This window comes from bacterium (genome assembly GCA_030652805.1).
Taxonomy (GTDB): Bacteria; JAHJDO01; JAHJDO01; order JAHJDO01; family JAHJDO01; genus JAHJDO01.
This window is the reverse complement of sequence record JAUSPT010000024.1, coordinates 57,672-101,049: the sequence shown is the minus strand read 5'-3', so window position 1 is coordinate 101,049 and position 43,378 is coordinate 57,672. Positions and strand designations below refer to the sequence as shown.

57 protein-coding genes and 2 tRNA genes (1 of these 59 running past the window's edge) are annotated in these 43,378 nt (G+C 37.7%); 1 reads left to right on the top strand and 58 read right to left on the bottom strand.

Annotation, left to right across the window (positions count from 1 at the left end; genetic code table 11):
• The 10 genes from Q7J67_01725 to Q7J67_01680 all read right to left on the bottom strand — a co-directional run.
• Nucleotides 1-75, bottom strand: a 75-nt coding sequence (locus Q7J67_01725; GenBank protein ID MDO9464006.1) for an elongation factor Tu, incomplete at its 3' end; no start/stop codon positions are given.
• An 80-nt stretch (nucleotides 76-155) separates the two neighbouring features.
• Nucleotides 156-228: transfer RNA gene (locus Q7J67_01720), tRNA-Thr, on the bottom strand.
• The gene (gene lnt / locus Q7J67_01715) at nucleotides 219-1,736 is read right to left on the bottom strand and encodes an apolipoprotein N-acyltransferase (protein ID MDO9464005.1); all 1,518 of its coding nucleotides are present in this window, start codon (nucleotides 1,734-1,736) and stop codon (nucleotides 219-221) included. Before lnt ends, Q7J67_01720 begins: the two co-directional genes overlap by 10 nt.
• 43 nt (nucleotides 1,737-1,779) lie before the next feature.
• The gene (gene acpS, locus Q7J67_01710) at nucleotides 1,780-2,157 is read right to left on the bottom strand and encodes a holo-ACP synthase (GenBank protein MDO9464004.1); all 378 of its coding nucleotides are present in this window, start codon (nucleotides 2,155-2,157) and stop codon (nucleotides 1,780-1,782) included.
• Between the two features lies 1 nt (nucleotide 2,158).
• Complete coding sequence (rodA, locus tag Q7J67_01705) at nucleotides 2,159-3,244, bottom strand: rod shape-determining protein RodA (protein MDO9464003.1); 1,086 nt, start codon at nucleotides 3,242-3,244, stop codon at nucleotides 2,159-2,161.
• A 151-nt stretch (nucleotides 3,245-3,395) separates the two neighbouring features.
• The gene (locus Q7J67_01700; protein ID MDO9464002.1) at nucleotides 3,396-3,731 is read right to left on the bottom strand and encodes a hypothetical protein; all 336 of its coding nucleotides are present in this window, start codon (nucleotides 3,729-3,731) and stop codon (nucleotides 3,396-3,398) included.
• Nucleotides 3,728-4,021 carry a hypothetical protein gene (locus Q7J67_01695; GenBank protein MDO9464001.1) on the bottom strand — a complete coding sequence of 98 codons (294 nt, stop codon included), beginning with the start codon at nucleotides 4,019-4,021 and terminating at the stop codon, nucleotides 3,728-3,730. Before Q7J67_01695 ends, Q7J67_01700 begins: the two co-directional genes overlap by 4 nt.
• A gap of 105 nt (nucleotides 4,022-4,126) precedes the next feature.
• Complete coding sequence (locus tag Q7J67_01690; GenBank protein MDO9464000.1) at nucleotides 4,127-4,576, bottom strand: hypothetical protein; 450 nt, start codon at nucleotides 4,574-4,576, stop codon at nucleotides 4,127-4,129.
• A 349-nt stretch (nucleotides 4,577-4,925) separates the two neighbouring features.
• On the bottom strand, nucleotides 4,926-5,921 hold the full coding sequence (locus Q7J67_01685; GenBank protein ID MDO9463999.1) for a DUF4238 domain-containing protein: 996 nt from the start codon (nucleotides 5,919-5,921) through the stop codon (nucleotides 4,926-4,928).
• Nucleotides 5,922-6,047: 126 nt separating this feature from the next.
• Nucleotides 6,048-7,088, bottom strand: a complete 1,041-nt coding sequence (locus Q7J67_01680; protein MDO9463998.1) for a PDDEXK nuclease domain-containing protein — start codon at nucleotides 7,086-7,088, stop codon at nucleotides 6,048-6,050.
• A gap of 261 nt (nucleotides 7,089-7,349) precedes the next feature.
• Here Q7J67_01680 and Q7J67_01675 point away from each other — a divergent pair, with 261 nt between their 5' ends.
• Nucleotides 7,350-10,475 carry an ATP-dependent DNA helicase gene (locus tag Q7J67_01675; GenBank protein MDO9463997.1) on the top strand — a complete coding sequence of 1,042 codons (3,126 nt, stop codon included), beginning with the start codon at nucleotides 7,350-7,352 and terminating at the stop codon, nucleotides 10,473-10,475.
• Between the two features lie 8 nt (nucleotides 10,476-10,483).
• Here the strand turns inward: Q7J67_01675 and Q7J67_01670 are convergent, their stop codons facing one another.
• The 48 genes from Q7J67_01670 to Q7J67_01435 form a co-directional block, all read right to left on the bottom strand.
• Nucleotides 10,484-10,924, bottom strand: coding sequence for a nucleotidyltransferase (locus Q7J67_01670; protein MDO9463996.1), 441 nt, complete (start codon nucleotides 10,922-10,924; stop codon nucleotides 10,484-10,486).
• Nucleotides 10,925-11,073: 149 nt separating this feature from the next.
• The gene (gene ahcY / locus Q7J67_01665; GenBank protein MDO9463995.1) at nucleotides 11,074-12,330 is read right to left on the bottom strand and encodes an adenosylhomocysteinase; all 1,257 of its coding nucleotides are present in this window, start codon (nucleotides 12,328-12,330) and stop codon (nucleotides 11,074-11,076) included.
• Between the two features lie 23 nt (nucleotides 12,331-12,353).
• The gene (gene metK, locus Q7J67_01660) at nucleotides 12,354-13,517 is read right to left on the bottom strand and encodes a methionine adenosyltransferase (GenBank protein MDO9463994.1); all 1,164 of its coding nucleotides are present in this window, start codon (nucleotides 13,515-13,517) and stop codon (nucleotides 12,354-12,356) included.
• A 16-nt stretch (nucleotides 13,518-13,533) separates the two neighbouring features.
• Entirely contained in the window at nucleotides 13,534-14,592 is a 1,059-nt protein-coding gene (locus Q7J67_01655; protein ID MDO9463993.1) for a bifunctional phosphoglucose/phosphomannose isomerase, read from the bottom strand.
• A 205-nt stretch (nucleotides 14,593-14,797) separates the two neighbouring features.
• Nucleotides 14,798-16,546, bottom strand: a complete 1,749-nt coding sequence (gene ptsP / locus Q7J67_01650; GenBank protein ID MDO9463992.1) for a phosphoenolpyruvate--protein phosphotransferase — start codon at nucleotides 16,544-16,546, stop codon at nucleotides 14,798-14,800.
• Between the two features lie 6 nt (nucleotides 16,547-16,552).
• Nucleotides 16,553-16,834 carry an HPr family phosphocarrier protein gene (locus Q7J67_01645; GenBank protein ID MDO9463991.1) on the bottom strand — a complete coding sequence of 94 codons (282 nt, stop codon included), beginning with the start codon at nucleotides 16,832-16,834 and terminating at the stop codon, nucleotides 16,553-16,555.
• Nucleotides 16,818-17,579: a triose-phosphate isomerase gene (gene tpiA, locus Q7J67_01640; protein ID MDO9463990.1), complete on the bottom strand. Its 762-nt coding sequence runs from the start codon at nucleotides 17,577-17,579 to the stop codon at nucleotides 16,818-16,820. The genes Q7J67_01645 and tpiA overlap by 17 nt, the downstream gene beginning before the upstream one ends.
• A gap of 23 nt (nucleotides 17,580-17,602) precedes the next feature.
• Complete coding sequence (locus Q7J67_01635) at nucleotides 17,603-18,154, bottom strand: hypothetical protein (protein MDO9463989.1); 552 nt, start codon at nucleotides 18,152-18,154, stop codon at nucleotides 17,603-17,605.
• Nucleotides 18,155-18,161: 7 nt separating this feature from the next.
• Nucleotides 18,162-18,635 (bottom strand): PTS sugar transporter subunit IIA, encoded by a 474-nt coding sequence (locus Q7J67_01630; protein ID MDO9463988.1) that lies wholly within the window; start codon nucleotides 18,633-18,635, stop codon nucleotides 18,162-18,164.
• Between the two features lie 16 nt (nucleotides 18,636-18,651).
• Nucleotides 18,652-19,008, bottom strand: coding sequence for a ribosome-associated translation inhibitor RaiA (raiA, locus tag Q7J67_01625; GenBank protein ID MDO9463987.1), 357 nt, complete (start codon nucleotides 19,006-19,008; stop codon nucleotides 18,652-18,654).
• A 30-nt stretch (nucleotides 19,009-19,038) separates the two neighbouring features.
• Nucleotides 19,039-19,111: transfer RNA gene (locus Q7J67_01620), tRNA-Ala, on the bottom strand.
• Between the two features lie 173 nt (nucleotides 19,112-19,284).
• Nucleotides 19,285-19,965 carry a hypothetical protein gene (locus Q7J67_01615; GenBank protein ID MDO9463986.1) on the bottom strand — a complete coding sequence of 227 codons (681 nt, stop codon included), beginning with the start codon at nucleotides 19,963-19,965 and terminating at the stop codon, nucleotides 19,285-19,287.
• Nucleotides 19,962-21,170, bottom strand: coding sequence for an Hsp20/alpha crystallin family protein (locus Q7J67_01610; GenBank protein ID MDO9463985.1), 1,209 nt, complete (start codon nucleotides 21,168-21,170; stop codon nucleotides 19,962-19,964). Before Q7J67_01610 ends, Q7J67_01615 begins: the two co-directional genes overlap by 4 nt.
• Nucleotides 21,167-22,273: a gas vesicle protein gene (locus tag Q7J67_01605; protein ID MDO9463984.1), complete on the bottom strand. Its 1,107-nt coding sequence runs from the start codon at nucleotides 22,271-22,273 to the stop codon at nucleotides 21,167-21,169. The genes Q7J67_01610 and Q7J67_01605 overlap by 4 nt, the downstream gene beginning before the upstream one ends.
• A gap of 8 nt (nucleotides 22,274-22,281) precedes the next feature.
• Nucleotides 22,282-23,046 carry a GvpL/GvpF family gas vesicle protein gene (locus Q7J67_01600; GenBank protein MDO9463983.1) on the bottom strand — a complete coding sequence of 255 codons (765 nt, stop codon included), beginning with the start codon at nucleotides 23,044-23,046 and terminating at the stop codon, nucleotides 22,282-22,284.
• 1 nt (nucleotide 23,047) lies between these two features.
• On the bottom strand, nucleotides 23,048-23,371 hold the full coding sequence (locus Q7J67_01595; GenBank protein MDO9463982.1) for a gas vesicle protein K: 324 nt from the start codon (nucleotides 23,369-23,371) through the stop codon (nucleotides 23,048-23,050).
• Nucleotides 23,372-23,395: 24 nt separating this feature from the next.
• Entirely contained in the window at nucleotides 23,396-23,962 is a 567-nt protein-coding gene (locus tag Q7J67_01590; GenBank protein ID MDO9463981.1) for an Hsp20/alpha crystallin family protein, read from the bottom strand.
• A 48-nt stretch (nucleotides 23,963-24,010) separates the two neighbouring features.
• The gene (locus Q7J67_01585) at nucleotides 24,011-24,400 is read right to left on the bottom strand and encodes a hypothetical protein (protein ID MDO9463980.1); all 390 of its coding nucleotides are present in this window, start codon (nucleotides 24,398-24,400) and stop codon (nucleotides 24,011-24,013) included.
• 3 nt (nucleotides 24,401-24,403) lie between these two features.
• Nucleotides 24,404-24,670, bottom strand: a complete 267-nt coding sequence (locus Q7J67_01580) for a hypothetical protein (GenBank protein ID MDO9463979.1) — start codon at nucleotides 24,668-24,670, stop codon at nucleotides 24,404-24,406.
• 5 nt (nucleotides 24,671-24,675) lie between these two features.
• Nucleotides 24,676-25,041: a gas vesicle protein gene (locus tag Q7J67_01575; protein MDO9463978.1), complete on the bottom strand. Its 366-nt coding sequence runs from the start codon at nucleotides 25,039-25,041 to the stop codon at nucleotides 24,676-24,678.
• 46 nt (nucleotides 25,042-25,087) lie between these two features.
• Nucleotides 25,088-25,345, bottom strand: coding sequence for a gas vesicle protein GvpO (gvpO, locus tag Q7J67_01570; GenBank protein MDO9463977.1), 258 nt, complete (start codon nucleotides 25,343-25,345; stop codon nucleotides 25,088-25,090).
• Nucleotides 25,346-25,347: 2 nt separating this feature from the next.
• Nucleotides 25,348-25,587, bottom strand: a complete 240-nt coding sequence (locus Q7J67_01565) for a gas vesicle protein GvpG (GenBank protein MDO9463976.1) — start codon at nucleotides 25,585-25,587, stop codon at nucleotides 25,348-25,350.
• Nucleotides 25,587-26,354, bottom strand: coding sequence for a GvpL/GvpF family gas vesicle protein (locus Q7J67_01560; protein MDO9463975.1), 768 nt, complete (start codon nucleotides 26,352-26,354; stop codon nucleotides 25,587-25,589). The genes Q7J67_01565 and Q7J67_01560 overlap by 1 nt, the downstream gene beginning before the upstream one ends.
• 1 nt (nucleotide 26,355) lies before the next feature.
• Entirely contained in the window at nucleotides 26,356-27,126 is a 771-nt protein-coding gene (locus Q7J67_01555; protein ID MDO9463974.1) for a GvpL/GvpF family gas vesicle protein, read from the bottom strand.
• A 7-nt stretch (nucleotides 27,127-27,133) separates the two neighbouring features.
• Nucleotides 27,134-28,138: a GvpL/GvpF family gas vesicle protein gene (locus Q7J67_01550; protein MDO9463973.1), complete on the bottom strand. Its 1,005-nt coding sequence runs from the start codon at nucleotides 28,136-28,138 to the stop codon at nucleotides 27,134-27,136.
• A 15-nt stretch (nucleotides 28,139-28,153) separates the two neighbouring features.
• Nucleotides 28,154-28,288 carry a hypothetical protein gene (locus tag Q7J67_01545; protein ID MDO9463972.1) on the bottom strand — a complete coding sequence of 45 codons (135 nt, stop codon included), beginning with the start codon at nucleotides 28,286-28,288 and terminating at the stop codon, nucleotides 28,154-28,156.
• A 1-nt stretch (nucleotide 28,289) separates the two neighbouring features.
• Entirely contained in the window at nucleotides 28,290-30,458 is a 2,169-nt protein-coding gene (locus Q7J67_01540) for a CDC48 family AAA ATPase (protein ID MDO9463971.1), read from the bottom strand.
• A complete protein-coding gene (locus Q7J67_01535) occupies nucleotides 30,458-31,393 on the bottom strand; it encodes an ArsA family ATPase (protein MDO9463970.1) in 936 nt (311 codons plus the stop codon). Before Q7J67_01535 ends, Q7J67_01540 begins: the two co-directional genes overlap by 1 nt.
• 3 nt (nucleotides 31,394-31,396) lie before the next feature.
• Complete coding sequence (locus tag Q7J67_01530) at nucleotides 31,397-31,915, bottom strand: Hsp20/alpha crystallin family protein (protein ID MDO9463969.1); 519 nt, start codon at nucleotides 31,913-31,915, stop codon at nucleotides 31,397-31,399.
• Nucleotides 31,916-31,947: 32 nt separating this feature from the next.
• The gene (locus tag Q7J67_01525; protein MDO9463968.1) at nucleotides 31,948-32,334 is read right to left on the bottom strand and encodes a hypothetical protein; all 387 of its coding nucleotides are present in this window, start codon (nucleotides 32,332-32,334) and stop codon (nucleotides 31,948-31,950) included.
• 9 nt (nucleotides 32,335-32,343) lie between these two features.
• Nucleotides 32,344-32,556, bottom strand: coding sequence for a hypothetical protein (locus tag Q7J67_01520; protein ID MDO9463967.1), 213 nt, complete (start codon nucleotides 32,554-32,556; stop codon nucleotides 32,344-32,346).
• Between the two features lie 3 nt (nucleotides 32,557-32,559).
• Complete coding sequence (locus tag Q7J67_01515; protein MDO9463966.1) at nucleotides 32,560-32,868, bottom strand: hypothetical protein; 309 nt, start codon at nucleotides 32,866-32,868, stop codon at nucleotides 32,560-32,562.
• Nucleotides 32,869-32,872: 4 nt separating this feature from the next.
• Entirely contained in the window at nucleotides 32,873-33,169 is a 297-nt protein-coding gene (locus tag Q7J67_01510; GenBank protein MDO9463965.1) for a gas vesicle protein, read from the bottom strand.
• Nucleotides 33,170-33,184: 15 nt separating this feature from the next.
• Nucleotides 33,185-33,442: a hypothetical protein gene (locus tag Q7J67_01505; GenBank protein ID MDO9463964.1), complete on the bottom strand. Its 258-nt coding sequence runs from the start codon at nucleotides 33,440-33,442 to the stop codon at nucleotides 33,185-33,187.
• A gap of 17 nt (nucleotides 33,443-33,459) precedes the next feature.
• The gene (locus Q7J67_01500; protein MDO9463963.1) at nucleotides 33,460-33,852 is read right to left on the bottom strand and encodes a hypothetical protein; all 393 of its coding nucleotides are present in this window, start codon (nucleotides 33,850-33,852) and stop codon (nucleotides 33,460-33,462) included.
• Between the two features lie 21 nt (nucleotides 33,853-33,873).
• A complete protein-coding gene (locus Q7J67_01495; protein ID MDO9463962.1) occupies nucleotides 33,874-34,209 on the bottom strand; it encodes a hypothetical protein in 336 nt (111 codons plus the stop codon).
• A gap of 35 nt (nucleotides 34,210-34,244) precedes the next feature.
• A complete protein-coding gene (locus Q7J67_01490; protein MDO9463961.1) occupies nucleotides 34,245-34,415 on the bottom strand; it encodes a hypothetical protein in 171 nt (56 codons plus the stop codon).
• A 78-nt stretch (nucleotides 34,416-34,493) separates the two neighbouring features.
• The gene (gene gvpN, locus Q7J67_01485) at nucleotides 34,494-35,414 is read right to left on the bottom strand and encodes a gas vesicle protein GvpN (protein ID MDO9463960.1); all 921 of its coding nucleotides are present in this window, start codon (nucleotides 35,412-35,414) and stop codon (nucleotides 34,494-34,496) included.
• 40 nt (nucleotides 35,415-35,454) lie between these two features.
• A complete protein-coding gene (locus tag Q7J67_01480) occupies nucleotides 35,455-35,640 on the bottom strand; it encodes a hypothetical protein (GenBank protein MDO9463959.1) in 186 nt (61 codons plus the stop codon).
• Nucleotides 35,637-35,957, bottom strand: coding sequence for a hypothetical protein (locus tag Q7J67_01475; GenBank protein MDO9463958.1), 321 nt, complete (start codon nucleotides 35,955-35,957; stop codon nucleotides 35,637-35,639). The genes Q7J67_01480 and Q7J67_01475 overlap by 4 nt, the downstream gene beginning before the upstream one ends.
• A 16-nt stretch (nucleotides 35,958-35,973) precedes the next feature.
• Nucleotides 35,974-37,005 carry a hypothetical protein gene (locus Q7J67_01470; protein MDO9463957.1) on the bottom strand — a complete coding sequence of 344 codons (1,032 nt, stop codon included), beginning with the start codon at nucleotides 37,003-37,005 and terminating at the stop codon, nucleotides 35,974-35,976.
• 70 nt (nucleotides 37,006-37,075) lie between these two features.
• Nucleotides 37,076-37,774, bottom strand: coding sequence for a hypothetical protein (locus Q7J67_01465; protein MDO9463956.1), 699 nt, complete (start codon nucleotides 37,772-37,774; stop codon nucleotides 37,076-37,078).
• A 189-nt stretch (nucleotides 37,775-37,963) separates the two neighbouring features.
• Nucleotides 37,964-38,170 carry a gas vesicle structural protein GvpA gene (gene gvpA, locus Q7J67_01460; protein ID MDO9463955.1) on the bottom strand — a complete coding sequence of 69 codons (207 nt, stop codon included), beginning with the start codon at nucleotides 38,168-38,170 and terminating at the stop codon, nucleotides 37,964-37,966.
• 391 nt (nucleotides 38,171-38,561) lie between these two features.
• Entirely contained in the window at nucleotides 38,562-39,941 is a 1,380-nt protein-coding gene (locus Q7J67_01455; protein ID MDO9463954.1) for a sigma-54 dependent transcriptional regulator, read from the bottom strand.
• Between the two features lie 11 nt (nucleotides 39,942-39,952).
• The gene (locus tag Q7J67_01450; protein ID MDO9463953.1) at nucleotides 39,953-40,561 is read right to left on the bottom strand and encodes a response regulator; all 609 of its coding nucleotides are present in this window, start codon (nucleotides 40,559-40,561) and stop codon (nucleotides 39,953-39,955) included.
• 210 nt (nucleotides 40,562-40,771) lie between these two features.
• Nucleotides 40,772-41,839 (bottom strand): ATP-binding protein, encoded by a 1,068-nt coding sequence (locus tag Q7J67_01445; GenBank protein ID MDO9463952.1) that lies wholly within the window; start codon nucleotides 41,837-41,839, stop codon nucleotides 40,772-40,774.
• Between the two features lie 2 nt (nucleotides 41,840-41,841).
• A complete protein-coding gene (locus Q7J67_01440; GenBank protein MDO9463951.1) occupies nucleotides 41,842-42,528 on the bottom strand; it encodes a response regulator in 687 nt (228 codons plus the stop codon).
• A 17-nt stretch (nucleotides 42,529-42,545) separates the two neighbouring features.
• Nucleotides 42,546-43,378, bottom strand: the end of a protein-coding gene (locus Q7J67_01435) for an MEDS domain-containing protein (GenBank protein ID MDO9463950.1). 865 nt of this gene lie beyond the right edge of the window; the window shows 833 of its 1,698 coding nt (coding positions 866-1,698); its start codon lies beyond the right edge, outside the window; its stop codon occupies nucleotides 42,546-42,548.

Genomic DNA, 43,378 nt, shown 5'->3' with positions numbered 1-43,378 from the left:
CTTCCCATGATCTACATGTCCTATTGTCCCTACATTTATATGTGGCTTCGTTCTCTCAAACTTCTCCTTCGCCATCTCTCTATTTCCTCCTGCTTTTAAATAAGTTCACGGATTATATCATATCCTCTTTCTCTTGCAAGTCCTTTTTTTGACAGAGCCCACAATCGGAATTGAACCGATGACCTCATGCTTACCATGCATGTGCTCTGCCAACTGAGCTATGTGGGCAAAAGACTAGGATGAGGGGCGATTCTAACAAATATATAAATACCTGTCAATATTACCAGCCAAATTATGTTAAATATCACGAATAGATTTCCATACTTTGTATAAAAAGTTTTCTTATTATTAAAAGACACATTAGCAAAACCAGTTCCTGCAATAAAGATATCGTCATTGCCATCGTTTACTCTATTGCTTATTCTTCCGTATTTATCAATAAAGCAAGAAACACCTGTATTTGCATTGAAAATCACTGGTATACGATTTTCTACAGCTCTAAATACAGACATTGACATATGCTGATATGGAGCTTTGGAGTTACCAAACCAGCTGTCATTTGTAATATTAACTAGAAACTGTGCGCCATTTCTTACAAATTGCCGAGTAAAGTCTGAAAATATATTTTCAAAACAGATTGTACAAGCAAACTTAATTTTTTGATCTGAATCTAATTTGCCTTCTCTAAAAAAATTCAATACTGTGTACTCTTTTCCACAATCAAAATCTCCTATAGGAACCACTTTGCCCAAAAACGGGAAAAGCTTCTTAAGAGGGATATATTCACCAAACGGCACAAGATGTATTTTATCATAGCGTTCCCGTATTGCGCCATTCGGAGCAAAAAGAAACACACTATTATAGAATTTACTTGTTAAGGGCGACTTATAACAAACACCTGTCAGAAGATGTAAATTATTATGCTTTGCAAAATTTTTGAGTTTAGTAATCAATTTCTCGTCGTAATTATCCATATAGGTCAGCGCAGTTTCAGGCCAAATAATGATATCAGGGTCAAATTTTAGAAGCTCTTCACTTAGATTTAGATGAATATTTAGAGCTTTCTCTCTTGAGCTGTAAACATCTTCTGCTTTTTCTTCATGCGTTATGTTCGGCTGAACAATCCCAACCTTAATGCCTTCTTCAACGCCTCCTCTCTTTTCTGTCCTTATACTGGCATTACCATAAATCAAAAAAACGATAACAGCAATAACTGATAATACTGGACATATTAAGAACCTCCAGTCTCCACTTCTATTCTTAAAAAATAACCATACATCAGCAATTGAGGCATTAATGAGAACAATTAGACACGATATTCCATAAACACTAATAAAAGATGCGCTCTGAATAAGCGTGATCTGTTTATACTGGGAATAGCCTAACAAAACCCAGGGAAATCCAGTAAGAAAATGTGCTCTTGCAAATTCGAGTAATACCCAGACAGGAGGAGCAATAAGCGCCAGCGGTAATTTGAGCCTCCTAAAAAGGCAGTTCGTAAAAAACCCAAATACAGCCATGTAAAGGCTAAGATATAGAACAAGCAACACCGTGCCTAATGTGCTGACAAAGGATATCCAATAAATTGTGGATGCAAAAAAAACTACCCCTGTTATATAGGAGAAAGTAAAAGCTTTTTTTGAATCAACATTTACTAAAATCAGGAATAGTGGAACTAGAGCTATCCATGCACCATATTCAAAATCAATTTTGGGAAAGGAAATTGCAAGCAGCATTCCTGAAATAAAAGACAAGGAGAGATTTTTAAATTCCAATATTTTAAACACTCAGAGCCACTGCAGAAGCTACTGCGCGGGTCTTTATATGAGAAATGCTTACCAAAATGCTTGAAATATTCTTTTCTTTAGCAATTTTCTTTACTTTACCATGAAGAACTACATACGGACGACCTTGTTCTAAATTTTTAACTTCTATCTCTGTCCATTTTACAACACAATCAATATTTAATGTTTTGTATACCGCTTCCTTTGCTGCAAACTTCCCCGCAAAATGCTGGCAGGCTACTTTTCCTGTATTGCAGTATTTTATTTCCATGTCTGTGTATATTTTCTTCAGGAATCTATCTCCAAATCTTCTAATAGCAGTTTCAATTCTATTTACCTCAACTAGATCTACCCCAACTCCTATAACATTCATACTAAACTTTAAACCTCCTCATTCCTATATTAAGCACTAACCCTATTAAACACATATTTACAATTAAGGATGAGCCTCCATAACTCAAAAACGGCAGTGTAAGGCCTGTAATGGGCATTATCCCTATTGCCATTCCTATGTTGATAAAAACCTGTACCCCAAAAAGAGAAATTACCCCAACAATTATAAGTAAGCCCAATTTATCTCTTACCAAGCTTGCTATACTAAACATACGCCAAAGGAGAACAGCATAAAGTAACAACAATACGCATGATCCTATAAATCCCCATTCCTCGGCTATTGTTGAGAAGATAAAATCCGTGTGATGTTCCGGTATAAAGTTAAGGTGCGTCTGGTAACCTCTTTTCCATCCATATCCAAATAATCCACCGGCTCCAACAGCTATCTTTGATTGAATTATAGCATAACCAGCACCTAAAGGATCTACATCTGGATTCATGAAAACCAGCAGTCTTTTCTTCTGATACGTTCTTAAAAATCCCCATAAAAACGGACAACTAGCAAGACTTATTCCAATTACAATCAACATATTCCGAATGCTTCCTCCTGAGACAAATACAACAGTAAAGATCACAAAAATTAGAGAGAGAGCAGTGCCAAGATCCGGTTGAATAATAATAAGTAAAACTGGTAAAACCACAATTAAAAAAACGTAACTTAATATTTTAGAATTACTTACTCTCTTACCCACCTTATCCAAATAATACGCTATCATTAAGATAGATGTAATTTTAAATAATTCCGACGGCTGAAAACTTACTATACCAAGAGAAATCCACCTTTTTGCCCCACCTACGCCTTCGCCTATAAGAAGAACCGTTATTAATAACAGCACAGATAACGCATAAACTGGTATTGTATGCTTAGCTATCTTAGAATAATTGAACATTACTGCAATTATCAGCCCGACTAATCCAATAGAGAAGTATAAAAGCTGCCTTTTTGCGTAGTCAATTTCCAGTGTACTGGTAGCGCTTTTGATAAATATTATACCCACCAGACATAATACAATTGTTGTAAAGAATAAAATAAAATCAAAATTTTCCAACAATCTTCTATCAATCATATTAAACTCACCCTGACCCTCTCTTGACAGAGAGGGAAAATGGAAATTCCTATACTATATATTCACCCAAGTCCGTCATTGCGAGAAGCGTAGCGACGTGGCAATCTCGCCTGTCATTCTGCGGCTTAATCGCAGAATCCAGTGTTTATTCCTAAAGGTTGCTATCCCTTTTTATCCTTTTTATTTTTCCGGATTTTATTACAAAAAGATAAACAGAAAAAACAATTGCAACTACAATATCAATTACAACCCAAATCTCTTTGCCCAAATGTATAGGGAAAATTGGATTAAAAATAAAGGCGACTATTCCCATTGTCCAAGTCCATACAGTATCCTTACTTTTGTATGATATTATCGCAAGGAATACTCCTGTTCCACAAACAACAAAACGGAGAAGATTATAGCTATAAGGAAATAATCCTTTAGGGATTGCCAATAAAAGCATTATGATAGAGATTGTTGGTAAAATTATTTTAAGTTTTTTCATTGACTTGTCTTAAATCCTATAATTATCCATGTTGTAAGGTTAATAATACACCATCTTATAAAGCCATAGATTGTCCAAACTGAAATAAAACCTATAATCAGCCATAGTATTCCAGCTGTAACTTTTGACCATTCTGGTATTACTTCATCAGGAACAAATCCAGATGTGGGTTTATCTGGTATAAAGCTTGGTGTTGGCTTATCGGGCACAAAACCTGGCGTAGGTAATGTATCGGGAATATCACTTAATCTGATTGGTTTAAGTTCTAATGGTCTTAGGTCTAAATTCATAGCTTCATATGAAATATATCCAATTACACCTGATAGGATACCTACTATAATCGATAATACCAGCGTAAGTCTCAGAAATCCCTTTTTCTTATTCATTCTTTTCCTTTATTTTTTAAATCCTCTTATTACCCAAACAGATAGAACTCTAATAATAAAATAGATTATCCACAGACTCCAAACTCCCGCAAAAAACGCCAAAGGAGTTAATAAGAGGCTAAGTTTAGCATTGTCATATTTTTCTTTAGCATCAAATCGTCTAATATCATCATCGGTGAGAATTTTAGGTTTAACATCAAGATTAAATGTTTTGGGGGAGGATATATTTCTAGCTTTTGCAAAAATCTCCTCTAAATCACTTTCAGTAGGCGGATTTACTCCTTCCCAATCAAAAGCAACTGTTTTTCCAGTCTCTTTATCAGTAGCCTTATATTTACTTTTCATTCTATAATCAGGACGATAATTATTAAAGTCCATAAAACAAACCCCAAATGTTATCGCATATACAATAATTGAAAAAATAATTGTTAATCTTAGAAAGCCTTTTTTTGTGTTCATTGGATCTCCTATTTTTATTTTCTTAAAACCATTATATCTCATTCTAGTCCACTTCCCAATAAAAAAGGGGCGCAAACATCTATATCGGCCACCGCAAAGTGAATCCGATAAAGACTGCCACCCCTCGCCATCCCGAAGGACAGCGATATGACAGCTCTACCTCACTTTGCGGTGAGAAGCCAAAGCTTCTTTAAGGCAAAACTGAAAAATAATTAATTTTTAAAGAACAATGTTGCTAATGTGATAGTAACACCTCACAACTTATTTTGTCAAAATGCGTATTTGAAAACGGTTTTATCAACAATAAAAACTTAGCCCCTTTCGATACTCTGCCCCTTTTCCCTTTCCGTTACAGATTATTACCCACTCCGGCATCTTCCAATCTTTGCCTAATTTTCTCGGCATCTATCTTTGGTTTTCCGTATGTTGAAGCTGCTTCTTTAACAATTTTATAAATTCTATTACTTTTAAAAGAAGAAATAATATAACGTTCTGCTGTATAAACACTTCTTCTGTTTATTTCATCAACAAAACCTGCATATACGCGATGATATCTATTTATCGGTGTATGCCTTATCCGCAAACATAGCTTTGGTGACAATGGAAAATTAATTTCTGCTTTGGGCGAACCAAAACCACTACCAAGTATTGCTTTTTTGTCATTGGTTGGAACAAAAATATTTACAGGAGTATCGTTTGTTACAAAAAAATGCTCGTCATCAATATAGCCTATACCCCAATGCATACTCATGAGAACACGGTATATAGCTTCTGACATACGAAGGCTGTCTCCAATAGCGTGTTTTTCATTGATTTGAACTTTTACATATTTTAGTGGATCTGACATTAGATGGGAACATTCTTTAAACGAAATTTTGCAACCCTTCCCTTCTTTGCTAGCACAAAAATCTTCATATAGCTTTTTAAATTTTCCTGCGTCATTTGCAACATCCTTTAACTTATCAAGACGATAATTAATACCAACAGCACCCATTTCTTTTGTTAACTCAATTGTTCTCGGAGCTCGTGTATACATAAAAGATAAGAATATCGCAATTAAAGATTTATCATCTTCAGACCATTTGAATGGATTAGATATCCACGCATCAAATAATGGTTTAGTCCTATCCTCCAGCACAGAAAAAAAGTCTTCCATTCTCGTATCTTTATTACCTTCTTTATCTGATGAAGATAAATAATAGTCACCTATTACGGTAGTATTGATGGGGGACTGTTCTCTGGCAGTGGAGTCTTTCTTATCATATACCCAAAAGAGGTTAGAATTAGGTATGAGAAAATACTTTAGGTAAAATTGGGGGACGGTATGGCATCGTATTCTACTCATCCTTTAACTTTTATTTGCCGAATAATTTGGTCATACAATGAAATCAACTCATAGTATATGATATGGGTAAAAAAATAGGAACAGCGACTTTTTGCAAACCAAAATTTTTCGGAAATTTCTTATTATTCAACACCTGTCCCTATTTTCAATCAAACTCTTACTTTGCAGATAGAATTGATGCAGTTTTTCTTTTAATAACTTCTTTGGTAAAATTTTAGTAATATATTCAGCAACTTTGATATTGCTTTCTTCAAGTTGCAACAGTTCAATTTGCTCTTTGCTCCCTTCCGCACATAATATCAAACCAATAGGCAGATCTTCGTCTTCTTCCATTTCATATTTTCCCAGCCATTTCAAATAAAGCTCCATCTGCCCTTTGTATGAAGCCTTAAATTTACCTAGCTTTAATTCAATAGCAACAAGCCGCTTGAGTTTGCGATGATAAAACAGCATATCAAGATAAAAGTCTTTATCATCAATTATCATTCTTTTTTGCCGTTCTACGAACGTAAAACCTTTGCCAAGTTCAAGAATAAACTGCTCTATTTTATTTAGTATGGCTTTCTCTAAGTCTTTTTCTTGATAGGTGTCTTTCAGGTTTAAAAAATCAAGAATATAAGGACTCCTGAATACCAAATCAGGAGTTACCTTGTCATTCTCCTGTAGATTTTTTAGTTCAAGTTTTGCCAATTCCTCTGGTTTTTTAGAGATAGCTGTCCGTTCAAACAGCATGGAATCAATCTTTTTCCTCAGCGTACGGACACTCCACTGTTCAATCCGGCACATTTGAGCATAGAAATCTTGTTGGAGTTCATTGCTGAGAGGTAAAATTTCAATAAAATGTGACCAACTTAATTTGTGCGACAGCGTCGCAACAATCTTGAGATCAGGAAACTTTTCATTAAATAAACACATTCTGGTTAATGCTGAACGAGAAAATCCTTTGCCATATTCCTCTGTCAATTTGTGCGACAGCGTAGAGAAAATTTGTTTGCCGTAATCAGCTCTCTTATTTTTTAAAATCTCATCATTAATTCTTTTACCAATATTCCAGTAAAGCATCGTAAGACCGACATTAATTGTCTGTGCAACAGCAGTGCGGGCACTTTCAATCAGCTTTTTTACGTCTGTGTATAGTGTGGTATTTATTTCCAACTTCTTTTTCATACTAATTCTTTATATCATAAAAGTTCTTTTAAAATACACTATTGAACAATTACTTCTGCTTTAATATTACCTTACCTCAAATTACTTAAAACCTCAATAAAAATAGACAAAAGGAAAAAGGGCGGAGGCAAGCCCCGCCCCTACAATATAAAAATTCAAAAAGATGAGATTGCTTCATCCCGAAAGCATTCGGGATTCGCAATGGCAAATATAAACGGGCTTTCTTTATTGTGTCCCAGTTTTATGTTAATATATTAAGTCATGTACAGCAATTATTATAACCAGTTAAATGATAAACAAAAAGCAGTTGTTGACAACATTAAAGAACATGTTGTTGTACTGGCCGGACCAGGCACCGGGAAAACTCAGGTGCTTTCTGTAAGAACGGCAAATATACTAAAAAGAAACAATGCTTCGCCGTCAAATATCCTTATCCTGAGCTTTACCAATGCTGCTAGCGGAACTATCAGGGAAAGGATTGTTGAAATTATTGGCGCTGACGGTTACTTTGTAGAAGTTGAGACATATCACAGCCTTGCAAATTCCATCATTACTGAATCAGAGGAAGTATCTGAGGCCTTTGGAGAAAAAATAGAACTGCATGACACAGAGAGAATCAAACTTATAAGATACATTCTGGACAATTTAGATAATATCTCACAAATCAGACCCTTTAGAGCGCCTTATCATTATGAAAAGGAGATTATCAGAAACATAAATATTCTAAAAAGGGAAGGTATCACCCCCGACGATTTTTCCCAATGTCTGAGTAATATCTTTACTGACGGAGAGATTATTCAGGAAAAACATATCCCAAAACTTAACCAATTTGAAAAGGTTTACAGAATGTATGAAGAGCTCAAGGATTCAGGAGAAAAACATGTTCTTGATGAGAGGGGAAGATATGATTTTGATGATATGATAATTATGGCAACTCATATTCTGAATCATGACAAGAATCTGGGTAAAAAGTACAGGGGGAAATTTAGCTATATTATGGTGGACGAGTTTCAGGATACAAACAAAGCTCAGCTCAAACTGCTTCTAAGTCTTATTAATCCCAAGAAAACTAATCTATGTGTGGTTGGAGATGATGACCAGTCAATATACAGATTTCAGGGCGCATCTATTGCAAACTTCAGGACAATAAAAGACAGATTTAAGAATCTCACACAAATGACGCTTACAGAAAACTATCGCTCAACTCCTGAAATACTTAATATATCAAGAAAACTCATAGAAGAAATCCCTTCGCATAAGAGAATATCACAGAAATCTTTAGTCCCGCACCACCGACTAAAGTCAGTGGTTTTCTCTAATGGGGTAAAATCATTAAAATTCGGTTCCCTCAGAGAAGAGGTATCTTTTATTGTAGAGGAAATTAAACGGCTTGTTAGAGAGAAGATTATACCAGGTGATGACCCATACAGCGATATAGCTATACTCCTTAGAACAAGAAAAGACATACTGCCTATTATTGATGCATTCCTGCAAACAGGAATTCCGTATGTAACAGATGGCAAGGAGGATATAAGCTCCCATCTGCGTGTCAGGCAGCTGTTTTCAGCTCTAAACCTTGCAGTAAATTCGCATAATCCTGAGCATGCAGATAGGTATATATTTGAATTACTTGCTTCTGATTATTTTGAAATAGATGTAAGTGATATGACTGCTTTGCTGAGTTATGTAAGCTTAAAAAAGAGGAAAAATATTAATGGGAATAAATCAATTACTTTCCTCGAAGAAATAACATCAGGATTTCCAGGAAACACTTCGCCTACAGAGCAAGAATCAAATCAACTAAAAATAACAAAACATATCAACCTTAAAAAACCTCTAAAGTTACATAAATTCTCATGGGCGATTCAAAGACTTATTAAGGATTCCGGCACGCGTTCGGTTCATCAGCTAATACTTCAGTATATAAAGGATTCCGGAATGCTGGAGTTTATATTAGCACAGTACGAAACAGACCAGATATTAAAAGTAAGAGATTTAAGAGCAATCTCTTCTTTTATTGAGTGTGTAAAGGAACAGGTAACTACCAATCCTATAATGACGATTACTGATTTTGTGGGAAATATCAATTTGCAGCAATCTTACGGCATAGGAATTCAAGGTATACTTGCAAGTTCTCATCAAAAAGGGGTCAGAGTATTAACAGCTCACAGTGGGAAAGGAACTGAATTTCATACTGTTTTTATTCCTTTTTGTATTCATGATAAAAAATGGCCTAAAAAACTAATTACAGACCTAATACCTATTCCGCAAACTATTCTTCAAATACCTGAAAGTGTATGTTCCTTGGAAGCGATGAAAAAACTCCATATATACGATGAAATAAGACTATTCTATGTAGCGTGTACAAGGGCTAAAGCGAATCTATTTTTTACTGCTGCTCCTCTGGAAAAAGACATTACCAGCATGTTTCTTAAGAACATGGATATTGAGCCTCAACCATGCCTTATACCTGAAGAACATGTTCTTAGATTTTCCATAGATACAGTTAAGGAACGTCCTCCCTTTTTGCAAACAGATGAAATTCTCAAAGACTACGTAAAATTCATAACCCTAAATCCAACAAATGTAAATGACTATGTAAAATGCAAGAGATCTTTTCTCTACAATAACCTGTTAATGATTCCAAGTGAATTAACTGAAAGCCTGCTATTTGGAACATGTGTACACAAAGCATTGAGCAAAACCTATGAAATATACAAAAAGAGACAAAGTCTCTCGAGGCGAAGTCTCCCCGGATTTAGTTTTTTTGAGAATGTTTTTAAGACCTGTCTGGAAAATATGTCCCCGGGACAAAGGATAGAACAAGGCTGCCTTGGGAAAGTTGAGGAGCTCAGAAACTGGTATCAGAAGAAGGCTGAAAGCCCTGCGTGCGTTTTATTCATAGAGAAAAGCCTTGGAATATTTATAAATGAGAATATCCCTTTTTCAGGAAGGTTTGACAGAATAGATACTGTTGGAAACAATAGAAACGTGTGCGTTATTGATTACAAAACAGGAGATGCATATAGACATATAAAAAGCATTACAGACAACAATGACCCTCTTAATAAAGACTGCGACCCATACCTTCACCAGCTAATAGCATATAAATTAATACTCGAAAATCAACCCGAGCCCTATAAAGTAGCATCATGCAAACTTGAGTTTTTAGAGCCCGCAAAAAGAACGGTCAAAAAATACGATATAGAAGAAGGAGAATATAAAACACTCGAGCTTACAATAACTGATAAAATGGCAGAAGATATGAAGAAGCTCATTATTGACGTATGGAAGAGGATTCACAATCTTGAATTTGAGAAGCTTTCAGAATACGATAAAACAAAATGCGATAATTGCAATTTTAGATGTGTGTGCTGGGAAGTGTAGAATTTTTATTATGACAATTCTTCTACGTCCGCTTTATCCCTAGTTCTCGTAGTTGAGCTTTTGTTTGTCAGCAAATCTTTCTTCCCGATAAAATAAACATCAACGCTGCCATACTTTCCTCTGACACGTCTTGGACATGCTGCTGAAAAATCCACACCATCAATTTTATTTACAAAATCTACCCGAACAGGTGCTATCCCGAAAGTAACAATATTCCCTTCTTTAAGAAACAATTCAGGGGATAGGTCAGTTTTTGAAAAGCCAAACTCAACAAGCACTGCTATGATTTTCTCAACATTTTTGGAAGAACTGGAAAAGAATATATCAATATCTTTTGTAAATCTCGGAAAACCATGAAAAGCGACGGCATATCCGCCGACAATCATATATTCAACTTGATGTTTTTCGAGTAACTCTAATAGTTCTTTGAAGTCTTGCTGGATATTCATACAAAAAATTCCCCGCCTCAATTCTCAGCTTTTCTACAGTACTCAACCTATATTCGGACGTTTGTGATTGCCAGAATTTTCGATCATCTATTGCCTGTTTGGCATGTGTCGTAGTTTTTATTATTTTTTTAATCATAACATTAACTGAGTTATGTCCCCATTTCCCATGAACTGAGATATTTTTTCTGCTCGGGAGTCAAGGTGTCTATTTTAATACCCATGGAATGAAGTTTGAGTCGGGAAATATTTTTATCTATATCTTCAGGAACGCTATACACTTTGTTCTCTAGTTTTTTGTGGTTTTTCGCAATATACTCAGCTGATAAGGACTGATTGGCAAAACTCATATCCATTACCATTGCAGGATGTCCTTCAGCGGATGCAAGATTGATCAGGCGGCCTTCTCCCAAAAGACATATCCTCCTGCCGTTTTGCAGGGTATATTCATCAACAAATTCTCTTACTCTTTTTTTGCTTTTACTCATTTTTTCAAGAGCCGGCACATCAATCTCTACGTCAAAATGTCCTGAATTTGCAATGATAGCGCCATCCTTCATATTTTTAAAGTGCCTGGCTGCTAAAACATGTATGTCTCCTGTTAAAGTTACAAAGGCATCGCCAATATAAGAAGCTTTCTCCATGGGCATAACAAAGAATCCATCCATGGCTGCTTCTAACGCGCGCAGAGGGTCTACTTCCGTTATAATAACATTCGCGCCCATACCTTTAGCCCTGCTTGCAAAACCACGTCCGCACCAACCATATCCAGATACCACAACAGTGGAACCAGCAAACAACATGTTCGTTGCCCTAATAATGCCATCGATTGTGCTTTGCCCGGTACCATATCTGTTGTCAAAGAAATGTTTTGTGTCGGCGTCATTAACAGCTATGATCGGAAACGCAAGTTTTTTCTGTCTTTCCAGACTTCTCAATCGAATAACACCTGTTGTCGTCTCCTCTGTTCCGCCAAGAATATCCTTTATGAGCTCTCTCCTATTATTATGAATTGTGGAAACTAAATCTGCGCCGTCGTCCATGGTAATATTAGGTTTGTTTTCTAATGCACTGCTAATATGGCTATAATAAGTTTTGTTATTCTCTCCACATATAGCGAAAACGGATATTCCATAATCTGCTACAAGAGAAGCAGCAACATCATCCTGAGTGCTTAGAGGATTTGAAGCGCATAATCTTACTTCTGCGCCACCGGCTTTTAGAGCTATTGCCAAATTAGCTGTCTCTGTTGTAACGTGCAGACATGCTCCTAACCTAATTCCCGCTAGGGGCTTTTCTTTGATAAAACGTGACTGGATTGATCTGAGAACAGGCATACTTTTTTCTGCCCACTGTATGCGCAATTTACCCTCTTTAGCCAGCTTGATGTCTTTTATATCATATTCCAAAATAAGATCCTCCTATATATTAATCACGAGCACAGTCCAGCCTTTTTTCTAAGAAAATCTGCTTTGTCTGTCTTTTCCCATGTAAAGGTAGCTTCTTCCCTGCCAAAATGACCATAGCAAGCAGTCTTCTTATAGATTGGCCTGCGAAGTTTTAGATGATTAATTATCCCTTTCGGGCTCATATCAAAATTATCGATAAGAAGCTTTTTAATTTTATCTTTGGCTATCTTGCCTTTATTGAATGTATTTACCATAACTGAAACTGGTTCCGGTACTCCAATTGCATATGCCAGCTGAATCTCACACTCAGATGTTAAACCAGCTGCCACTATATTCTTTGCAAGGTAGCGGGCAAAATAAGATGCAGATCGATCAACTTTGGTACAATCCTTACCAGAAAAACAGCCCCCACCGTGGCTGCCTACACCGCCGTATGTATCAACTATGATCTTTCTCCCTGTCAAACCAGTATCTCCATGCGGTCCACCTATCTCAAAGCGACCTGTTGGATTTATAAAAATCTTGGTTTTGCTATCCATCAGATTAGAAGGAATAACAGGTCTTATCACATGTTCTTTTATATCATCCTTTAAGATGTTCATATCAATATCGCCATCATGCTGTGTTGATACTACTATTGCTTCTATGCGGTATGGTTTTCCATCTACATATTCAGCCGTTACCTGTGACTTCCCATCAGGCCTTAAGTAATCTAAGATTTTTTCTTTTCTTATCTTAGCCAGTCTTCTGCAAAGTTTATGAGCAAGCATGATTGGCAAGGGCATAAGTTCCTTTGTCTCCTCAGTCGCATAACCAAACATCATACCCTGGTCTCCTGCACCACCTGGATCAACACCGAGAGCAATGTCTGGAGACTGAGATTGTATAGCAGTAAGAACACCACATGTTTCGTAATCAAATCCATAAGAAGCACTGGTATAGCCAATCTCTCTAATAGTCTTTCTTGCAATTGTAGGAATATCTACATAGCACGAAGTTGTAATCTCTCCGGCAACATATACGATGCCTGTCGTAACAAGTGTCTCACATGCAACTCTTCCATTTGGGTCATTCTCCATAATAACATCTAAAACACTGTCAGATATCTGGTCTGCCATTTTGTCAGGGTGTCCTTCAGTTACAGACTCTGATGTAAATAAATAGTTGTTGCTACTCTTTGTTACCATCTAATTCCTCCTTCTGTTATTCTACCAGTTTTTTCTTTAATGTTTCTATTTTATCAACAGGTGTTGGATCAACTCCATACAATATTGCAAGATAAAAACTCACAAAATCTCCAAGATAAATAAGTGAAAACATTCTGGCTAATACAGAATTACCCTCTGTCCAGACTTCAGTAATTTCACTTGGCTTGTCTTTTATGATTGAATTTGTTATAACAATGCGCTTTGAATTTCTCTCAAAATCACCTTTATCTCTGAGTATTATGACTGACATACTCTTGGTTAGATTATCCAGCCCTTCCCAGCCAACTATTTCATTATGATCCAGCTCAGGGAAAACATTATTGTACGCCAGAATTTTACTGTTTTCATTCAGCTGTGTTTTCCATCTTAGAGCTACTGGCCCAAGACAGCCATCTATAGAATAGATCAGAGGGAATTTATTGTATAATGTCTTTGCAAGTTTTTTTGCCAGGTTTGAATCAGAGAATTTATTTCCCCACACAGTTTTTAACCTCTTCAAAATACTTATAGCTTCGCTTATATCTTCCATCTTTGAAGTAGTAAGTCCTAGATTTTGCATAACTATTAACACAGGTAGAAACATGTATCCTAACGCACTTCTCGGAGGCTGACCACCGGGTATTTTTATGAGTGGAAGACTGTCAGACTCTGCATTCTCAGCCAGTCTTCCCCCACTTGTTACACAAATTATTCTGCAACCACGTCCCTTCGCATCGTTGTAAGACGAAAGTGTCTCTTCAGTATTACCTGAATAACTTGTAGCAAATACAAGAGTTTTCTTATCTGCAAAATTAGGCAAACGATAATTGCGATTAACAAATACTGGAACTTTTATTTCATCTATGAGAAGTTTTGATAAAATATCTCCTCCAATTGCTGAACCACCCATACCTATGACTATAATTTTCTCAACCTGTGAATATTCCCGAGGAATATCGCAAGACCGGGCAGCAGAAACAGCCTCCTCGCACTGAGAGTCAAAATTCAATATCAAATCAAACATATTAGATACATCTATTTTCTTTATTGACTCTAAGTTATCCAAAACATCCATAAAAAAAATTTCCTCTCTTGTAAATGTTTAACTCTAAGTTAGTATAAATTTTAAAATTCCAAGTACCAAGTACCAAATAACAAACAAATCACAATGACCAAATAACCAATGATCAAAATTGCTCTGTCTTTGAATTTTGAAAATTGAAATTTTGAATTTGTTTGAGATTTGTTATTTGTGATTTGATATTTCATCTTCATAATAGTTAGCCATATATCTCAATTTCAGCCCTTGAGATAATCTTTTCAATCTTAGATCTCAGATACCTGTCTGCTTCCTTACCTGTTGATAATTCGAGAACATGTTTAGCAACTTTTTTTGCATCATTAGTGTTTACGTGGCGAATCAGTTTTTTAATTTCAGGAATTATTACAGAGGCCATACTGAAACGAAACAATCCCAATCCCAATAAGGCCAATACAGATGCTGGCACTCCTGCCATCTCTCCACATATAGTGACAGGAATATCAGCCTTATTCGCAGCGTCTATAATCATTTTGATTAAACGATAAACTGCCGGATGATTAGGTCTATAGAGATAGGAGATTTTTTCGTTAACTCTGTCTAGCGCAAAAGAATACTGAATTAAGTCATTAGTTCCTATGCTAAAAAAATCTGCTTCCTTCGCCAATATATCAGCTATTAATGCCGCGGAAGGCACCTCTATCATAACGCCAACCTTAATATTCCTGTCATAAGGAAGATTTTCCCTATCCAGTTCCTTTTTTACCCCCTCAACAAGCACTTTTGCCTCTCTTAGTTCTGACAATCCTGATATCATAGGGAACATCATTGACACATTACCGTAATGGCTTGCTCTTAGAATGGCCCGTAACTGAGGCTTGAATATATCCGGCCGTTTCAAACAAAATCTAATAGCCCTCAAACCTAAAAGGGGATTCATTTCTTTTGGCATTCCTAACTCTGATATAAACTTATCTCCTCCCAGATCAAGAGTTCTTATAACCACATTCTGCGGATTAATTTTTTGAGCAACATACCTATAAGCGTTAAACTGCTCTTCTTCGCTAGGCATAGTATTTCTCTTTAAGTAGAGAAATTCTGTTCTATAAAGTCCTATCCCGTTTGCGCCATGTGTTATTATTGAATGGACTTCGTTTCGTGATTCTATATTTGCCGCCAGCAAAATTTTCTGCCCATCAAGCGTATCTGCGCGTACGTATCTAAGTCTTGAGAGCTTTCTTTCTAATGACTTAATTTCTGCCCGCTTCTTCAAATATTTCTCAAGAATAAACGGAGAAGGATTTACTATTACTATTCCCTTAACCCCATCTATAATAATAGTGTCCCCTGTAATCACTTTTTGAGTAATGTTTTCTACTCCTACAACAGCAGGGATCTCTAACGTTCTTGCCATGATTGCTGTATGCGAAGTTCGCCCGCCTATTTCAGTCGCAAAGCCTATGACTTTATTCTTATTCATTTGGGCAGTGTCTGATGGAGAAAGATCATGGCTTACGAGCACAACCCTTTCTTTTAAATTAGACAAATCCACATGCTTCTTGGCTAAAAGATTTTTGAGAACGCGTCTGCCAACGTCGTTTATATCAGCTACACGTTCCCCCATGTATTCATCATTAATACCAGAAAACTTTTTAATTACCTTCTCCAGTACCTGGGAAAATACAAACTCCACATTAAACTGTTCATTTCTTACTTGTTCTATGGTTTTTTCTATTAGTGATGAATCCTCTAGAATTAACAAATGCGCATCAAAGATAGCGGCGTGCGTTTCTCCAACCTTGTCAACAAATTTTCTCTGAATCTCTGTAAGCTCCCTTTTAGCTTTGCTAAGCGCTCTTGTAAAGCGGATTATTTCTTTTACTATTCCATCTTTGTTAATCTTATACTTAGGCACAGCAGATATTCGACTATCCAATAATAGAACTTTCCCGATTACTATGCCGGGTGATACAGGAATTCCATTCAACAATCTAGTTTACTCCTCTCCAAATTTATCTTTAAGTAATTTTTCTAAGGCCTTTACAGCTTTTTCAGCATCATTTCCGTCTGCTATTATAGTTATTTTCTGCCCTTTGCCAGCAGCCAATGTCATTATTCCCATGATGCTTTTCCCATTTACTTTTTGCTCTTTTTTCTCTACAAAAATCTCCGATTGAAATTTATTAGCAAGTTGAACAAATAAAGCTGCTGGTCTTGCATGCAGACCAAGCGTATTCTTTATAACAACTATTCTTTTTATATCAGTCTTTTTTATCATAATTGACTATTCTTATAAATGATTCAACAGACAAACTTGCTCCACCTACTAAAGCCCCGTCTATGTCGGATTTTTCCATCAAAGCGCTTATATTATCTGGTTTTACACTGCCTCCATACTGTATTCTCGTTTTTTCGCCAGTTTTAGCATCAAACATCTCTGATATAATCTTTCTTATAATCTTATGAACTCTATTAGCATCATCTGGAGTAGCGGTTTCCCCTGTTCCAATAGCCCAAATCGGCTCATATGCAATAGCTACTTGACTCATTTGCTCCTCATCTATACCAGCTAAACCCTCTCTAATTTCTGTTTTTACAATATCAATAGTTTGATTGTTTTGGTATTCTGAGAGAGTTTCGCCAACGCACAAAATTGGACGCAATTGGTATTTTAAGGCCAACTTTATCTTAGCATTAATTAATTTATTATCTTCCTTAAAATATTCTCTCCTTTCAGAATGCCCTATTATAACATACCTGCAACCCAGTTCCTTTAACATTAGAGGCGATATTTCTCCTGTATATGCGCCATTCTCCTGCATATACATATTCTGAGCACCTAACTTTGCGCTGTTTCCTTCCAGTATTTTACTAACTTCACTTAAAGCAACGAAAGCAGGACATATAACAATTTCAACATATTGCAGGTCTCTTAATGCTGACTTTAAGTTATTTGCAAAATCTGCTGCTTCGCTCACAGTTTTATTCATTTTCCAATTCCCAGCTATTAACGGCTTACGCATATACCTTTTCCTCTCTTAATTTACTATTTATTTTTCGACATATTAATTAATTCTTCATCCAGCTCTTTTGCTGCAAAAGCACCCATTCTTCTTAATCTGTGATTTTTCGTAGCAACTTCAATAATTGTTGCAATATTACGTCCAGGCCTTACAGGAATAATTATCATTGGAATGCCTATCCCCAATATACAGTGTATTTTTTCTTCCAGCCCCAATCTTTCATATTCCTTACTGCTGTCCCAGTGTTCAAGTTTTATCACCAATTCTATCCTTTTACGATTTCTTATGCTTCCTATTCCAAAGATAGCGCAAACGTCTATAATGCCCAGACCTCTGATCTCCATCTTATGTTTAGTGAGTTCAGACCCGGAGCCCATCAGAAATTTCTCTGCGACTAATTTAATATTAACAACGTCATCTGCAACCAACCGCTGTCCTCTTGTAATCAGATCAAGTGCTGCTTCACTTTTTCCCACACCGCTTTTACCTGTAATTAACACACCAGATCCATGCACATCCAATAAAACTCCATGAGTCATTGTTCTTTTTTCTGTCTTAACTGCCGCTTTTATCATTGGACCCTCAAAGAGTTTTCTCTTCTGTTGCAATTAGTCTTATTACGTCTTCTGGAGATTTAGCATTTATTAAAACATGCCTGAAAGTCTTATTTTTAAAAAGACGGGCTATTCTGGCCAGTGCTCTTAAATGAGGAGCTGCAGAGCTAGGAGGCGCAATTAAAAGAGCGAATATACATGTCTTTTGCCCGTCAATAGAATCAAAATCAACTCCATTAGGAGAAATACCAATAGCAATGGTTATGCTTTTTACCAAATCAGATTTTCCATGCGGGATAGCCGCTCTATTAGCAATTCCTGTGCTGCCGAGTTTCTCTCTCTCACATAGAATGTTAAACAATTTTTCTCTATTACTATTACCATTTTTAATTCCTCCAGATTTCTGGAGAATATCAACCAGTTCATAAAGCACAGCTGTTTTATCATTTGATTTCAAATCTATACAAACTGCACCTTTATTAATAAAATCAGTTAGTCTCACCTTATATCCTTTTTTATCAGGAATTACTCTCTGTCTTTTCTTGCTTAGATGTATGAGTTACGATTTTGTCCTTATATCTTCTGATTTGGTTTTCGACCTTAGCAAGTGCTTTATCAAACGCTGTATGAACATCTGTATGCTCTGCTCTGCCCGGCATTATTATTCCGTTAGTTAATGCATTAATTTCTATAACATGTCTATATTTTTCTTCATTTATGATAATGTGTATGTCAGATATATGAGAGAAGTATTTTGTTAATTTTGAAGTTTTCTGCTGAATATAATCCCTAAGTTTAGATGTTAATTCTATTTGTTTACTTGTTATAGTAACGTGTAATTTATCATGTATTTTAAAAACTTTGTGTTTTGCCATATATTCTCCCATAAAGTTATGATAAGTTTGTGGAGCTGAGGAGACTTGAACTCCTGACCTTCTGACTGCCAGTCAGACGCGCTCCCAACTGCGCCACAGCCCCTTATAGTACCACGGATTTTAGTTAACAGGGAATTGTATCATTGCCTCACGTAAAAATCTACACAAAAATTTAGGTTATAGACTATCTCCTGATATAAAGGCGGGGAAAAGATTAAAACAGGAGATGGTCTATGGGATTAACGATGAAAGAGAAAAAAGCAGTAAAGGGTTCTTTTATATTGGTGAGATTAAATATCTTGCTAACTCTTCAAATTCTTCTTTATTCTTTCTAAATGAGAGAAGCAATCTTTGATAATCCCTTACTTTTTTTGCTTCCTTTACCTCAGTTATCTGAATTTTTTTAGAGAGTTCAGGTATTATGTTGTGGTATGCACCTAAAAAGAGGATGCCCTTTTCTCCGCCATGTTCTAAAGTTTCATCTATCCTCTTAGCTATATAATTATCTCTTTTCCTTAGTAACCAATCCTTAGTCAATCTATATCCTAAATATGCTATTAACTTCGTTGTTATCGTCTTAGCCTGGGTAATTTTAACAATACGATCTCTTTCTTCTTTAACCAGAGGGAAATCCTCTGTCTGGACTAAAATCCCCCCTTTCTTCAATAAATCATCGATAACTTCATAATTTTTACTGCCGGATTTAACGCCTTCCTCCACTATTTTTTGGCCAACTTCTCCATCAGCTACCAAGCCATCCTGGTATATCTTAAAATCTTTAACCTCTAAATTGGCAAAATATTTTACAATCGAATCCCAAAAGCCGGACACAGTCTCTCTGTGTTTCTTCCAGAATTCCTCTCCAAAATCTGCAATACCTCTTTTATTTACCTGCTTGGCAACACTGCCTAAGTCAGCGCTCATATGTATAATCGGCACATAAATAAGTTTTCTCACCTGTTACACTTTCCCTTTTTTAACCTTACTTCCAATATATTATTTTTATACCTCTTGGTAAAACTATTTGTATTAACCACTGCGGGAAGAGAAATTTCTTTATGATAATTTTTATCTGCATCAATAATAAGTTTGTTATTCACCACACTTAAGCATAACTTATCTTCTTTAATACCTACCATCTCTAAATAGACTACCAGCTCAGCATCCTCATCAAATATGTCCAGAAGCGGCTCCATTTTCTCTCTATAAGGCTGACCAGCGAGCCACCAGCTAAACGTAACTTTCTCGCCAGTTTCCCAGTCAACTTTTGAACTCTCGAATGAGAGTATAGGATAGCCGATGAGCTTTTCAGCTGTTGGGTTTATAATCTCCCTTATTTTAAGTAAAACATCCATATGGGTAGGAGACTTTATGAGCTTGGCTAAGATATCGATTCTTGCGTGTCGGTTCTCATAAAGAAACCAGAGTATCCCTTTTGAACCTGGATCCAATTCGGTAACAATTTTATCTAATGTCTCCCGATCTACTTTTAGTAATACTCTCTCATATAGCTCTTTTCTCCAAGTCTCTAAATTAAGCGATATAATCCATGCTTTTAATAATTCACCCAAAGATTCATATTCCACACATATCGCATCACTTTTACTGACCCCGTAAACTCTTTTTTCTATTCTTAAACCCTTAATACTGCTGAGTGGCGTCTCCCATACAATTCCCCTCAACTGGGAAAATGCGAGTTTTTTATTGGTAAGGAGAAGAGTGCCAAGCCTCCACTTTGATTGACCGGGAGTTAAATAACCACCCCTTCCTTTTAAAATTACTTCATCAGGTTGCGAGTTATGGACTGGGGACTGTGGATCAGAAAGGATTGCTTTTTTCCATTCTTCAGGGTCTTTTATGGCAATATATGGCGCTCTCCTGCCTTCAGATACTATACTTAGTTGTTTTACTTTCTTACCCAAAATCCATCTTCTCTTTACTATATTTATAGTCTTTATTTGGCTGAGCAGGCCCTCAAATAGTATCTTTCTTCCCTGGACAAAAAGCAGTCTCTTATTGGTAAGATATAAATTTCCCAGTCTCCAGGATGAGGCAAGTGAACTCCCAACATCGTAGCTCGCCGTAAAATACTTAAGCACTTCTTCGCCCTGAAGCAAAGGTAAATTAACCGGTTTTCTTATAGTATCTAAATAACTTCTCATGCTGATAAAGCCGCTTGAGCTATCTTCTTTTTTAATCTAGGGCTGACCCAGCCACAGCTCTGGCAACTCTCTTCTAATAATTCTTTGGCCGGGGCGGGCCTGCCGCACTGGGGGCAGGTTTCGATTTCCTCATTTATCTTGCCGGGAACAATCCTGTTTAGCGCTTCCGCCCATTCATCTATTTCCTTTCCGGCAAAAGAAGCTGTTCTTTTTGTTGAATTAACCCCGTATAGTATATCAAGGATTTTCTCTTTCTTACTATCAAGACCGCTTGTTTTTCTCATCTCGGCATTAACGCCAACTATTTTATCAACAGAAACATCAAAAACTATTCTTTTATCAAAATCATACCACCAAAATAATCTTTTATTGGTAAGATAGAGATGACCCGGTCTCCAGGTCTCTTGTTGAATTCCTTCAGGCGGCACTAAATACCACACTTTCTTCCCTTGATGACTAACCTTTTCTTCTTCCATCAGCGAACCTGCAATTCGCTCATCCACAAACTCTGGAAGAACAGGATTTTCTTCCAGACAAAGTCCCATATCCTTTATTCTTTGTTCAATAGCCTCTTTTAATTGGTTTGCCTCTACTGCGCTAAGCCGATGCGCTTGATCCTGTCTATCCATAAGATAAAGCACCTGTTTTTTCTTTTCTTTAACAAAATGCTCTTCCTCTTTCACTATTAATGCTTTTATTTTTTCTAATGGTATCTGAAAGGTGATTTCATCAAAATCCTGACGGTGAAGAATAAGCCTTTTATTAGTTAAATAAAAATAGCCTGGTTTCCAGGCATTATATATTCCTTTACTATAATAATAAGAACCATATATTTTCAGGGCGATCTTCTCCCCTTCAACCAGAGAAGGAAGAGCCTTCTTCTGATGTTCCCTCTCCCATGCCCTGCTCTTCTCATCCCAGGACTGCATCACCCCGTATTTAAGCATAGTCTCCATTCCTGCTAACGCCGCTCTCAAATTAACGCCGATTAAAGGAATACCAGCCACAGAGATGATAATATCGGCGTTGATTACCAGCCCCTTATCCAGTATCCTATCCAATAAATCAACCAAAGTTGCCTGAACATTGCGGGTCGGTTCCATTTTTTATCCTATACAAAACTATATGGCGGCCAGGGACCAGTGAAGCGAACGTAGAATTCTTCCATATCGTTAATCTTTTCTAACTCCTCGCCTAATACCTTGCTTTTTTCTTTGGGTAAAAGACAAGAAAGGTTTATCAGCATTTGTTTTCCTTCTTCAAGTTTTTTAGTCTTTTCTACTTTAATTTCATTCGCACATTTTTTAATTTTCTCGTAAAAATCTTTAAAATGCCTTTCCGCCTCCACTTCCATCTCTTTCTTCAAGAGATTCTCCAGTTTCTGTTTATACATATAAGCAAGACCCTTGGATTTGGATTTTATCTCCTCATTTAATTTCTTAATCTCTTGATTACTTTCTATTAACTTTTCTCCAATCACCTTAGGGTCCCAGGAAATCTGAACCCCATACTCAGCCTTGCCTTTAAGCTTAGCTATCTTTTCTTTTAAATTTTTGTAATCTTCTTTAATCCAATTCTTCATATTCTTATCCGGGGTAGTCCCCTTCTCGCCTTTAATTATGGTATCAAAACCCAATGGTAAGACAGTGCCAAATTTTCCCCAGACAGTATCAACAACCTTCTGGTGAGCCGTTACCCATTTTTTCACCACTTCATTATCCTCTGATTTGTAGGGCTCTGAAGGACAATTATGAACTACAGCGCATAAATCTTCATAAGGGATAGTGTAGACTTCGCTATCCTCTATTCCAATATTGCCAAATGTTATCTTTTTATTTCCATCGGCTATACAATAAAGATATCTTGCTTCATTCATCTTAAATTCCTTTCTCCTCTGCTTCTTTCCTCCATCTTTCTGGATTTATCATCTTGTCTAATACATCATCCACAATACTATCCAATCCATCCCTTACGGATTTAACTGACTCAGTAACACCCTGTTCCTTTTTTATATCCTCAATTGCCACATCTAAATCCATAAGGGCTTCGCCCAATCGTTCCATCTCTTCTTCCGTAAGAGATCCTCCCTCCATACGTTTCATTGCCTGGAGATTAAGAGCATCTTTAATTACCTCCACTAAAGCAATAACCAGCCCTAAAACCCCGTGTTTTAGATTATCCTCATCAATATCTATTGGCATATGTCATTTTGCTCCAATGAAAAATTATTCCTTTTTTATCTTTACTTCTAAGATCCCATTCTTATAAGACTTCTGCAATTCCCCTTTAGGTTCGCAGGGTAGTTTCAATTCCTGATGATATTTACGGTCAAGGGTATCTACAGATATAGTAAGTTTATTCCCTTGCAAATTAAGATTTATATCATTTGCATCTACGCCGGGGATTTCAGCTATTATTTTAATATGATCTTCCTCGTCAAAAATATCTGCTGACCTTTCCTGTGGCATTGGAGGAGAAACTTCCTTTCTCATAAATGGTTTATCTGGAGCTAAATGCCTTGCTTCAAACTTTCCCTCTATCTTAAATTTTCCTTTTTCTGTCTTTTCTAAGGGAGCTTCCTTCAACTTGCGCTCTACTTCTTCATCAATCTTTTTTAATCTTTCTTTGAATACTGGAGATTTTCTCAGACCCCTGAACAATCCACCCAATCCTGGAATCATCTTACCAATCCCTTTAAGAGTTTCTCCTGCTATACCCTCTTCCTTTTCTCTACCAGGTTCTTTCTTTTTATCTCTTTGCTTCTCAGGATTTCGCTTTTTTTCTTCATCCATTTCCTTTATCCTCCCTTATATCCACAAATAAAACAACTTGCAGCAAGATTAGTATTCAATATTCATTTTCTTAAACCTCTCTTTTCTAGAATCTCCGCTAACTTTGAGGTTTGCCCCCGCGCTAAAATCCTTGATGTGGTGGCAAGTTTTCCCCTTAGCTATTTCCTGTCTTATCCTCTGAGTCTCCCTCGCCTTTTCCTTTACCCTCATTATTTTCATCCTAGAGTTTTTCAAGGCCAAATCCCGCTTTACTTTTCTCTCTTTTTCCTTCTGGGCTATTTTAGAGAGTTCTTCCTCTGTCAATGTTGGTCCAAATTCTTCTTCCAATTCTGCCTTTACTATATCCTCTATCTTTGATGTCATAGATGGTATCTTCTGTTTTCTTGCAATGTCCATGTTACTTTTTATATCTCTATTTGTGTTAATTTTAACGCGCATATGTCACTCCTCCTTATTAGGTTTATATCCACAAACAAAACATCCCTTTTCTTCCAACTCTTCAGTAATTACCTTACGACTGCATTTAGGGCAAACAGTGTAATAGAAAGAGCAACGGGCCCAATATTTAGAACCCGCTTCTTTTCTTTTTTCAGCTTCTATTGATTCATCTACATGGTCTAAAACCTTATCTCCTACACCCAAAGTAGGGTCTAGAGGAATGCCTAGAAGATTAAACCCGCCTAATCTCGATTTTTCCTTTTTGCTCATAGAATTTAGACTATTTGTTTTGGTTTTAGTTTTGCCTTAGCGCTTTGCCAGCCGCACCAAGGGCATCCTTTATTCATCAGTTCATCTGTCAGTACCTTTTTAGCACACTGCGGACATTCATCTTTACCTTTTGCCGCCTCTTTCCATGCCGCGGTTTCGTAATTAGTGCCTGAGGGGAATTCTAAACCATATTTTGCTGCGGTTTCAAATGAAGCCAGAGCTGCCCGAACCTTTACACCAAGTAATTCAACCCCCGCTACGGATACAGTAATATCCGCATTGATGACTAAACCCTTATCCAGAATGCGGTCTATTACGTCAACCAGAGTTCCGTTATCACCACCATTACCTCTTGTCGCCTCTAAAGCCATCTCGTTCCTCCTTTATTGCCTCCCTTCTTCTCTCTTATCACTGCCTCTATTCCTTCTCTTCCTTTTTACGTTCGTAAGACTCTACTTCCAACTTATCATCCAATTTAATCTCATAGATATTCCGGTCCTTTACTCTTGTTGGAAGTCCGAGAGCCTTTATAAATGAACTTTCTTCATATACTTCTGCTTCTGTCTCCCAGCCCTTTTCGCTCTTTCCAACCTTAATAACCTTTACATCTTTGACATTAAGGGTCTTTTTTAAAAACTCTGCAACTGCTTTCTTAGCTTCTTCCATATTAGCCATCTTCACACCTCCTCTTCTTTTGCTTTTCTAATAGCGTCCAATCGCGCTAAAAGTTCTTCTTCCTGCTTCTTATATTCTTCATCGTTTATTTCATCAAGTTCAAACTGCATTTGTAATTCCATAAGTTTCTCTTTTATCCGCCCTTCATCAGAGATTTCCTTCTCTATAACCTCATTCATCTTCTTGCCAAGCCAAACCACCCCTTTCAATGGCGCAAGGAATATATCATCAATTAAAAACATTAATACTCTCCTATATTAATTACTAAATTGACAAAATTAAATGGCGGTAATGTGCCCACATATTTAAATTTTATTTTATTACCATATTTTCCGTCAAGTTCCTGAACCTTCTGATCAAATTCTGTTTCTTTGCTTTTCTCCACTAAAAAAGCCGCATTAATAATCATTCGTTCACCATAGGTATTATTCGTCTTATGCTCTACTGCCAAAGGCAAAAGAGCATTAATAATTTCCTTTTCACAAATCTCTTTTTCTTTTTGTAGAGCAGTTTCCACCATTTTTCCTATTTCCATACGTTCGTAATGGGTCGCTTCAGGGGGTTTAGAAGCCAGCCCTTCTTTTAACTTTCTTATGCCTTCATGTTTTTCCAGGATATCTTTATAAATAACATCCTCTTTAAATATTGCTTTTAATCCGAGCTCTTTTTTCCCTTTGATCTCATCCAACAAATCTTTGAATTTATCATGCTCTCTTTCTAAAATCTTTTTTACCTTCTTCTCGTCTTCAGCAATTGTACAAAATCTTACCGGCAAAACTACATATTTTTCCATCACTTCCTCAATTGCCTTTTCATGAGCAAGTGTATTCTCCCTTGATACCGGGTATTTTATTATTGGAGAATTGCTCACTACAACTGCTATATCGTTAAAGCAAATAGTATGCAATTCGTCCCCTCTTCCGCCAACTCCCGGCGAACCGAATGATTGGGCTTGATTTGACTCAATTACGCAATATATATATTTACCTCGTTTTACAGCCGTTTCCATCTTATTTCTCCCATTCTTCAGGATAAATTGCAATGCTCACAAAATTAAAAACAGGTAAAGGACCTACATACATAAACTTTACTCTATCCTTATATTCTTCACTTAAATCACCCATTATGTTATCAAATTCTTTCTCTCTCCCTTTATCCACCAAAAAGGCTGCATTCATAAACATCTCATCAGTAATAGTCTCATTAAGTTTATGGTCAAAGGATGTTCTTCTTAAGGCATCTACTATCTTCTCTGCCTCTTTCTCTTTTTTCTTTTGCAGAGCTTCAAAAACCTCTTTACCAACCTCCATCTTAGATTGTATATTCTTTTTCCCTTTGCCGTTTTGAATTTTCACTTTTGCCTTCTTAATCTCTCTGTTCTCTTCTGAAATCTCCTTGAAGATGATATCCATATTCTTCCATATCCCTTTAACCCCTAATTCTATTTTATGATCCATATTTCTTAATGAGTCCTTAAATTCTCTATATCTTTTATCCAGAAGATTTCTTATCTCATCGGCATTAGAGGCAACTGTGCCAAATCTGACTGGAAGAACACTATCAAATTCCTTCATCACTTCTTCAATTACCTTCTCATGAGCCAGCATATTCTCGCGATTAACAGTAAATTTAGTCATTGGATGACTGCTTACAACCATGCTCAGATCATTATAGCCAATGGTTAATACCTCATCGCCCCTGCCACCTATTCCTATTGACCCAAAGTTCCTCTCCTGCGATGTTGCGATAATACAATAGATATATTTACCTTCTTTCTCCATATTCCTATTACTCCCTCACTTTGATCAATATTGCGTTCTTTTCAAATTCTTCCTCGCCTGCTTGTTCACGAGCTTTGCAATAATCAATAAGTATCTTATTAGCTTTGTTTACATCATCAAAAATTTTAGCCGGTATATCCGGATTTCTATCAGGATGGGAAGAGGCGGCTACTCTTCGATAAGCTTTCTTAATTTCATCTTTACCTGCAAAATCATTTAACCTCAACTTCTTTTTTGCCCAATCAATCTCGTCAAATTTCATCTTTTTTATCTCAAGCGTATAGAAACTATAAGGCGGAAGCGGACCTATACATCTAAAATTTAACTCATCGTGAAATTCAGTGTTTAGGTCTTCTATCTTTTTATCAAATTCTATTTGCCGGGTTTTATTTATCAAAAAGGCTATATTAGCAACCATATTATCGTCCATGAGTTCATGCAACTTTAGATCCTGGCTTAGAGTTTCCAGTGCATTCTTTATCTTTTCAGCATATTTTTCTTTTCTTGTATCCAATGCTTTCTTAACCATAAGCCCTACTTTCATTTGCTCAGTTATGGTTATCTCTTTTGGACTAGCTAAAAGCCTTTCTTTGAATTCTTTAATTTCTCTCTCTTCCCCAACCTCTTTAAGAATTGAAGGAAAATCACTCCATGTGGCGACTATATCAATCTCTATTTTATCGCCCGTCTTCTCCATAATCTCCTTAATGAGGTTATATCCTCTATCCAAAATATCTTTGACCTCAATTTCCGAAACAGCGAATGTACCTAATTTCATAGGAATAATTGTAAGCCCTGAACTCATAACGCCTTCAATAACCTTTTGATGCCTGACCAGCATTTTCGCCACATCACCTTTAGATATACAGGTGTAATCGATTATCTCAGAGTCTCCTACTACAGCCGAGATATCCTGATAAGGAATCGCATGTATGCTATCCTCCGAGATAAAAAGGCGGAAGTTCGTATTAGAACTTATAATTCCATAAATATATTTTCCAATTTCAGCCATTTTACACCTTGTTTATTATTTTTGTTCTTCAGGTTTTTCCTCTACCTTAGGCTCTTCCTGTTGCAGTTTAGGTTCTTCTTTTTCCTTCTTAACTTTGCATATACACATGCTGCTAAAAAAGTTTTTAATTTTCTCAATAATCCCTGCCATTTTAACCACCCCCCTTTATTTCGTTCTTCTGTTCTTTTAGTAAACTAATAGCTTCTTCAAAATTGCTCTTTGATATCTTGAGTTCTAATTTTTGATCTTTGCTTTTTGCCTTTTGATTTTCTATATATCCTCTTATAGCAAGCATAGACGCGCGACGGCAAACAGCTTCAATATCTGCTCCGGAATATTCTTCTATTTGATCTGCTAATTTTTCTAAATTTACATCTTTATCTAATGGTTTGTCTTTAGCATGAATTTCAAAAATTCTGAGTCTTGTCTTTTTATCAGGTAATGGAAAGTTTAAATGGATATCAAACCTTCCCGCCCTTGATACTGCGGTGTCTATCATATCTAATCTATTGGTCGCACCAATCACTACTACGCCCTTTAATCTCTCTATCCCTCCAAGTTCGGTAAGAAATTGGCTGATCACTCTCTCGGTTACCTGTGAATCCCCTCCAGCGCTTCCGCGTGTAGGAACCAGACTGTCTATTTCATCCAGGAATAAAATACATGGAGCAGCCATTCTTGCCTTTTTAAATATCTCACGGACAGCGCGTTCTGACTCACCCACATACTTACTTATAATCTCAGGGCCTTTAACAGAAATAAAATTAACCCCGCTCTCAGTAGCTAATGCTTTGGCTACCAAAGTCTTTCCCGTACCCGGAGAACCGGAGAGCAAAATGCCTGTAGGCGGCTCTGTTTTGACGTGCTCAAATAATCTGCTGTATTTAAGAGGCCATTCCACGGCTTCAATTAAAGACTTCTTTATTTCATCTAATCCACCAACCTCATCCCACCGGACATCAGGAATCTCAACAAATACCTCGCGGATAGCAGAAGGCTCTATTTCTTTCAATGCCTCCAAAAAATTGTCCATAGTAACCTGCAATTCTAAAAGAGTCTCATAAGGTATCTCCGCTAATTCAAAATCTATCTTAGGCAAAATCTTTCTTAACGCTGACATTGCTGCTTCTCTTGCTAATGATTCTAAATCCGCGCCCACAAATCCATGAGTAATCTCAGCTAATCTCTCTAAACTCACATCTTCTGCCAAAGGCATTCCTCTTGTATGTATCTGTAAAATTTCTAATCGCCCATTTTTATCCGGAATAGGGATAGATAATTCTCTGTCAAAACGGCCTGGCCGTCTCAAAGCCGGATCAACTGTATTAGGCAAATTGGTTGCAGCTATAACAACAACATGTCCCCTTGATTCTAATCCATCCATCAGAGCCAGAAGCTGAGCTACTACTCTTCGCTCAACCTGTTTTTCAGCGCCCATATCTTCTCTTTTTGGAGCAATAGATTCAATCTCATCCAAAAATATGATAGCAGGCGCATGTGCCTGAGCATCTTCAAATATGGAACGGAGGCGAGCTTCGCTCTCCCCATAAAACTTCCCCATAATTTCCGGTCCGCTTATGCTGGTAAAATAAGCATCTGTTTCATTAGCCACGGCCCGAGCGATTAAGGTTTTTCCACAACCCGGAGGACCATGGAGAAAAACGCCTTTCGGCGGATCAATTCCTAATCTTTCAAATACTTGAGGATATTTTAAAGGAAGCTCTATCATCTCCCTGATTCTTTGGATTGGCTTATCAAGCCCGCCAATATCTTCATATGAAACTTTGGCTGACCTCTCTTTTTCTGCTCCCTTTGTCTTCATCTTTATTGAAGTAGTCTGGTTTATTAAAACTACACCCGCAGGAATAGTATCCAGCACCTTAAAATCGCAGGATCTTGAGCCAAAAAGCGTAGCTCTAATCCTATCGCCGCTGGTTACAGGAAGCCCCTCCATAAGCGACCCGATATATCTGGTATCTTTATCTCTTTGAAGCAGACTTGATGCAGTTAGAGGCGAGAGTGTGATTTTGTTAGCAGACTTATAGTCAATCTTGCTGATCTTTACCTTTTCATCCAGTCCAATCTGCGCATTCTCTCTGGATATTCCATCCATTTGAATAGTCTTTTTCCCTCTATCTTCTACGTAAGATGGCATTGCTTTGACAGGAGTTTTTCTTTTACCGTCAATCTCTACAACCTCGCCCACTTCTATTCCAAGAGTTTTCATATCTTCCGGGTCAATCCTGGCGATAGCCCTTCCTGCATCCTTTGGCAGAGCTTCTTTTACTTTAAGTGTAAGAGCTGAGTTCTTTTTTCCCATTATTGAAATAGCATCTCTTTAAAATTATTCAAGGTATCTATACCTTTAACCTCCCTTGATTGCAAAGGGACAATTGTTATTTTTAAGTCATCAAACTTTTTCATTATCCTGTTTATATGTTTCTCCTGCCCTTTTCTTCTTTCTCTACAAAATCCGCAATCCTGCGATTCTACAACATTATTTATTACTAATTGCCTCACTTTTATGCCATAGTCGTTCAAATTATTTATCATTCTCCCGGTTTCTAAAATTGCCATATCTTCCGGAATGGTAACTGCTATAAATTCACACCTTTTTTGATCCTTAAGAAGATTTTCTATTCTCTTTACGGTCTTTTTCATAGTTAATAAGAAATCATCGCCTTCGTCAGGATTATATCTTCCGCCAAATCTTTCCACCATATATCTATACTTCCATCTCATCTTTGCCATAACCTTGACCCAGTCATCCAGCAGGTCAGGTAAAGTCAGAAGTCTCATCGCATGACCGCTAGGCGCGGTATCTACAATGTACTTGTCAAACTTAGCTTCCTCTATTAAATCAACAATTGTCTTGAACCCCATCACTTCATCCATCCCGGGAATAGGCAAATCAAAGATGGAATCAATGTCTTCCTCATCTAAATAGGTAGAGGTATCCAAAATCTTTTTTATCTGGTCTTCATGTTCTATCTTGAATCTAGAAAGAGCTTTTTCTGCGCTTACTTCAAAAGCACTCAAGTTTTTTGTCCCTTTCACCTCTATTATGTTACTGCCAATGTCCTGCTCTAAACTATCAGAGAGCGAATGTGCCGGGTCTGTTGAAAAAAGCAATGTCCTGAAATTCTTTGCTAAATAAAAGCCTGTGCTTGATGCACAGGTTGTCTTTCCTACGCCGCCCTTCCCTCCAAATAAAACCAGTTTTAACGCATCTTCTCTTAATCCTGTTAATGCCATATATCATTTCTTTATTTTTATTTCTAAGATACCGTTTTTAAAACTCCTCTCTAAAGTTTTAGATTCAACTTTAGCAGGAAGCAAAATTTCCTTGCGGTATTTTCTATCCTTACTTACAGCTGTTATTTCTAATATATCCCCTTTTAAATCAACCGATATAGACTCGTCATTTACCCCCGGCATCTCAGCATAGACTCGGATCTCTTCTTTTTCATCAAATACATCTATGATAGGCTCTCTCTCTTCTTCAACCGTGGGACCTTCAGGGGTCTTCTTAATTTTGTGGCCGAATGTCTCAACTGTTGGTTTTCCTCCCACCGCGCTTTTTACAGAAAATCCAAATACTCCCTTCATCCCTTTCTTAAGATGGCTCAGGTCTATTTCGCCTTCTTTCTTAATCTCCCCTCCGGCCTCTTTTAAATCTGCTGCCAGGTCAACTAATTTCTCAATACCTTTAAACAGCCCACCAATGCCAAAATCAAAACCTACCGCTTCTTCATTTTTTTTCTTTTCTTTAGCCATTTTTTTCTCCCTGTACATTTAATACTAAAATATTATCTCTTCTTTTTAGGAATAACGCCTGTCCCTTTGCAGGTTAAACAGGGAAGAGTCCTGCCGCGTTCCCTGCCTATTCCTTTGCAAGTAGGACAAGCTTCAATATCAGAAGTTCCCACGCTCACAACACCCTTTCCTCGGCAAACAGTACAGGTGAGGGTAGTTCGAGGATGTCTTTTTCCCGTTCCATTGCAATAAGCGCAAATTACAGCCGGAGATGAAACCTTTGCCTCTCCATTACCTAAACAAACAGGACATTTTATCCCCTTTTTAGAAGAAAGGAGACCTGTGCCTCTACAAAAACCGCATCTGTAGACATCCCTGGTTAAAATCTCTCCTCTGCGCCCGATCTTTTGTTTATTCCACTCCATTGTTTGCCAGCTCATTTCGACCTCCTATTCGCTTATCAGACCTTTGCCTGTTGCAGTTATTCTACAAGATGAATGGGTAAAAAACCCAATACAATCCTGCTTTTCCAGGGACTTGCACAACATGTAGGTATAGCCTATCTCAAACCCTGCTTTACTGCTTAACTCTTTCATAGATATTAAACCGTTTTTCTTTTTTATAATTCTTAGTATTTCTAATTCTGTAGCTGTTATACTCACGTCTTAATAATTTACAACCTCAACATTCTTAGAAATTTTTCCCTTATTTTCTTTTCTTCTCTTCTGAATATTCTGCTTTTGCTGCTTAAGTTTAAAAAGCCAATTCTCTTCCACTGTTTCTTTACCTTTTTCTGTTAAGCTGCATACTCCTTTAAATGTATCAAAATCAACATATTTGTCTCTCTCAAGCCCTTTGCAAATCACATAGGCATAATGAGCGCTTACCTTTAATTCCTGAGCTATTAAGTAATAATGGACTCTCTCCTCATTTTCAGCAATAACATCTAAAGTCTCACGCTCCATACTGGTCATTTCTTTATTTTATCTTCGCTTCTAACCGTTCTAATCTCTTTTTTAAGGATTTATTTTCGTTCTCTATTTCTTTCTCTTTTGCTTCAGAAGAAAGATAAGAATCCTGCTGCCACCAATTTATCCCCATCTCCATTGCCTTATCCACAGAGGCAACCAACAGCCTTATTTTGATAGTGAGAAGATCAATGTCGGCAATTTGGATCTTAATATCCCCGGCAATAACTATCCCCTTATCCAGAACCCTTTCTAAAATATCCGCAAGATTCGTCGCCTCAGTAGCATGAGCCATTTTATTAGTCATAATTGCTCCTTATTTTTATTCCTCTTTTACAGATCCCTCTTTTCGCGCGTAAGAGACCACTTCCAAGGCATCAGTCAATTTAATCCCGTAAATATTCCTATCCTGAACTCTGGTAGATAGTCCTAAAGATTTAATAAATGAACTCTCCTCATAAATCTCTGCCTCACCTGTCCAGCCATCCTGAGATTTTACTATCTTTATTACTTTTGCCTTTCCACCAAGACTGCTCTTAAAGAAATCTGTGATCGCCTTCTCTACTTCTTCTATTTTCATAGTCTCTCTCCCGATTTCTATTTTGTAATCACACCCTTACCTTTGCATTTTAAGCAAGGTAGTTTATTGCCCGGCTCAGCACCGGTTCCCCGGCAATGTTCGCATATTTCAATGGGTTTGGTAATGCTAACTAAACCCTTCCCTCCGCAAACCGTACAGGTAAGACTTGTCCTCGGCGGATAATCGCCTCTGCCTTTGCAGTAAGCGCATACTACTGCCGGTCCGGTTAAGGAAACTATGCCTGAGCCTTTACATACATGACATCTTGTGCCCTTGGTTCGGGGTAATATCCCTGTGCCTCTGCATAATGAACATCTAAACTTATCCCCTTCCAAAATCTCACCTATCCTTCGTCCTGACCTGGTTCTTCCGCTTTTCCCGCTTTTAAAGTCAAATGTGTTCCAATTCATTCTCAACCACCTATGCAGTTGTTAATAATTTAAAGACATCTTTTTCCACTCTTTTTTGACTCCATTTTTCTGCGTGAAAGTGCCTCCTGAAAAACCTATGTCCGGAGCAGATTTAATCCCGCTTTTCGAGACCTCCTGTAGTTGATTCATCTCCAGGTCTATCTCCTCCAGGCGCTTCTTGAGAGTGTCTTTTCTCATATCCAGCCTCTCATCTTCCTTCAGGAGTCTCTCTTTCTCTTTCCCGAGCATATACAAATCTAAATAACCCGAGCTTTGAACCTTTGGTATGGACCTCTTCTTGGCACTAAACATAGTCCTCAACTTATGGAGTCCCGGCAGACTATTAACATCCTTCATTGTTCTCTCCCTTATAATGTGAGAAACTTACAGACCTATCTTGCGCTATCTTTAGCCGAGAGCAAGATATTCTTCTTCCTGCTTGCTCCTACAATCTTCAGCTCAATCAACTGGCCTTCTTTAAGACCTGCTGCTCGCTGAATATTACCGGGAAGTTTTATCTTCCCATCTTTTTCCACTTTAGAAAACGTCCTCATCAGTGTCATTTTCTTTCTCCTCTCTTATTCAGAAACCAGATTTCTGAGAGCAGATTTTTCTGCTTTCTGCCTTCTGCCCTCTGTCTTTTAACTATATTTCTTAACCAACTCCTTAACTATCCCCTTTACCCTGTCCTGATTCGTCTTTGAGCCAACTCTACTGGTCTCAGAAGCCAATATGTCCTGACACATCGCGCTGAAGGAACCATTACTCTTAGCAGGAGCAGTGCCCAGAACTTTAAGCGTCTTAGCAATCATAATACAGCCGCGTACGGTTGGTGCATACTCACACTTTCCTGATTCCCTCAATCCTCTTACAATATTAACTATCCTCTCAGAATCTTGTTTAGAGAGTTTGGATTTTGCCCTGGTAATACCTATTTCCGTATCATAATCAAAATGGTCCAAATCCATGGTTATCATTCTGTCCCTAAGAGCGTCCTGACTCCGATGAACTCCGGCATATTCCTCAGGGTTTGATGTGAAAATAGCGGTAAAATCAGGGTCAACCTTTAAATACGGTTCTTCTCCGCCTCTTCCCACTGGCAGATCCATCATCTTCTCCTGCAAAATAGAGAGAAGAATATTGTTTGCCTCAGGACGGGAACGTGTGAATTCATCATAGATAAGGGTAAAACCATACTTACAGGCAACCGTTAAACGGTTATCCACCCAGCGCTTTACCATATCTTCTTCCACTTTCAACACCCTGGAGACAAATCTGTCTACAACCTTTCTAAACCTGTAGCCATGTTCACCACCCACCAAATCAGAGGTTGTAAACTCTTCATCCCCGTGAATCATTACCACCGGCCTTTTAACCTTACTGGCTACATGCATAGCCAGAGTGGTCTTTCCTGTCCCTGAAGGACCTCGAAAATGGACCGGAAAACCGGCCTTAATATAGGAAAGTGTCCGATTAGTGACATCCTTCACATACTTTGTTTCCACAAAGTCTGATAAAGGACTTGGTTCAAGTACTGTGGTCATCTCCTCAACAGCTGCCATCTTATCTTACCTCCTTTTTTGATTTTTGTTTTCTTTTCCTCTAGGGCAGAGACTGCCACCACTTGAACTTTTGGCTCACTTTCTCCCAAGTCTTGCCCGCCTCTGCCAAATCCGCTTTTATTCTCTTCTCCTTCCTTCTAAAACCTTCCCGGCAGGAACTCAACTTATCTAACGCTTCCTTTCTTTTTCTAAGAAAGTCTTCCCTGGAGGAGTTTAATTCAGTCATTTTTTTGAAACGACCCCTTTGCCTCCACATTTAATGCAGGGAAGTCCGCTATCTATTGCTCTGCCTGTGCCTTTGCACTTAGGGCACTCGTCAGTCGCGCCTTTAACCGCAACCATTCCTTTGCCATTACATACAGTGCAGGTAACTCGACTACGAGGATAGATACCGGTGCTGCTACAAAAGACACACTTGATTGCCGGCTCTTTTACCTCAACTTTACCCCTGCCTCCGCAAACCTGGCAGACAGCAAGCTCGGATAGAAGATCAAATGGATCCTTGCCCGTGCCTTTGCAGAAAGCACATTTTATCTCGCTCATCTTTCACCTCCATTCACTAAGCAATAAAGTAAAGATTATCTTCTTTTCTAACTTTGCCTTTATCCAGCAGACCTCTCATTGGACTGGTCAGCTTTATAAAGTGGCAGCCTGCTTCATTTCCTAAATTCGGCAAGCTCATGCCTTCAGCATGCTCCCTAAGCAAAGCTAATATCTGACCTTCAGGTGTTTTGGGTTTAGGCCCAGCCTTAGGTTTAGCTTTGGGTTTTTCTTTCACTGCCTCTTCAACAGTCTTTACTTCCTGCCTGGCTTCTACTTTAACTGGAATCGGCTTACCGCCTCTTCTCTTCTCCATTGTTGCAGCCAGAGCCTGCCAGTTAGCAGCCATCTTTTCTCTTTCGGCCTGGAATGCCTGTAAGAGAGCAAGAACCTCTTTGTTTCTCTCATCCTGCCTTGCTTGAATTTCGCTAATTAGCTGCTTAGTCGCACTAATTACATCAGCCACATATTTTTGGATACTATCTATCATCTTTTTGAAGTCTTCAAGCCTGTTTGTTTCTCCTTTTGCAAGGCTTTTTCTAAGCTCATCTGCCATAGATGCATGGTCTTGCGCAAACTTTGCAAGGAGATCAGCTACTCCTTTATTTCTATCTTTCTGTTCAGCCTGAATTTGCTTCATCAGTTTCGCAGTCGTATCAACCATATCCGCTACAAACTTCTTAACATCAGCCATCATTGCTCTAAAGTCCTTAAGTCGATCCTCTTCTCCTTTTGCAAGAGAGGCATTAAGATTGGCAGACATTTCCATATGCTCGCTGTGAAACTTTTTGAGCAGAGTTTTAACATAGACTTCTATTTCCTTTGTCCGCTTCTGAATTTCTGCTATCATTGGCTTAAAGGCATTGAGCCTATCTTCTTCTCCCTTGTTAAGGCCAGCTTTAAGATTGGCAGCCATACTCTTATGATCCGTATGAAGACCCTTAAGCATTTTGTCGACGTCCTTGACAAGCACACCTATCGCCCTTACTCGCGTATCATAAGAGGCAACAATGTCCTCACCCAGTGCTTTGATATCACTTGCTATTCCCATCTTTATTCCTCCTCTTAAACTTCTAGTTTCTTAGTTCCCATACATCAGGTTACTTACCCAGGATCCAAAATTAAACCCTGGCAACTTCCAACTTTTCCTCTCTCTCACCTCCTCTCAGCTTGCTGGCTCTTTTCTCGGCCATAAGACCGGTTAGTTTATTCCATTCGGAAGTCATATTTTGATGTTCTTTCCTGAATTCATCAAGTTTGGTTCTGACTTCTTTTTTCCGCTCTATCTGTCTTGAACGAATATCTTTTAGCATCTCTTTAAAGTCCTCAATCCGTAAGGACTCTTCTTTATTTAAAAGGCTGTGCAAAGACTCAGCCATCTCCCTATGTCCTTCCTGAAATTCCTTTAGGGTCGTTCTTACTTCATTTTCCCTGAGTTTCTGCCTTGCCTGAATATCCTGGAGCATCTTTTTAAAATCACTTATTCTCACGCTTTCGCCTTCGGCCAAATTCTTCCTAATGGCTTCAGCTATTTCTTTTTGTTCTTCAAAAAAAGTCTTTAATAAATCTTTTACCTCTTTTTCTCTTTCTTCTTGATGGGAAAGGATGCCTTTCATCATATTATCAAAATCCTTTTTTCTGAGAGACTCTCCATTGGCAAGGGTTTCTCTAAGTTGACTGCTCATCTCACTTCTTTTGAGCTTAAAATCTTCAAGAATTTGGTGAGCATTGTCCATGACCGTGGCTACTTCAGAAACTCTGGCCTGATAAGAAGAAACAATTCCTTGCGCCAAATTCTTCATTTCCTCGGCACTTCCCATAATTTTACCCCTTTTTTCTCAGAACGGAAAAAGGAATCTCTTGGCGAACCATGCTGTTTAAACCACAGATTAACACTGATTTTTTTACGCTGATTATCACAGATTTCTCTGTGTGCATCTGTCTTTTACATCTGCGCCAATCTGCGCTCAAAAGGGTGGCTCGGCAAGAATCCTTTTTTTAAACTATACTTAAGCTGCTGTTGCGGTTAGACCAATTGCTTCAGCATACTTCAGGTATGTCTCGACTGATGCGACTACGACTCTTGCTTCAATAGCGAGTAATTCAATACCAACTAAAGAAATTCTAACCCATGCATCAACCACAACACCCTTGTCAAGGATTCTGTCAATAACCTCAACCAAACTAGATGAACCGATTGCTTTTTCTACTGCCATTTTTTCCACCTCCCCTCTTTCACAGATTAGCGCAGATTATTTTCACAGACCAGCGCAGATTGAACATCTGTACCCATCTGCGATTTTTCATCTGCGACCATCTGTATTGTAAAAGCAAATTCCGTGCCAAAGTATCTGCTAAAAAAAATTTCGGCTTGCGTATCCTCTTTTTTAAAAATATCTTTTGAAAGAATTCTGAGGAGCTTAAAAGCAGAGGAAATTTAAAGGCAAAAAGCGTAGAGTTGTTTCTACATCTGTGTAGAATTTATTTTACAACAACCCTACGTGTTCCTTTATATAGTGTAGACTCTATTCTACAGCGCTTTGCATGCTGTATTTCGTATTTCGTCGTCCGTATTTCGTTAGCCGTGTGCTGTATACGATATACGATTTACAGTCTACGTATCTGATATTCCTTCATCTTAGAATAGAGGGTCATGCGGTCTATTTTGAGGATTTTGGCGGTTTTACTTTTATTGCCGCCGGCTTTTGCCAGTGCTTGCTCAATAGCTTCCTTTTCTATCTGTCCTGTCGCTTTTTTAGTTATCTCTTTGAGGGAGACTCCTTTATCCAAATCCTGCTGAAATTCAAGCTTTTTAGTGGAAGCAATATTATCTAATGGAAAGTGTTCCGGTTTGATATGATTGGAATCGCACAGAAGCACTGCTTTTCTGACTACATTCTTTAATTCTCTAACATTGCCCGGCCAGGGATAATCCAGAAGCAATTTCATTACATCAGAAGAAAACCCTTCTATTTTTTTATTTAATTCCTGATTTCCTCCCCCCAAAAAACGCATGGCTAAATGGGGGATGTCATCTTTTCTTTCCCGAAGCGGGGGAAGTGAAATATGAAATTCATTTAACCTATGGAAGAGGTCCTCTCTAAATTTACCCCGCCTTACCGCGCCTGAGAGATTAATGTTCGTAGCCACGATTATTCTGACGTCAACTTTTATACTTCTCTTGCCGCCTATATGCTGAAGCCTTCTTTCCTGTATCACTCTGAGAAGTTTTCTCTGCGTAGTAGAAGAGAGATTTGTAATCTCATCCAGAAACAGAGTTCCTCCATTAGCCTCTTCAAACCTGCCTTCTTTTTGAGCATCAGCTCCTGTAAAGGCGCCTTTCTCATGACCAAAGAGTTCACTCTCAGCCAATGTATCGGGAATTGCGCCACAGTCTATAGCAATAAAAGGGTCATTTTTTCGCGGACTTTCCTGATGGATCATCTGAGCAATCAATTCCTTGCCTGTTCCGCTTTCACCTTGAAGTATTACAGTCATATTGGTCGGAGCAATTATCTTAATCTGTTTTAAGACTTGCTTTATTTGAGGGCTTTCTCCCATTAGCTCTTCTGCTGTAATTTTTTCACCAACCCGTTTTTTTAGAGTTTCTACTTCCTTGGCTAAATATTGGGTCCGAAGAGCCCTTTTTATTACAAGAATTAATTCTTCATTATCAAAAGGCTTGGCAAGATAGTCAAATGCCCCTAATTTCATTGCTTTTACCGCTCCATTTAGATTTCCATAAGCAGTAAGCATTATAATAATCAAATCCTTATCAATCAGCTTCATCTTCTCTAGAATCTGCATCCCATCCATTTCAGGAAGCTTCATATCCAGCAGGACCAAATTGGGAGAATTTTTCTTAACTGCATTAAGCGCTTTCCTTCCGTCTCCCACAGCGATTGCGTTGTAACCTTCGTCCTTCAAAATGTTGGAAAGATTAAAACGCAAGTCCTTCTCATCATCTACTATTAGAATCGTCTCCATGCTGCCCTCTGTTATGAGAGTACTTTTATACTCCTTAATATATCTTCTTCAGTAAACGGCTTGTTTATAAAGGTAAAAGCTCCTCCCTTTTTTGCCATTTGTCTGCTTTCTTCGCTTCCATAGGCAGAAATTACAATCACTACTGTCTCTGGATTTACCCTTTTGATCCTAGGAAGGATTTTTATTCCATCGCCATCAGGTAGTTTTAGGTCTAACAGAACTAAATCAGGTGATTTCTTTTTAAGATAAGCCATAGCTTCTCTTTTTGTGTTTGCAATCGATACATTGTAGTTTCTCTGGATTAAGGCGTCAGACAGGAGCGAACACAAATCCTTCTCATCGTCTATTATCAAAATATTCTTTATCTTCTTCTGTTTCTTCCTTAAGAAGACTTGCTCTTTTTGCCTCTTTGTTTCTCTTAATTGTTCTTTTTCCCACTGTTCAAAAAATGGCGCCAGTTCTTCAAGTTCTTCGGCTTTGCGCCAGCCTGAAAGACCGCTTCGCCAGACAATTACTTCTCCTCGCTTTATCTTACCTGCAAGAATCCATTTCTGTAATCGAGCTCCATAAATTGCCCGATATATATCTGCGCCTCTTCTAATATCATATTTTATTTCCACTATTACACTCCGTCGTCGTAAATATTTAGTGAACTCAACTCATCCCCTCGCCCCTTCTCTTGACAGAGAAGGGGAACATTCCCTCTCTACTCAAGAGAGGGTCAGGGTGAGTTTATATTCACTCTCCGTTATGTAAACGAGCATCTTTTGCGCCTTTGTCACTTTGTGCCTTTTTTATCTCAAAATTTTACTTTTTCTAACTTTTGATCTTTACCCAATTGGCAAAGATACCATAAAGATAGACCCTTCTTTCGGCTTGCTTTCTACCTCTATAGTACCGCCATGGCTCACAATAATCCCATAACATATAGTCAATCCTAAGCCTACACCCCCGGACTTGGAACTAAAGAAAGGGTCAAATATCCTGATAATATCTTCTTCAGGAATGCCTTTACCTGTATCTTGAACCTTCACCTCAAAAAGATTTCCCTTAAACTCTGTAATAATGGTCAATTTGCCTCTCTTGGGCATAGCTTCAATAGCATTGATGACTATGTTTAAGAAGGCACGCTGCATTTGTTCTTTATCAATCTTTATTATGAATGTGTCAGAGGTAAACCTTTTAATTATCTTTATATTTTTTGAACTAATCTTAGTCTTGTTGGACTCTAAAATATCTTCTAATACCTTATGAATATTACATGGCTGTATATTAAGTTTTGGCGGGCGGGCACAATTTAGGAGTTCAGTAATTAAATAGTTAATCCTTTCTGTGTTTCTTTTAATGATGTCCATATGTTTAGCAATGTGTCCTTCCTGTTTAATGGTTTTCCCAAGCTGCTGGACTGCCATAGCTACATTGGTCAGGGGATTTCTTATCTCATGAGCAATATTTGCGGCTATGCGGCCGGTAAAGGCAAGTTTCTCGGAGCGAATCAAATCGTCCTTATTGGCTTGTAGTTGTTCATAATCCTTTTTCGCCTCTGTAGCTCTTTTCCTCTCTATTTCTGTCTCTTTCTTGTGCTCGGTGACATCTAGAGATGTTATAATTGCCCCTTTGGGAAAGGGAGCTATTGTTATGGATAGAAACCTCTTTTTATATTTTTTCTCAGGAAACTTTTTTACCTTACTTGTTCTGATACATTTTATCAATTCAGCATACATGTCAATCTCATGATGAGCTGCATAATCCTTGTACATCCCATCCCCAATATTGGGCAATCTATCCCCTGAGTTCTTTTTTGCCAGATTAAAGTCGATTATTCTTCCTTCCAAATCCACGACTACGGTTTCAATAGGATTGTACTCAAACAGAGCTCTGCTAAACTCTTTACTCATAATCATATCTTGCCTTCCAATATATCCCTTAACGTTTCTTCTAAATTTCTAGGCTTAATCTCAATGCCTATAGATGCATAAAATTTCCTAAAAATATTTATAATCTCTATGCACCTTTCTACATTTTTAGTAATATTTTTAAAGAAATCTTCATATTCTTTTGTAGTTAGCTTTTTGCCTTTTTTAATCCTGCTCATTAAAAGTTGGACGGAGCCAGAAACAACAGATAAAGGATTAAATATCTCATGAGACATCGCCTCTCCCATATACCCCACCAAGGCTGCTTTTTTCATTTTTTCAATTGATCTCTGTAATTCTTTTTTCTCTATAGCTCTCTTTACTGTAAATAGAACCTCATCAATATTATAAGGTTTAGTAATATAAGCATTCACACCTAACTTCTCACCCAACCTTTTATCCTTTTCTTCACTCCTAGCAGTCAACATAATAGTACGAATTTTTCTGGTTTGAGTATTAGCTTTTAATCGTTTACAGACCTCAAATCCACTCAGTTTCGGTAACATAACATCAAGAATAATTAGGTGAGGTAATTCTTCTTTAGCTTTTTTAAATGCTTCTTTTCCATCAACAGCTGTAGTAACTATATATCCTTCCTTTTTTAAAACAAAAGAGACCGCTTGAATGATATTAGGATCATCATCAACTACTAAGATTGTTCTCTTAGCCATAGATCTCTCCTATTACTCTATGAACCTCTTTTGGGTTCGATTCTCTTTTTAGTTGACTTAGCTTTATACTTTGGTAAGACAAAAATAAATTTAGCACCCTTACTTCCATGGCTCTCAGCCCAAATCTTACCTTCATGCTTTTCTATAATTTGCTTGCATATGTATAAGCCCAAACCTGTTCCTGTTAGCTTTCTATTAATGGAGTTATCTAATCTCTTGAACCTTTCAAAGATATTGGTCAACTCATCCTTGGGTATTCCTATACCTGTATCAGCTATACTGACTTCGACAACTTTCCCTTTATTTTTAACGGTTATCCTAATCTCTCTCTTACTAGGAGTAAATTTAATTGCATTGCCTATTAGATTTATGAACACCTCATTTAATCTATCTTTATCTCCATTAACAATCAAATCCTGAGAAGGAAGATTCATATTAACTACAATATTTTTTTCTTGTATCAATGGCTCTAGCTCACTAATTGCGTTCTGAACTATATTCGAGATATCACAAGACACAAATTTCCATTTTAACTCGTCCTGTTCTATCTTGTCTAAATCTAAAAGTTGATTTATCAGGCGAGTTAAACGGTCAGTTTCATTATTAATTACAGTCAGAAACTCACTTTGTTCGGTCGGATTCACATCTTTGTACTTTAAGAGAATCTCTACAAAGGATTTAATCGAAGCCAAGGGTGTCCTTAAGGCGTGGGATACATGAGAAAGAAATTCCGATTTCCTCTTCTCCACCTTCTTGCGCTCGGTGACATCACGGAAAATAGCGCGTGTAGTAACAGGCTTGCCATCTACGAAGCGACAGTTTGCGCTTCCCTCGACCATAATTGTCTTGC

What these genes read in the sequence shown, in the direction of transcription:
- lnt (MDO9464005.1), bottom strand. Translation starts at nt 1,736, where the DNA reads ATGCTGCTTGCAATTTCCTTTCCCAAAATTGATTTTGAATATGGTGCA.
- acpS (MDO9464004.1), bottom strand. Translation starts at nt 2,157, where the DNA reads ATGAATGTTATAGGAGTTGGGGTAGATCTAGTTGAGGTAAATAGAATT.
- rodA (MDO9464003.1), bottom strand. Translation starts at nt 3,244, where the DNA reads ATGATTGATAGAAGATTGTTGGAAAATTTTGATTTTATTTTATTCTTT.
- Q7J67_01700 (MDO9464002.1), bottom strand. Translation starts at nt 3,731, where the DNA reads ATGAAAAAACTTAAAATAATTTTACCAACAATCTCTATCATAATGCTT.
- Q7J67_01695 (MDO9464001.1), bottom strand. Translation starts at nt 4,021, where the DNA reads ATGAATTTAGACCTAAGACCATTAGAACTTAAACCAATCAGATTAAGT.
- Q7J67_01690 (MDO9464000.1), bottom strand. Translation starts at nt 4,576, where the DNA reads ATGAACACAAAAAAAGGCTTTCTAAGATTAACAATTATTTTTTCAATT.
- Q7J67_01685 (MDO9463999.1), bottom strand. Translation starts at nt 5,921, where the DNA reads ATGAGTAGAATACGATGCCATACCGTCCCCCAATTTTACCTAAAGTAT.
- Q7J67_01680 (MDO9463998.1), bottom strand. Translation starts at nt 7,088, where the DNA reads ATGAAAAAGAAGTTGGAAATAAATACCACACTATACACAGACGTAAAA.
- Q7J67_01675 (MDO9463997.1), top strand. Translation starts at nt 7,350, where the DNA reads ATGTACAGCAATTATTATAACCAGTTAAATGATAAACAAAAAGCAGTT.
- Q7J67_01670 (MDO9463996.1), bottom strand. Translation starts at nt 10,924, where the DNA reads ATGAATATCCAGCAAGACTTCAAAGAACTATTAGAGTTACTCGAAAAA.
- metK (MDO9463994.1), bottom strand. Translation starts at nt 13,517, where the DNA reads ATGGTAACAAAGAGTAGCAACAACTATTTATTTACATCAGAGTCTGTA.
- Q7J67_01655 (MDO9463993.1), bottom strand. Translation starts at nt 14,592, where the DNA reads ATGGATGTTTTGGATAACTTAGAGTCAATAAAGAAAATAGATGTATCT.
- Q7J67_01645 (MDO9463991.1), bottom strand. Translation starts at nt 16,834, where the DNA reads ATGATAAAAAAGACTGATATAAAAAGAATAGTTGTTATAAAGAATACG.
- tpiA (MDO9463990.1), bottom strand. Translation starts at nt 17,579, where the DNA reads ATGCGTAAGCCGTTAATAGCTGGGAATTGGAAAATGAATAAAACTGTG.
- Q7J67_01635 (MDO9463989.1), bottom strand. Translation starts at nt 18,154, where the DNA reads ATGATAAAAGCGGCAGTTAAGACAGAAAAAAGAACAATGACTCATGGA.
- raiA (MDO9463987.1), bottom strand. Translation starts at nt 19,008, where the DNA reads ATGGCAAAACACAAAGTTTTTAAAATACATGATAAATTACACGTTACT.
- Q7J67_01610 (MDO9463985.1), bottom strand. Translation starts at nt 21,170, where the DNA reads ATGAGAAGTTATTTAGATACTATAAGAAAACCGGTTAATTTACCTTTG.
- Q7J67_01605 (MDO9463984.1), bottom strand. Translation starts at nt 22,273, where the DNA reads ATGGAACCGACCCGCAATGTTCAGGCAACTTTGGTTGATTTATTGGAT.
- Q7J67_01600 (MDO9463983.1), bottom strand. Translation starts at nt 23,046, where the DNA reads ATGAATGAAGCAAGATATCTTTATTGTATAGCCGATGGAAATAAAAAG.
- Q7J67_01595 (MDO9463982.1), bottom strand. Translation starts at nt 23,371, where the DNA reads ATGCCAATAGATATTGATGAGGATAATCTAAAACACGGGGTTTTAGGG.
- Q7J67_01590 (MDO9463981.1), bottom strand. Translation starts at nt 23,962, where the DNA reads ATGGATGAAGAAAAAAAGCGAAATCCTGAGAAGCAAAGAGATAAAAAG.
- Q7J67_01585 (MDO9463980.1), bottom strand. Translation starts at nt 24,400, where the DNA reads ATGCGCGTTAAAATTAACACAAATAGAGATATAAAAAGTAACATGGAC.
- Q7J67_01580 (MDO9463979.1), bottom strand. Translation starts at nt 24,670, where the DNA reads ATGAGCAAAAAGGAAAAATCGAGATTAGGCGGGTTTAATCTTCTAGGC.
- Q7J67_01575 (MDO9463978.1), bottom strand. Translation starts at nt 25,041, where the DNA reads ATGGCTTTAGAGGCGACAAGAGGTAATGGTGGTGATAACGGAACTCTG.
- gvpO (MDO9463977.1), bottom strand. Translation starts at nt 25,345, where the DNA reads ATGGCTAATATGGAAGAAGCTAAGAAAGCAGTTGCAGAGTTTTTAAAA.
- Q7J67_01565 (MDO9463976.1), bottom strand. Translation starts at nt 25,587, where the DNA reads ATGTTTTTAATTGATGATATATTCCTTGCGCCATTGAAAGGGGTGGTT.
- Q7J67_01560 (MDO9463975.1), bottom strand. Translation starts at nt 26,354, where the DNA reads ATGGAAACGGCTGTAAAACGAGGTAAATATATATATTGCGTAATTGAG.
- Q7J67_01555 (MDO9463974.1), bottom strand. Translation starts at nt 27,126, where the DNA reads ATGGAGAAAGAAGGTAAATATATCTATTGTATTATCGCAACATCGCAG.
- Q7J67_01550 (MDO9463973.1), bottom strand. Translation starts at nt 28,138, where the DNA reads ATGGCTGAAATTGGAAAATATATTTATGGAATTATAAGTTCTAATACG.
- Q7J67_01545 (MDO9463972.1), bottom strand. Translation starts at nt 28,288, where the DNA reads ATGGCAGGGATTATTGAGAAAATTAAAAACTTTTTTAGCAGCATGTGT.
- Q7J67_01540 (MDO9463971.1), bottom strand. Translation starts at nt 30,458, where the DNA reads ATGGGAAAAAAGAACTCAGCTCTTACACTTAAAGTAAAAGAAGCTCTG.
- Q7J67_01535 (MDO9463970.1), bottom strand. Translation starts at nt 31,393, where the DNA reads ATGGCATTAACAGGATTAAGAGAAGATGCGTTAAAACTGGTTTTATTT.
- Q7J67_01530 (MDO9463969.1), bottom strand. Translation starts at nt 31,915, where the DNA reads ATGGCTAAAGAAAAGAAAAAAAATGAAGAAGCGGTAGGTTTTGATTTT.
- Q7J67_01525 (MDO9463968.1), bottom strand. Translation starts at nt 32,334, where the DNA reads ATGAGCTGGCAAACAATGGAGTGGAATAAACAAAAGATCGGGCGCAGA.
- Q7J67_01515 (MDO9463966.1), bottom strand. Translation starts at nt 32,868, where the DNA reads ATGACCAGTATGGAGCGTGAGACTTTAGATGTTATTGCTGAAAATGAG.
- Q7J67_01510 (MDO9463965.1), bottom strand. Translation starts at nt 33,169, where the DNA reads ATGACTAATAAAATGGCTCATGCTACTGAGGCGACGAATCTTGCGGAT.
- Q7J67_01505 (MDO9463964.1), bottom strand. Translation starts at nt 33,442, where the DNA reads ATGAAAATAGAAGAAGTAGAGAAGGCGATCACAGATTTCTTTAAGAGC.
- Q7J67_01500 (MDO9463963.1), bottom strand. Translation starts at nt 33,852, where the DNA reads ATGAATTGGAACACATTTGACTTTAAAAGCGGGAAAAGCGGAAGAACC.
- Q7J67_01495 (MDO9463962.1), bottom strand. Translation starts at nt 34,209, where the DNA reads ATGAAGGATGTTAATAGTCTGCCGGGACTCCATAAGTTGAGGACTATG.
- Q7J67_01490 (MDO9463961.1), bottom strand. Translation starts at nt 34,415, where the DNA reads ATGACACTGATGAGGACGTTTTCTAAAGTGGAAAAAGATGGGAAGATA.
- gvpN (MDO9463960.1), bottom strand. Translation starts at nt 35,414, where the DNA reads ATGGCAGCTGTTGAGGAGATGACCACAGTACTTGAACCAAGTCCTTTA.
- Q7J67_01480 (MDO9463959.1), bottom strand. Translation starts at nt 35,640, where the DNA reads ATGACTGAATTAAACTCCTCCAGGGAAGACTTTCTTAGAAAAAGAAAG.
- Q7J67_01475 (MDO9463958.1), bottom strand. Translation starts at nt 35,957, where the DNA reads ATGAGCGAGATAAAATGTGCTTTCTGCAAAGGCACGGGCAAGGATCCA.
- Q7J67_01470 (MDO9463957.1), bottom strand. Translation starts at nt 37,005, where the DNA reads ATGGGAATAGCAAGTGATATCAAAGCACTGGGTGAGGACATTGTTGCC.
- Q7J67_01465 (MDO9463956.1), bottom strand. Translation starts at nt 37,774, where the DNA reads ATGGGAAGTGCCGAGGAAATGAAGAATTTGGCGCAAGGAATTGTTTCT.
- gvpA (MDO9463955.1), bottom strand. Translation starts at nt 38,170, where the DNA reads ATGGCAGTAGAAAAAGCAATCGGTTCATCTAGTTTGGTTGAGGTTATT.
- Q7J67_01455 (MDO9463954.1), bottom strand. Translation starts at nt 39,941, where the DNA reads ATGGAGACGATTCTAATAGTAGATGATGAGAAGGACTTGCGTTTTAAT.
- Q7J67_01445 (MDO9463952.1), bottom strand. Translation starts at nt 41,839, where the DNA reads ATGAGTAAAGAGTTTAGCAGAGCTCTGTTTGAGTACAATCCTATTGAA.
- Q7J67_01440 (MDO9463951.1), bottom strand. Translation starts at nt 42,528, where the DNA reads ATGGCTAAGAGAACAATCTTAGTAGTTGATGATGATCCTAATATCATT.